The sequence below is a fragment of the Spiroplasma endosymbiont of Lasioglossum malachurum genome, from assembly GCF_964020065.1.
Taxonomy (GTDB): Bacteria; Bacillota_I; Bacilli_A; order Mycoplasmatales; family VBWQ01; genus Spiroplasma_E.
Genome location: NZ_OZ026534.1, coordinates 922745 through 980415 on the forward strand (window position 1 = coordinate 922745; position 57671 = coordinate 980415).

Annotated in this window: 53 protein-coding genes and 2 pseudogenes (2 of these 55 running past the window's edge); 16 read left to right on the forward strand and 39 right to left on the reverse strand. The window is 23.8% G+C overall.

All coding sequences use genetic code 4. The features are described from left to right. On the reverse strand, positions 1-1140 hold the 5' portion of the coding sequence (locus tag AACK95_RS05130; RefSeq protein WP_338979736.1) for a YfcC family protein. 354 nt of this gene lie to the left of the window's left edge; only the first 1140 of its 1494 coding nucleotides appear in the window; its start codon is at positions 1138-1140; the stop codon falls past the left edge of the window. Positions 1141-1482: 342 nt separating this feature from the next. Here AACK95_RS05130 and AACK95_RS05135 point away from each other — a divergent pair, with 342 nt between their 5' ends. The 5 genes from AACK95_RS05135 (at position 1483) to AACK95_RS05155 (ending at position 6104) form a co-directional block, all read left to right on the forward strand. After that, the gene (locus AACK95_RS05135) at positions 1483-3243 is read left to right on the forward strand and encodes an APC family permease (protein WP_338979738.1); all 1761 of its coding nucleotides are present in this window, start codon (positions 1483-1485) and stop codon (positions 3241-3243) included. Positions 3244-3484: 241 nt separating this feature from the next. After that, the gene (locus tag AACK95_RS05140; protein WP_338979740.1) at positions 3485-3745 is read left to right on the forward strand and encodes a hypothetical protein; all 261 of its coding nucleotides are present in this window, start codon (positions 3485-3487) and stop codon (positions 3743-3745) included. Next, a complete protein-coding gene (locus AACK95_RS05145; RefSeq protein WP_338979741.1) occupies positions 3697-4335 on the forward strand; it encodes a hypothetical protein in 639 nt (212 codons plus the stop codon). Before AACK95_RS05140 ends, AACK95_RS05145 begins: the two co-directional genes overlap by 49 nt. A 245-nt stretch (positions 4336-4580) precedes the next feature. After that, positions 4581-5453 carry a hypothetical protein gene (locus AACK95_RS05150; protein ID WP_338979742.1) on the forward strand — a complete coding sequence of 291 codons (873 nt, stop codon included), beginning with the start codon at positions 4581-4583 and terminating at the stop codon, positions 5451-5453. A gap of 186 nt (positions 5454-5639) precedes the next feature. Further along, the gene (locus tag AACK95_RS05155) at positions 5640-6104 is read left to right on the forward strand and encodes a hypothetical protein (protein WP_338979743.1); all 465 of its coding nucleotides are present in this window, start codon (positions 5640-5642) and stop codon (positions 6102-6104) included. Positions 6105-6418: 314 nt separating this feature from the next. On the opposite strand, the gene AACK95_RS05160 is transcribed toward AACK95_RS05155, so the two are convergent. Then, positions 6419-7369 carry an IS30 family transposase gene (locus tag AACK95_RS05160; protein ID WP_338979744.1) on the reverse strand — a complete coding sequence of 317 codons (951 nt, stop codon included), beginning with the start codon at positions 7367-7369 and terminating at the stop codon, positions 6419-6421. Positions 7370-7687: 318 nt separating this feature from the next. After that, positions 7688-8803, reverse strand: a complete 1116-nt coding sequence (gene mnmA / locus AACK95_RS05165; protein ID WP_338979745.1) for a tRNA 2-thiouridine(34) synthase MnmA — start codon at positions 8801-8803, stop codon at positions 7688-7690. A 239-nt stretch (positions 8804-9042) separates the two neighbouring features. On the opposite strand from mnmA, the gene AACK95_RS05170 reads away from it, so the two are divergent. Beyond that, positions 9043-9750, forward strand: coding sequence for a hypothetical protein (locus AACK95_RS05170; protein ID WP_338979747.1), 708 nt, complete (start codon positions 9043-9045; stop codon positions 9748-9750). Between the two features lie 12 nt (positions 9751-9762). On the opposite strand, the gene AACK95_RS05175 is transcribed toward AACK95_RS05170, so the two are convergent. Continuing rightward, positions 9763-10572 carry an IS30 family transposase gene (locus tag AACK95_RS05175; protein WP_338979749.1) on the reverse strand — a complete coding sequence of 270 codons (810 nt, stop codon included), beginning with the start codon at positions 10570-10572 and terminating at the stop codon, positions 9763-9765. Between the two features lie 40 nt (positions 10573-10612). On the opposite strand from AACK95_RS05175, the gene AACK95_RS05180 reads away from it, so the two are divergent. Then, positions 10613-11563, forward strand: a complete 951-nt coding sequence (locus tag AACK95_RS05180) for an IS30 family transposase (RefSeq protein ID WP_338979751.1) — start codon at positions 10613-10615, stop codon at positions 11561-11563. Here AACK95_RS05180 and AACK95_RS05185 read toward each other — a convergent pair. The 9 genes from AACK95_RS05185 to AACK95_RS05225 form a co-directional block, all read right to left on the reverse strand. After that, a complete protein-coding gene (locus AACK95_RS05185) occupies positions 11560-11916 on the reverse strand; it encodes a helix-turn-helix domain-containing protein (protein WP_338979753.1) in 357 nt (118 codons plus the stop codon). The two genes, AACK95_RS05180 and AACK95_RS05185, sit on opposite strands and share 4 nt — an antisense overlap. A gap of 206 nt (positions 11917-12122) precedes the next feature. Beyond that, on the reverse strand, positions 12123-13343 hold the full coding sequence (locus AACK95_RS05190; protein ID WP_338979755.1) for a hypothetical protein: 1221 nt from the start codon (positions 13341-13343) through the stop codon (positions 12123-12125). Between the two features lie 17 nt (positions 13344-13360). Continuing rightward, the gene (locus AACK95_RS05195) at positions 13361-15349 is read right to left on the reverse strand and encodes a hypothetical protein (protein WP_338979757.1); all 1989 of its coding nucleotides are present in this window, start codon (positions 15347-15349) and stop codon (positions 13361-13363) included. 450 nt (positions 15350-15799) lie between these two features. Beyond that, complete coding sequence (locus AACK95_RS05200; protein WP_338979759.1) at positions 15800-15946, reverse strand: HNH endonuclease signature motif containing protein; 147 nt, start codon at positions 15944-15946, stop codon at positions 15800-15802. Positions 15947-16171: 225 nt separating this feature from the next. Beyond that, positions 16172-18574 carry an extracellular solute-binding protein gene (locus AACK95_RS05205; RefSeq protein WP_338979760.1) on the reverse strand — a complete coding sequence of 801 codons (2403 nt, stop codon included), beginning with the start codon at positions 18572-18574 and terminating at the stop codon, positions 16172-16174. Further along, the gene (gene potB, locus AACK95_RS05210) at positions 18574-19677 is read right to left on the reverse strand and encodes a spermidine/putrescine ABC transporter permease (protein WP_338979762.1); all 1104 of its coding nucleotides are present in this window, start codon (positions 19675-19677) and stop codon (positions 18574-18576) included. Before potB ends, AACK95_RS05205 begins: the two co-directional genes overlap by 1 nt. A gap of 1 nt (position 19678) precedes the next feature. After that, on the reverse strand, positions 19679-20731 hold the full coding sequence (gene potA, locus AACK95_RS05215; RefSeq protein WP_338979764.1) for a spermidine/putrescine ABC transporter ATP-binding protein: 1053 nt from the start codon (positions 20729-20731) through the stop codon (positions 19679-19681). 20 nt (positions 20732-20751) lie between these two features. Continuing rightward, positions 20752-21285 (reverse strand): XRE family transcriptional regulator, encoded by a 534-nt coding sequence (locus AACK95_RS05220; protein ID WP_338957168.1) that lies wholly within the window; start codon positions 21283-21285, stop codon positions 20752-20754. 287 nt (positions 21286-21572) lie between these two features. Continuing rightward, complete coding sequence (locus AACK95_RS05225) at positions 21573-21710, reverse strand: hypothetical protein (protein ID WP_338979766.1); 138 nt, start codon at positions 21708-21710, stop codon at positions 21573-21575. A gap of 37 nt (positions 21711-21747) precedes the next feature. Here AACK95_RS05225 and AACK95_RS05230 point away from each other — a divergent pair, with 37 nt between their 5' ends. Then, positions 21748-22071, forward strand: coding sequence for a hypothetical protein (locus AACK95_RS05230; RefSeq protein ID WP_338979768.1), 324 nt, complete (start codon positions 21748-21750; stop codon positions 22069-22071). Between the two features lie 230 nt (positions 22072-22301). Here the strand turns inward: AACK95_RS05230 and AACK95_RS05240 are convergent. Further along, a pseudogene (locus AACK95_RS05240) lies at positions 22302-23062 on the reverse strand (NAD(P)-dependent oxidoreductase). Between the two features lie 108 nt (positions 23063-23170). On the opposite strand from AACK95_RS05240, the gene AACK95_RS05245 reads away from it, so the two are divergent. The 5 genes from AACK95_RS05245 (at position 23171) to AACK95_RS05265 (ending at position 30378) form a co-directional block, all read left to right on the forward strand. Beyond that, positions 23171-24121: an IS30 family transposase gene (locus tag AACK95_RS05245; RefSeq protein ID WP_338979395.1), complete on the forward strand. Its 951-nt coding sequence runs from the start codon at positions 23171-23173 to the stop codon at positions 24119-24121. Between the two features lie 432 nt (positions 24122-24553). Further along, on the forward strand, positions 24554-26077 hold the full coding sequence (locus AACK95_RS05250; RefSeq protein ID WP_338979773.1) for a hypothetical protein: 1524 nt from the start codon (positions 24554-24556) through the stop codon (positions 26075-26077). 359 nt (positions 26078-26436) lie between these two features. Continuing rightward, positions 26437-27675, forward strand: coding sequence for an IS256 family transposase (locus AACK95_RS05255; protein WP_338981050.1), 1239 nt, complete (start codon positions 26437-26439; stop codon positions 27673-27675). 720 nt (positions 27676-28395) lie between these two features. Further along, entirely contained in the window at positions 28396-29346 is a 951-nt protein-coding gene (locus tag AACK95_RS05260) for an IS30 family transposase (RefSeq protein ID WP_338979774.1), read from the forward strand. A gap of 81 nt (positions 29347-29427) precedes the next feature. Next, entirely contained in the window at positions 29428-30378 is a 951-nt protein-coding gene (locus AACK95_RS05265; RefSeq protein WP_338979775.1) for an IS30 family transposase, read from the forward strand. Between the two features lie 430 nt (positions 30379-30808). Here AACK95_RS05265 and AACK95_RS05270 read toward each other — a convergent pair whose 3' ends face one another. From AACK95_RS05270 to rpsB, 6 genes are all read right to left on the reverse strand, one after another. Next, positions 30809-32062, reverse strand: a complete 1254-nt coding sequence (locus AACK95_RS05270) for an acetate kinase (protein ID WP_338979777.1) — start codon at positions 32060-32062, stop codon at positions 30809-30811. An 18-nt stretch (positions 32063-32080) separates the two neighbouring features. Beyond that, entirely contained in the window at positions 32081-33073 is a 993-nt protein-coding gene (gene pta, locus AACK95_RS05275) for a phosphate acetyltransferase (RefSeq protein ID WP_338979779.1), read from the reverse strand. A 23-nt stretch (positions 33074-33096) separates the two neighbouring features. Then, entirely contained in the window at positions 33097-33825 is a 729-nt protein-coding gene (pyrH, locus tag AACK95_RS05280; protein ID WP_338957346.1) for a UMP kinase, read from the reverse strand. A gap of 63 nt (positions 33826-33888) precedes the next feature. Then, positions 33889-34470 (reverse strand): hypothetical protein, encoded by a 582-nt coding sequence (locus tag AACK95_RS05285; protein WP_338979781.1) that lies wholly within the window; start codon positions 34468-34470, stop codon positions 33889-33891. 20 nt (positions 34471-34490) lie between these two features. After that, positions 34491-35369: a translation elongation factor Ts gene (gene tsf / locus AACK95_RS05290; protein ID WP_338979783.1), complete on the reverse strand. Its 879-nt coding sequence runs from the start codon at positions 35367-35369 to the stop codon at positions 34491-34493. A gap of 15 nt (positions 35370-35384) precedes the next feature. Next, complete coding sequence (gene rpsB, locus AACK95_RS05295) at positions 35385-36161, reverse strand: 30S ribosomal protein S2 (RefSeq protein WP_338979785.1); 777 nt, start codon at positions 36159-36161, stop codon at positions 35385-35387. 404 nt (positions 36162-36565) lie between these two features. Between rpsB and AACK95_RS05300 the strand changes: the two genes are divergently transcribed. After that, a complete protein-coding gene (locus AACK95_RS05300) occupies positions 36566-37054 on the forward strand; it encodes a hypothetical protein (protein ID WP_338979786.1) in 489 nt (162 codons plus the stop codon). On the opposite strand, the gene AACK95_RS05305 is transcribed toward AACK95_RS05300, so the two are convergent. From AACK95_RS05305 to AACK95_RS05360, 13 genes and pseudogenes are all read right to left on the reverse strand, one after another. Continuing rightward, positions 37041-38279 (reverse strand): IS256 family transposase, encoded by a 1239-nt coding sequence (locus AACK95_RS05305; protein ID WP_338980946.1) that lies wholly within the window; start codon positions 38277-38279, stop codon positions 37041-37043. The genes AACK95_RS05300 and AACK95_RS05305 overlap by 14 nt on opposite strands. Before the next feature lie 228 nt (positions 38280-38507). After that, on the reverse strand, positions 38508-39188 hold the full coding sequence (locus AACK95_RS05310) for a hypothetical protein (RefSeq protein WP_338979787.1): 681 nt from the start codon (positions 39186-39188) through the stop codon (positions 38508-38510). Positions 39189-39448: 260 nt separating this feature from the next. Beyond that, positions 39449-40048, reverse strand: a complete 600-nt coding sequence (locus AACK95_RS05315; protein ID WP_338979789.1) for a LemA family protein — start codon at positions 40046-40048, stop codon at positions 39449-39451. 143 nt (positions 40049-40191) lie between these two features. Beyond that, positions 40192-40629 (reverse strand): JAB domain-containing protein, encoded by a 438-nt coding sequence (locus AACK95_RS05320; RefSeq protein ID WP_338979790.1) that lies wholly within the window; start codon positions 40627-40629, stop codon positions 40192-40194. Continuing rightward, positions 40542-40787 (reverse strand): UPF0758 domain-containing protein, encoded by a 246-nt coding sequence (locus AACK95_RS07150; RefSeq protein ID WP_422397168.1) that lies wholly within the window; start codon positions 40785-40787, stop codon positions 40542-40544. The genes AACK95_RS05320 and AACK95_RS07150 overlap by 88 nt, the downstream gene beginning before the upstream one ends. Further along, the gene (locus AACK95_RS05325; RefSeq protein ID WP_338979792.1) at positions 40723-40881 is read right to left on the reverse strand and encodes a UPF0758 domain-containing protein; all 159 of its coding nucleotides are present in this window, start codon (positions 40879-40881) and stop codon (positions 40723-40725) included. The genes AACK95_RS07150 and AACK95_RS05325 overlap by 65 nt, the downstream gene beginning before the upstream one ends. Further along, on the reverse strand, positions 40871-41152 hold the full coding sequence (locus AACK95_RS05330) for a hypothetical protein (RefSeq protein WP_338979794.1): 282 nt from the start codon (positions 41150-41152) through the stop codon (positions 40871-40873). Before AACK95_RS05330 ends, AACK95_RS05325 begins: the two co-directional genes overlap by 11 nt. Before the next feature lie 30 nt (positions 41153-41182). Continuing rightward, positions 41183-41374, reverse strand: a complete 192-nt coding sequence (locus AACK95_RS05335; protein ID WP_338979796.1) for a hypothetical protein — start codon at positions 41372-41374, stop codon at positions 41183-41185. After that, positions 41364-41990: pseudogene (locus tag AACK95_RS05340) on the reverse strand (Nif3-like dinuclear metal center hexameric protein). The gene AACK95_RS05335 and the pseudogene AACK95_RS05340 overlap by 11 nt, the downstream one beginning before the upstream one ends. A gap of 8 nt (positions 41991-41998) precedes the next feature. Beyond that, positions 41999-43351 carry a sigma-70 family RNA polymerase sigma factor gene (locus AACK95_RS05345; RefSeq protein ID WP_338957374.1) on the reverse strand — a complete coding sequence of 451 codons (1353 nt, stop codon included), beginning with the start codon at positions 43349-43351 and terminating at the stop codon, positions 41999-42001. A 32-nt stretch (positions 43352-43383) separates the two neighbouring features. After that, complete coding sequence (dnaG, locus tag AACK95_RS05350; protein ID WP_338979798.1) at positions 43384-45159, reverse strand: DNA primase; 1776 nt, start codon at positions 45157-45159, stop codon at positions 43384-43386. Between the two features lie 16 nt (positions 45160-45175). Next, on the reverse strand, positions 45176-46579 hold the full coding sequence (locus AACK95_RS05355; RefSeq protein ID WP_422397169.1) for a glycine--tRNA ligase: 1404 nt from the start codon (positions 46577-46579) through the stop codon (positions 45176-45178). Between the two features lie 176 nt (positions 46580-46755). Beyond that, the gene (locus tag AACK95_RS05360) at positions 46756-47025 is read right to left on the reverse strand and encodes a hypothetical protein (protein ID WP_338979802.1); all 270 of its coding nucleotides are present in this window, start codon (positions 47023-47025) and stop codon (positions 46756-46758) included. A 331-nt stretch (positions 47026-47356) separates the two neighbouring features. Between AACK95_RS05360 and AACK95_RS05365 the strand changes: the two genes are divergently transcribed. Next, positions 47357-48307, forward strand: coding sequence for an IS30 family transposase (locus tag AACK95_RS05365; RefSeq protein ID WP_338979804.1), 951 nt, complete (start codon positions 47357-47359; stop codon positions 48305-48307). Between the two features lie 41 nt (positions 48308-48348). Here AACK95_RS05365 and AACK95_RS05370 read toward each other — a convergent pair whose 3' ends face one another. Further along, positions 48349-49470 carry an Mbov_0401 family ICE element transposase-like protein gene (locus tag AACK95_RS05370; RefSeq protein ID WP_338979806.1) on the reverse strand — a complete coding sequence of 374 codons (1122 nt, stop codon included), beginning with the start codon at positions 49468-49470 and terminating at the stop codon, positions 48349-48351. A 298-nt stretch (positions 49471-49768) separates the two neighbouring features. On the opposite strand from AACK95_RS05370, the gene AACK95_RS05375 reads away from it, so the two are divergent. Continuing rightward, complete coding sequence (locus tag AACK95_RS05375) at positions 49769-50155, forward strand: hypothetical protein (protein ID WP_338979808.1); 387 nt, start codon at positions 49769-49771, stop codon at positions 50153-50155. On the opposite strand, the gene AACK95_RS05380 is transcribed toward AACK95_RS05375, so the two are convergent. The 5 genes from AACK95_RS05380 to AACK95_RS05400 all read right to left on the reverse strand — a co-directional run. Further along, positions 50152-51390, reverse strand: a complete 1239-nt coding sequence (locus tag AACK95_RS05380; protein WP_338981052.1) for an IS256 family transposase — start codon at positions 51388-51390, stop codon at positions 50152-50154. The two genes, AACK95_RS05375 and AACK95_RS05380, sit on opposite strands and share 4 nt — an antisense overlap. A gap of 105 nt (positions 51391-51495) precedes the next feature. Continuing rightward, positions 51496-53532, reverse strand: coding sequence for a hypothetical protein (locus tag AACK95_RS05385; RefSeq protein WP_338979810.1), 2037 nt, complete (start codon positions 53530-53532; stop codon positions 51496-51498). Then, a complete protein-coding gene (locus tag AACK95_RS05390) occupies positions 53477-54724 on the reverse strand; it encodes a hypothetical protein (RefSeq protein ID WP_338979812.1) in 1248 nt (415 codons plus the stop codon). The genes AACK95_RS05385 and AACK95_RS05390 overlap by 56 nt, the downstream gene beginning before the upstream one ends. Before the next feature lie 144 nt (positions 54725-54868). Beyond that, a complete protein-coding gene (locus AACK95_RS05395; protein ID WP_338979813.1) occupies positions 54869-56566 on the reverse strand; it encodes a hypothetical protein in 1698 nt (565 codons plus the stop codon). Positions 56567-56569: 3 nt separating this feature from the next. Next, positions 56570-57671, reverse strand: partial view of a hypothetical protein gene (locus AACK95_RS05400; RefSeq protein ID WP_338979815.1) — the 3' portion only. The gene runs 617 nt beyond the window's last position; only the last 1102 of its 1719 coding nucleotides appear in the window; its start codon lies off the right edge, out of view — the gene reads right to left on this strand; its stop codon occupies positions 56570-56572.

Here is a 57671-nt window from a genome sequence, read left to right on the forward strand (position 1 = left end):
TTGCAATTGACCAACAACAACATGTTGCATTCCTGAATGTTGTAATGATCAGCCAATTCCACCAGCAACAGCAATTATTAAAGCAACACCTAATAATTCTGAAGAACCACTAATAAAATTACGAACATATTGTTCTTCGCCTTTTCAATCAATTGCTGCAATGATAATTGAAACAAAGAAAAATAAGAAAGCTAACATTTCAATATTTCAGTCACCAAATGCATTAATTTGACTTGTGAAATATGGAAAATATTTAATTAATGTATTGTGAAAATCATCAAAAATAGTTGTTCCTGTAATTTTACCTCATGGAATAATACAAAGCACCATAATTAAAAATGTTAATCCAAATAGTGCTAAAATAATTTTACGACGTTTAGTAAATTCAGGTATTTCTTCTTTATTAATAAATTCTTCATGATGCTCACTATGTAAGTGAAAAACAACTGATTTTTCGGGATTACGTTTAACACGGATTGCATATCACATAACAAAAGCAATAGTACCGATAGTTGCTAAAAATCAACAAATTAAACGTCAGATGATTCCATCACCCGGATTTAAACCACTAGCTTGTGAAGCTGTGGCAATAGCAAAGGGATTAAGTGTTGAAAACATAACACCAACACCAGCACCCAATAAAATTATTAATACAGCTGTAACAACATCAAAACCAGCAGATAACATTGCTGGAATAATAATTAAATAGTAAGGAATAGTTTCTTCACACATTCCTTCAACTGTTCCACCAATCGATAGGATAGTCATAATTGAAGGAATAATTCAAATTTCTTTTCCGTTTAGACGTTTAACTAAATGACCAATTCCTGCATCTAGTGCACCTGATTTCATAACTATGCCAATATATCCACCAATTACTAAAACAAAAACAATAATATCACTGCTACCAATGAAACCTTTAATTGGAGCCAAAAATAAGTCCATGATACCTAATGGCCCACCTTCTTGTCAGGGGTTATCAGTGCTTACAGGTTTTGATTCATCTTCTAATCATTTACCTGTTGTTCCTGGAATCAAAGAAATAATAATAATTAGAGCAATAATAAAGAATAAGACTGTAATTGCTGTTGGCATTTTAAATGGAAATAAATGAAATTTTTTCTTTTTGGTAATTCCCATATATGATTAATACCTCCTTCTTTATTTTTTTAAAAGTATTATTATATAATACACTATTTATCATGTAGAATAAAAGATGTTTAAGCTTATTTTTTAAAATAACTTATTAAAAAAGTAGTATTTTTATTTAAGTAACATTATTATAATAATAGTTTTTAAAAAAATGTTATTTTTTTATTAGTATTATTTGAAAATTTAATTAAATATTAGTAGTATTTTAAAATAAAATTAGTTATTATAAATTACATATATTTTTTTATTTTTTTGATTTTATTGACTATTTCATTAATTAATGAAATCACTTTAAAGGTATATAATTATTATAATTGAAAGGAGAATATTATGTTAAAACTTTTTAAGAAAAAAGAAAGGACAAATCATAAATTAACTTTATCAGAATTAGTCTGGTTTGGTTTTAATTATACTGTTGGAATTACTTTTACTGCTAACTTTGCAATTTTAATTAATAAAGATAGTTTAAATTTAGGTTCTCATATGATTTGAATTTTTTTAGTAGAAGGATTAATTGCAGGAACTTGTTCTTGAGCTTTCTCAAGACTTTCAAGAGTACATCCGGGTAATAATGGTGCTGCTTATATTTATGTTAGAAGTAGTTATGGTCGCTTCTGAGGTTGATTAATTTCTTTTTTACAGTATGCTACTTTACCTGTTATAGTTAGTTCACAAATTGTATCAATGATTAGAATTAACTTTACTGATCCATCTTCTTTTTTATATGCTAATTGAGGAGTATGACAACATTTAGGATTAGATTTGATTGGAATTCTAATTTATGGTTTAGCTTCTTGTGTATTATTTTTAGGAATGGCTGCATTTAAAAAATTTGTGAATATTTCTAGTTATTTAAAATGAGGAACAACTTTTTTATTAATCATAGCAACTATTATATTATTTGTGATGGCAGGAACTTCAAATTGAGATATGACTACTTCTCATCAACAATTAACTGCCAATAACTTTTCACAAGCTTTTGCCATGTGTTTCTTTTTCTTTTTAGGATTTGAAACCTATTCAACAATTGGTAAAAATGTTAGAAATCCTGAAAAAAATATTAGTCGTTCATTAGTTATTGTTATGATTTTATCTACTATTTTTTATATGGCAGTAACAATCCTTATGATTGGTGCTGTTGCTGGTAATTTTTCAGATAATCCCAACTTAAGTATTTTTAAAATTTTAGGTGATAAAGCTCATGCACAATGATTAGGAATAATTGGTATCCTTGTAATGTTAATTTGTACTATTTCATTAAAGTCTAATGCTGGAATGCAAAATGCTTTATATAGTGGTGCTATTTTAGAACCATTATCTGTTGAGGGATATATTTCACCTAAATATAAAGAATTATCAAAAGATAACATTCCATTTAAAGCTTCTAGATTAAATTTAATTATTACTTTTTCTTCAGCTTTTGTATGATTAATTTTACCTGATATTATTGGAGTAATAGTTGATACGTTACATCCTGTTTATAAGGATGGACAATTAGTTTTAAGTTCGATTGTTAATTATGGAACATTAACTGCTGAAGCCGGTATTATTATGGTTATTATTTATGTTTTTGTACTTTCCATTGCAATTAAACTATCTATAGAAAAGAAATTGAAAAAAAATATTTTTGAAATTATTATTTGACTTGCAGCAACACTTTTCTTAGTTTGACAATTTGAAGAATGTTTAAGATCTTTAATCAATGGTTTAATTTCGGGTGCAAGTCTTATTGGTAAAGGTGGAACTGATACTACAAAAGGAATATCTGATATAACTTCTAATGTTTTACAATTAGTTTATTTAATTGCTAGCATTGCGTTTGCTCTAATTTGATACTTTGCTTATTATAAACCAATGCAAAGAAAAAGAATGCTTACAAATCCTAAATTACAAGAAGAATTGGATAGCGAATTTAGAGTGAAAGATGATTGACCTTTTGTTGCAAAAAATCTACAAAATGAAATTGAAAATTATTTAGTACGTAATGTTTTAATTAATGGTGATGATAAAAACCCTAATTATACGATTGCTAAAAATGTACGTAAAGAATTATTGATGTCAGAAGGCGAATGGCGTGAAGACGAAGAATAAAAAAAGTTTAAAAATGTATTGGTTGTTATAACTAATACATTTTTAGTATTTATTATTTTTGACAAATTTTTATAGTAATATTAAAGGTGTTAATAATGAATATTTTTTTATATTATTATAAAGTATATTGATGGTAGAAAGTAAAATATGATGTATAATGTTAATTAGATTCATTTCAATATTATGTTTAGAAGTAATTCTAAATTGTGGTTATTGTATTTGTAGTTTAAAAGTCATATTATTGGAGGTACTATATATGAATATGAAAAATATATTAAGATTAATGGGTGCATTAACATTAACAACAGCAGCTACTACTTCGGTTGTTGCTTGTGGTGATAAAGCTGGTGTAGCCATGAACGTAGAAGTATCAAAACAATTAGGGTTAACAGATGAAAAAGGAGAAGGTGTACAAACAGCTTCACTTGATTCAACTGTCAAGGATAATGTTAGTTGAGCTGTTGCTCTGAAGCATCAGCAATTAAAGCTGGTAAATTATTAGGAGAAGGAGATAAAGCGGCAAATCAAGCATGTTTTGATTTTATTACTAATGTATTAAAAGTTAAACCAAAAGAGGGAACTACTTTTGCTGATGGAGTTTTTGAAAAAGCTGTATTAGACGCAATAACTGCTGAAGTTACTAATATTAAACCAGAATTAGCTAAAATGGATGATAGTAAAGATTATGCAATTACTGGTGGTACTTTTAACTTCCAATTTAAAAAAGGTGAAGAGGCACTTGGTGATGTTTATGGCATTAAGTTAAAAGCTGATAAAACAAAAGGTGTTATTGCTGCTGGTCTTGCTGCAATAGCTAGTAAAATTACAATAGCAGATACTGATGTTGTTACAAATTCAAATATTTTATTTGTAAAAGATGGAACTATTCCCGAAGGTGCTAAACAAGGAGCAGCAATAAGTATTGTTGATAAAACAGATAATGGAAAACAATTTATGGCTTTAAATACGTTAACTGGCTTAAAAATTTCTGCGCAAATGGAATCGACTGATGCTGAAGGAACATGAGCAGAAGGTAAAAAATTAGAAATAAGTTATAAAACAGGTGATGTTAATTTTGATCTACTACTGTAAAAACTACATTAACGATTGCATAATTTTATAAAATAAAAATAATATTATTACTCCTTTTAATTTAAAAGGAGTATTTTATTTTTAAAAAATATTTATTTTTCATATTTTTAAACATTATAAACAAATAGTATATAATAAATATTGGAGAACTTATTATACGATGTTATATTAAAAAAAGTAACTAAGTTATTGATTTATAGTTATTATAATAAGTTTAAAGAATATTATTGGAGGTATATGTGAATATGAAAAATATGTTAAGATTAATGAGTGCCCTTGCATTAACAGTAGGAGCAACTCCTTCAGTTGTTGCGTGCGGTAATAATGGTTCAAATATTCCTAATAATCCGCAATTAAATGGGAAATATGCAGAATTATTAGGATGATATAGTGATGAAAATACAAGTATAATTGATGAAGTAATAAATTTTGATAATCTTGGAACTTGTATTATCACTGCTGACTCTACTAATCTTATTAAAGATAATTTGTTTAAAGAAAAGTTATTAGTTGAAGGTTCTGCTGCTGGTAAATGGAAAGCAAAAGATGTTAATGCTGCAACCTTTTTAAGGGAATTGGGATTTACATCTGGTAATCAAGATAATGATTATTCAGAATCCGATGTTGATGCTATTACCAATTTAATTGTAACAATTAAAACTGCTGCTCCAGGTGAAATATCAGTTGCTGACACAACTGACTTTAAAGTAGCGGATGGTATTTGTCAAATTGATATTATGAGTAGCAAAACTGCTGCTAAGCTTGTTAAATCTTATAATATTAATATAAAGGCAGCAAATTTAAATGTTTCAAAGGTAATAACAAGTAATATTATAAAAGAACCTTTAACTGATTTAAAACTAACTGCTGATCAAGGATTCAAGGCCGATCAGCCAACTTCTGGTTTTAAATTAGAGTTTACTGATGAATTAAACAAAACAAAGTTTGAGTCTTTACTTAAAGTATTAAATACATCTTTTACAACTCATTTTTTTAGTTCACCTACCGGCACAGAAGAAATAAAAACTTTTAATGATGGTGAACCCACATTTTTACAGTTACATTTTGATAGTGTTATTCTTGCACAAAAAATGGCTGTTGGAACTCCAGGTAAATAATAAATTTTCTAATTAATATAAATTAAATTTAAATTTATAATAAAATATATTATTTTATTATAGATTTACTTTATTTCTAAATAATTTAGTTGTAAAATTAAATAAGAACTAATACTTGATTTTTTAAATCTCTTTTCATTTATTTAAATTGAAAAAGGATTTATTTTATTTAAAGGTGGTAATCAAATGGCAAACAAATCATATTATGTTAATGATAACAATCAATTAAAAAATTATAAATTAGAAAAATATAAAATTGATAATGATTTAAAAATTTTATATAAAGTAACAACAACTTATAATGATACTGAACCTAAAATTTTAAAAGCATTACCAATTGAAGAGTTGGATAATAATACTATTAATTCTTTTTTTATGTTGATCAAACAAAATCAATGTGATAATTTTGCTGTGTATTATGAAAATAATTATGATATTAAAAAAATTAATGATTTGATTACTAATCAAGAACTAAATTTTACATTTGAACAATTAGATTTTTTAAAGCAATTTTTTATTAGTATTAAAAATGTTGCTATTACTATATTTGATATGCGTATTAAGCCAATTATAAATAATACTGTTGATAGTAATAGTAGTAATAATGGTATTAGTAATACTTTTCAATCTAAACCACGAATTTTAAATTAATATTTTTTTAAAATTTAATTTTAGAAAAAAATATCAAAATAAAAACTAAATATTGCTTAATTATAATTAGGTTTTACTGATTAAATATTCCCATATTATCATTTTTATTGACTAGACATTTATAAATGTCATTAGTTTTTAAAGCATTAATCTTATCTTTTGCATCAAATTTTAAACTTATTATTAATCCATTTATGCCTTTCATTTTTATGAATGTATTTTTATCATTAGTATATTTATAAATACTATCATTAGTTATTACATATATTTTGCCTTTATTATTTTTATATGCTAAATTGTAAAGGTAAGTGCAACTAAATTATTTTTCTATCCAAATATTCGATTGGTGAAAGATAATTTAATATTTTTCTCGGTCTTTGATTTAAAGACAATATAAATTTATGAACTTCATTTTTATTAGTTTTTGAAAAAATAAATTTTTTAGGAAATTTTTCTCTAATTAAACCATTAGTATTTTCATTAGTACCTCTTTGTCAAGGTGAATATGGATTGGCAAAATAAATTTTTACATCTAAATTTTTTTCAAATTGTTGTCAATTTGAAAATTCTTTGCCACGATCAAAAGTAATAGTTTTAACAATGTTTTTAGGAAGAATTGATAAATAATAACTGACATTTTTATTAATAACTTTAGTAGTTCTGTTTTTAACTAATATTGCTAAAGTAAATCGTGATACTCTTTCAACTAAAGTTATTAAACATGATTTGCTTTTGCCTCTTGATGATACTATAGTATCTCCTTCTCAATGACCAAGTGTTATACAATCATTAACATTTATATCTCGTTCTTTAATTGATTTACCATTAAACTTGCCACGATTTTCTTTAGATTTTCGTTTTTTACCTTTTCTTCTTAAATTTTTACTAGTAACTTTATCAAGCATTCCAAAATAAATTCAAGTATAAATTGTTTTAAAACTAATAACTCACTCTTTATGAAAATTTTTAATTCTGCCATAAATTTGTTCAGGTGATCAACCTAATAGTAATTTTTGTTGTACATATTTTACTAAATTCTTATTTTTAAACTTATGAAAACTAATATGTGATTGTTTTCGATTTTCAGCTTTATTTTGTGCAATTAATGAAAAATAATGATTATTATCTTTATTTCTATTAATTTCTCGAATAATAGTACTAATACTTCGATTAAGATTTTTAGCTATTTTACTAATTTTAAATTTAAATTTCAATTGATTCTCAATATAAATCCTTTCATCTATGCCAAGATGTTTATAACTCATATAAAAACTCCTTACTTTTTTCTAAACTAAATTTAGCATTATGAAATTTTTATATGAGAATTTTTTGCAATTTTATTTACTTGCACTTACAAGTATAATTCAGCGTTAATATTTTTTTTCATTAAAATCTCTTTTTATTTTTTTCTATAACTTTTATAATAATAGGTTATTTTATATTTTAAAAACGTAAAAAAGAAAATGCAATAAAAGTATCTAAAAACTAAAAAAATAGTTTAATAGTAATTTTTGAATCTTGAAAATTATAAAAAAATATGCAATTAAAAATTTTATCATTTATATTAGTTTTTTAATAATTGATTAGCGAAATATTTGATCAATAACTCCACCACCAAGACAAATATCACCATCATAAAAAACAGCGGTTTGACCGGGCGTAATAGCGCGTATCTTTTCTGAAAATTCAACCTTAATTTCATCGTTATTAATAAAATTAATAATAACAGCAATATCAGATTGACGATAGCGAAATTTTGCATTACATTTTAAAGAGTTTTTTAATGTACTATTATTAATTCAATTCAATGATTTAACAGTACAACCGCTATTCATTAGTCATTTATTTTCATTATCATTAGCAACATAAAGGATATTATTAGTAACATCTTTTTCAACAACAAAATACGGAACTTTCATTCCTGAAAGATTAATACCTTTTCTTTGACCAAGTGTATAGTAGTAAACACCATTGTGATTACCAATAGTAGTTTTGGTATTAATATCAACAATTTTGCCAGGATTAGCTGGTAAATAATTTTTTAAAAATGTCTGAAAATTACGATTACCAATAAAACATATGCCAGTAGAATCTTTTTTTGTTGCTGTTGGTAAATTATATTTTTTTGCTAATTCCCTAACTTCAGTTTTAGTTTTATTACCTAAAGGAAATAAACTATATTTTAATTGTTTTTGTGTTAATTGACATAAAAAATAACTTTGATCTTTATTATCATCAATTCCTTTTAATAACTGATATTGTTTAGTAATTGGATTGTAGTTAATTCGTGCATAGTGCCCCATTGCAATATAATCTGCTTGTAAATTTTTTTGTGCATATTTTAAAAAAGTATCAAATTTAATATATTTGTTACATAGAATATCGGGATTAGGAGTACGACTTTTTTTAAATTCTTCAAGAAAATAAGTAAAAACATTATCTCAATATTCCTTAACAAAATCAATTCTTTCTAATTTAATATTTAATTTTTGGCAAACAGCTAAAGCATCAAGATAATCTTGTTCTTGTGGACAAATATCTTGATTATTGTTACCTTGTAAATCATTATTTAAAAGTGAATCTCAATTACGCATAAAAAGACCAATAACTTCATGGCCTTCTGCTTGTAAAAGTGCTGCTGTTACTGATGAATCAACACCACCACTCATACCAACAACAATGCGTTTTTTTTCTGTCATTTTTTACTCCTTAATACTTTTCATAAATGTTTAATAATTGTAACAAATATATAATAAATACCCAAATAAATATTTTTAAATTATTGAATTTATATATTGATTATTAAGTGATAATCCTTTATACTAATGTTAAAATACATAAAAGCAATTTAACAAAATATGGTTTATAACCACTTTTGTAAAGTTTGTTACTAATGTGTTTTTTATGTTTTAATAAAAAAATAGAGAGAAGAGAAAAAATGCCACAAGAAGAAGAGTTATTAATAAATAATGATATAGATAGCAATATAGAAGCAAATACTATTAATAATAGTTGAAGTAGTTTAATATGATCAGATACTAAAAAAATAATTGGAACAGCTAGTTTATTAACAGCAGCAGTTGGTTTGAAAACTGTACAACGAGTATTTCAGGTAGCAGTTACTAGTATTGGATCATTTGATTGAAATAAAGTAAATCCTTTAAATAATTTAGTTGATTTTGGAGTAACTCCAGTACAATTGGTAATTAGTACACAAGCAATGAATTTATGAAAATTGGGCGCAGAAAAAATTTGACAAGAGGGAAGAACAATATTTAATAGAACTGCTGATCAAGAAATGAGTCCGCTTTTATCTTTATATCCCGAAATTGGTGTTGAAGAAGGTTATTCATGTCTTTCAAAAACAGCTATCTTTGGAAAAATGCTAATAGCAAAAGCTGGATATTGAATTTCGAATCATTTTATGATTACAGCTTCTAGTATGTATTCAGTTGGTTCTTTAACTAGTTTAGCTGAATATTGAAGTAAAATTATTTATGGCCCAAATATTTTATCAACAATTATACGAGCAGAAGTTTTATGTTATACTTCTATCTTAATAGATAAGGGTATAGAATATTTAACAAAAACACATATGTGGTTTGCTTTCAAAAGATATTTTAATTGTTTAAATGCTAAATTGTAAAGATAAGTGCAACTAAATTATTTTTCTATCCAAATATTCGATTGGTGAAAGATAATTTAATATTTTTCTCGGTCTTTGATTTAAAGACAATATAAATTTATGAACTTCATTTTTATTAGTTTTTGAAAAAATAAATTTTTTAGGAAATTTTTCTCTAATTAAACCATTAGTATTTTCATTAGTACCTCTTTGTCAAGGTGAATATGGATTGGCAAAATAAATTTTTACATCTAAATTTTTTTCAAGTTGTTGTCAATTTGAAAATTCTTTGCCACGATCAAAAGTAATAGTTTTAACAATGTTTTTAAGAAGAATTGATAAATAATAACTGACATTTTTATTAATAACTTTAGTAGTTCTGCTTTTAACTAATATTGCTAAAGTAAATCGTGATACTCTTTCAACTAAAGTTATTAAACATGATTTGCTTTTGCCTCTTGATGATACTATAGTATCTCCTTCTCAATGACCAAGTGTTATACGATCATTAACATTTATATCTCATTCTTTAATTGATTTACCATTAAACTTGCCACGATTTTCTTTAGATTTTCGTTTTTTACCTTTTCTTCTTAAATTTTTACTAGTAACTTTATCAAGCATTCCAAAATAAATTCAAGTATAAATTGTTTTAAAACTAATAACTCACTCTTTATGAAAATTTTTAATTCTGCCATAAATTTGTTCAGGTGATCAACCTAATAGTAATTTTTGTTGTACATATTTTACTAAATTCTTATTTTTAAACTTATGAAAACGCTGAATTATACTTGTAAGTGCAAGTAAATAAAATTGCAAAAAATTCTCATATAAAAATTTCATAATGCTAAATTTAGTTTAGAAAAAAGTAAGGAGTTTTTATATGAGTTATAAACATCTTGGCATAGATGAAAGGATTTATATTGAGAATCAATTGAAATTTAAATTTAAAATTAGTGAAATAGCTAAAAATCTTAATCGAAGTATTAGTACTATTATTCGAGAAATTAATAGAAATAAAGATAATAATCATTATTTTTCATTAATTGCACAAAATAAAGCTGAAAATCGAAAACAATCACATATTAGTTTTCATAAGTTTAAAAATAAGAATTTAGTAAAATATGTACAACAAAAATTACTATTAGGTTGATCACCTGAACAAATTTATGGCAGAATTAAAAATTTTCATAAAGAGTGAGTTATTAGTTTTAAAACAATTTATACTTGAATTTATTTTGGAATGCTTGATAAAGTTACTAGTAAAAATTTAAGAAGAAAAGGTAAAAAACGAAAATCTAAAGAAAATCGTGGCAAGTTTAATGGTAAATCAATTAAAGAATGAGATATAAATGTTAATGATCGTATAACACTTGGTCATTGAGAAGGAGATACTATAGTATCATCAAGAGGCAAAAGCAAATCATGTTTAATAACTTTAGTTGAAAGAGTATCACGATTTACTTTAGCAATATTAGTTAAAAGCAGAACTACTAAAGTTATTAATAAAAATGTCAGTTATTATTTATCAATTCTTCTTAAAAACATTGTTAAAACTATTACTTTTGATCGTGGCAAAGAATTTTCAAATTGACAACAACTTGAAAAAAATTTAGATGTAAAAATTTATTTTGCCAATCCATATTCACCTTGACAAAGAGGTACTAATGAAAATACTAATGGTTTAATTAGAGAAAAATTTCCTAAAAAATTTATTTTTTCAAAAACTAATAAAAATGAAGTTCATAAATTTATATTGTCTTTAAATCAAAGACCGAGAAAAATATTAAATTATCTTTCACCAATCGAATATTTGGATAGAAAAATAATTTAGTTGCACTTACCTTTACAATTTAGCAAACTAATAACTCACTCTTTATGAAAATTTTTAATTCTGCCATAAATTTGTTCAGGTGATCAACCTAATAGTAATTTTTGTTGTACATATTTTACTAAATTCTTATTTTTAAACTTATGAAAACTAATATGTGATTGTTTTCGATTTTCAGCTTTATTTTGTGCAATTAATGAAAAATAATGATTATTATCTTTATTTCTATTAATTTCTCGAATAATAGTACTAATACTTCGATTAAAATTTTTAGCTATTTCACAAATTTTAAATTTAAATTTCAATTGATTCTCAATATAAATCCTTTCATCTATGCCAAGATGTTTATAACTCATATAAAAACTCCTTACTTTTTTCTAAACTAAATTTAGCATTATGAAATTTTTATATGAGAATTTTTTGCAATTTTATTTATTTGCACTTACAAGTATAATTCAGCAAAATATCTGACTAATCTATACTAAATATAACACTTTATTAATTTTATTTAAGAAGATTAATAAAATGCTTATTTTAAAAACTAAATTTAGTATGTAAGTACTTAATTTCATTGAAAAATACTTTTAATATAAAATGTATTAATTAAAGAAGGATGTCATATATCTGTACCATAACAGTCAATATGAATTATTATTCCATTAACACCCACATTATTTAAAAATTTTGTTAAATTATCTTTAAATATAGAATTTCAAAAATTTTTAAAAGTTCAATTATCACCAATTTCATGCTCCATATTACTATAATCAAATAAGTTTCCATTAATAAAGTACTTATAAATTACATCTCAATTATTTTGATTATTAATTAAATAATATAAATCCTGATAATTAATATAAATATCACCTGTATAATCAACTGAAGCAAAAGGACCAGGACTAACATGAGTTTCAAAATTACTTGTATTACTTTTTTCGTAACTATAATGATTATAATTTAACTCAATAATATTATTATTATGATCAAAAATATAACTAATGACATAACTTGTATCATCATTTGAAAATGGCATATTTAACATAAAATTATAAACGTATTTATTATTAATAATTAAATCAATAATTTTAGTAATTAATTCATTATTAATTTTTCCTCTTAAACTACTTTGTGCTATAAAATATATTCCCAAATTAATAGCAACTGACTGACTAATCTTATTTTCAATTACTGCTTTAGCAATATAATATAAACCTGATGTTTCGCTTAAACTATTGCTATATTCAACTTTATCAGCACCTACTTGTTGTGAAATATCAATATGTTTTTCAACTCCACCAAATTGCAAATATTGTCAATCAGTATTATCACCACTAAAATCAGTAGATGAATACTGACTATTACTATAAGAATTGTAATTTGCTTTAACTGTAGTTATTTTTTTATGACTAATCATTTCTTGCATCGTATTTTCAATATTTAATTTTTGATCAGCAGGAATAATAACATCAGGATTATAAATTAAAGTTCCTTCATTATTTACTAAAAAAACATTTCTTGCATTAGCAAAAGTATAACTTTTTAAAGCTGATGTGTCATAACTATAAAACTTATGATCAGTTATTGATTGATTAGTTATTATATCACTATCATTTAAATAGCCATATTGATTATTAAATAATGAAGTTACAGAATCACTTATTGATGATTTATTTGCTAATAATTTATTAATGGTAGTATTAGTATCATCAATAGTATTAATAATACTATTACTTGCCAAAGTTAATGTTGTTAATGTACTTAAAATGATTAATAATTGTTTCATATTACTTTTTCCTTTTTTTAACTTACTAACTGGTAATTAAAATTAAAATTAAAATCAGGGAATGTTAAAGTAGCACGATCACTAATAGTTTTGCCAGCAAACCTTTCTGATAAATCAAGAGTATAAAGTGTATTATCTTTAGTTGGTTGTGTTTCGCTGTCAGTAAATACTAGTTTTACATTATTTAACTCTCAACCCGATTTTGTTGTTACTGTAACATCGGTTTCTAGAAAAATACTTTTTGTTTGAGTAATTAAATCTCAGAAATTATTTACCTTACCACCTTTAATATCTTTACTAATATCAACTGACATACCACTTGGTTTTGTGTCACCATCTAATAAATAATTCATAGTGAACTGTCCAGTAAATGCATTCTCAACTGGACGATAAGAATTGTTATTAATTGTATTTAATAAACTATCTTTATTAGTAATTCAATTACCTAATAAATTATCTTGTTCATAAAAATGTTGACCTTCTTGTAAAATATTTGCATCTTGACCATCTTTTAATCAAATACCTTTTAATGCAAAATCTTTTGGCGAAGGATAATTACCAGTAATATTATTTTTATTATGACCATGAACAATAGCTTTAGCACTTAAAGAACCATCTAATTTATAACTATTATCAGCAGCTTTTATTGTTATTTCAATATTTTTACCTAATTTATTATTAAAAATATTATTACCAACATTTAAATTTGTTGATATTGTATAATCACTATCTTTAATATTAAGATCTGAATAATTTTTTTGGAAATAAGATTGACAAATCTTCTTTACACTCTCAATAATTTGACTATTAACAAATTTAACATCTTCTTCTGATAATTTACTATCGGCATTAATAAAATTACCATTTTTATCTTTTTGATTATCTAAAGTAATTTGAAAGTTTTTATTATCTTTATCATTATTATATTGTGTTTCAATTTCATTAGTTAATTCTTTCATGCTACTTAAATCAGCAATATCATTTTTAATATTTATAGTGCAATTATCTTTTTTTCCTGTAAAGTTTCAAGGATTATTATCTAAAGATGTAATTGAAAATTGAACAGGAACAGATGTAGTAAAATTTTTTGGTTCTGAACTATTTTGAAATTCAATTTCGTAATAATTATGTTTAATTTCTTTTTTGGGTACATTTAATGCTTTACTTAAAGTTGTTTCAAATTGATCTTGAATTGTTGGAATTAATCATTTATCTTTTATTGAATCAATAGTAGCATTTTCAGGATTAGTAATATTAATAATTTTATCAGGAAAGTTAACTGGTAAACTAGCAATATTAATTGCAACTTGATTTATAATATTAATATTAATTTCGATATTAACGTTAGTATTTTCAATACCAAAAATTGATGCTTGATCATTAGTTGTTAAATTTAAAACATAACTTTTAGACTCATTAAAGTTCTTTGGCAAAATAAAAGAAGTATTAGTTATCGGCTTTTTATCCTTACCAACAGTAAACTTAACTGCTGGATTATAATTAGCATTTAAGAAAAAATTAATTGGTAATAAAGTTAAATTATCATTATCAATATCACTTTCAATTTTAGGATCAGTTTTTTGTAAATTATTATCAATACTACTTAAAACATTTGTAAAATCAATATTACCATTATCAGCAGCATTTTCAATAACATTAAAATTAACAATATTTGTTGATTTACTAAAATAAGCAATAGTAGAATTTAAACTAATAGGTTTAGAGTTACGATGATGCTTTTGATAATAATCATCTCATAATTTATTATTAGAATTCGGATTAAATTCAGAATTATTGAAAGCAGCAGTAGTATGTAAGAGTAATATCGTAGTAACTGTTGTAGAACCAAATGCTAATAAATACAACGAAAATAATAAGATTCTTTTCTTCTTATTTTTTTTAACATTAATTGTATATATTGAATTAGATCCTGTTTTTATTTTTTTATGTTTATCCTGATTAACCATATCTTTACTCGGGCTATTACTATTTATTTTATATTTCATTTTAACAATCCTTTCCTAGTATTATTTTTAAAATAATCTAAAGTGAAAAATATAGCTTAACGCTTTAACTTGCTATTTTTAACTAAAATATTAAAATAGGAAAAAATATTAAAATAGTTTAAACCTTAGTTTTAATAAAATAAAACTAAGGTTTAAAGTAAACCAATTAAATTTAGTTTTTATATTTTAATATTAATAATTTTAATAATCATATAAACTTTGCTATACACCTATTAAAATTATAAGGAAAGAAATACTCTGTCCTTAAAAATAATATTACACTTATTATAAAAAAAGACAATATTTTTTTTAAAAAAAGATTGAATATTTTTAATTAAAAAGAACACTAATAGTAAAATAATTTTCAAAATAATTTTTCTTAATTAAGATAAAAATTAAATTAAAAATTCAATGACTATTTAATTTAATCATTGAATTTTTAAATTATGATTAATTTTTTTTAATATTACATTCAACATGCATTGGTTGTAAATTTTCTAAACTATTATTATTTGGATCACCATCAATGTGATCAATATTTCAAGCAAATGATGAAGTTGGTTGTTCACCTTGATAAGCACCTTTTATCATTGGCAAACAACACCACAGACAAGGAGCTTGCACATTCAATGTTCAAAATTCAGATAATCCTTTAAAATATTTCTCCATTTTTTGAATAGAATAGTTTCATATTTTTTCTTTGTCTTCTTTTTCTCACTTTTTACGACGTGCCACAATGAATTAACCCCTTTCGTATTAAATTATACTATAAGTTACAATTTTTTTTATATTTTTTTAAACTTAATATTACAATTTATTTTATTAACGTGCTAATAATCTATTATAAGCAGTTTGCATTTGTGGATCAAAACTACGAGTATATAAACCGTTAAAATATCCTTCATGATGCTTACTTGGATCTAATGGATCGGGTAATTGGCCATTTTTTGGAATATATACATGCTTTCAAATTTCTGCTGAAAAATTAGTACTAACTTCATCCATGGCTACTTGTAAAGGTGAGGTATAACCAAATTCACTACTTAAATCAACTTGTGTTTGTTTTTGCATTATATAATTAATAAATTTAAAAGCTAAATCTTTATGAGGAGAATCTTTACTAATTACCATATCATCATTTCAAACATTAGTCCCCATATATGGTCTAACAACAAGGTACTTACCATTATAAGAATCAGGATCATCAGCAATTGCAGATAATAAATCACCGTTATACATCATTGCTACATCCCACTTATTTTCATTACTAATTTCATCAACAATATCATCATTTAATAATTTTGTATTTTTATTTTTGATAACTGGTTCTAACCAGTCACTTGCATCTTTAATTTCAATTGGACTATGAGCATTAATATTATCACTAAATTCATTTCCTACTTGATTATATTGACCTGAACCGTTATTTTCTCCTCATTTATTTTTATAGTGTAAATCAGTAAGCGCAGTCATAAATAAGTTATGCATATCATCATTTAAAACGATACGTTTACCTAATTTTGCAGCATCTGTTAAAACACTTCATTGAACATTTGAACCATCAGCTTTAATACCAAGATCACTAAGATTATTTGTATTAGTAGTATTAATTACTAATACAACATCACCTCAAAAATAAGGAATACTATAACTATTTAAACCAAATTCATTTAAAATTCCATCACTATTTTCAACTCGATAATTATTCATTAATTCATATAAATCATGATTAATATCTTCTTTGGGATTAAAATCAATTCTACTATCATACTCAATATCACCTACAGAATTTTTTGATGCAATTGGAAAAAGTCTATCTTCACTTGCTAATTTAGCCACCATATAATCACTAGGAACCATTACATCATAACTAGTAGTATACAATTTAGCATACAATGATTCATTATCATCAAAAGTTGAATATTTTATTTTAACTTGATATTTATTTTCAAATTTTTTTAAAATATTGGGATTCATATATTCGCCTCAATTAGCAATTGATAAATCATAAACATTAGTATAAATGTAGAAAGCACCCAAACTAATAAAACTTGATAATAAGATGATACTAATCATAATTAATTTTCACGGTCATAGTAAAAAACGATATTTCTCTCTTCTTGATTTTGAGCGTTCTTCTTTTAACTCTTTCTTTTTTTTAATCTTATTCTTTATATGTTCAATTCAAATTGATTCCATCTCAAGTTTTGCTTCAAGTTTAGAAATTTGATTAATAAGTTTCGGGTGATTTTTAATATAATCCTGAATTTTAATAATATCTTGCTCAGTTACAATTTCAAAATTACCATCACTATATAATGATTTACGTTTTCTATCTTTACTCTTAACCTTTTTATAGTTAAAACCATTTAATTGTAAATAATATTTAGTTAACAACTTCTCAGTTTTAATAATTTTTTTATCATGATAAATACCTTTATCAATTTTTTCATTACGTTGTTTAATTTGTTTTTTGCAAAGAACATAAGTATTTCAAGAAATAATAAGTACTGCAATTAATAAAATAATTATTGTTGAAAAAGCATTAATATAAGGCTTAATTCGTTTTAAAGAATAAATAAAAGTTGAAACATTAGAAGTATTACCGCCAGTAAAATAAGAAATTAAAAAATCATCAAAACTCATAGCAAACGCAATAGCTGCTCCAGCAATAATTGCTGGTTTAATTGTTGGTAATACAATTTTGCGTAACGTATATCAAGGTGTTGCACCTAAATCTTGACTTGCTTCTAATTGTGACATATTTATTGATCTAATTTTTGGTAAAATAGTAATAATAACATAAGGAATATTAAAAGAAATATGAGCGAAAATTAATGTTCCAAGACCAAAACTAAAACCAAATGCCATAAATAATAACATTAAAGAAACAGCAGTAACAATATCAGCATTAACTAAAGGAATATTAGTAATCCCTAAAGTAATATTACGTATTATTTTTTTTGTTTTACTTAAACCCAAAGCAGCAAACGTACCAATAATAACAGCAACAAAAGTAGAAATAAAAGCAACAATTAATGTTACACTAACCGATTCTCAAAGTTCACTTTGTTGAAATAAATCGTAATAAGGTTGCAATGATCAAGAATTTCAACTACGAACTGAATCGCCACCATTAAAAGAGAATATCATTAAAACTAAAATTGGAGTATAAAATAATAAAAAGATAATAGCTAAATAACTATTTTTAAAAAAAGATCTCATTAATTAATACCTCCTATTTTTTTACCAGTAGCTCAACTACCAATCGCTTTTAAAGTAAAAATAATAATTAAAACAATAATACCTAAAATAACAGAAATAGCAGCACCATAAGCAAAATTAGCACCACGATAAAAATATGATTCAATAATATTTGCAATTAAAATAGTTTTTCCTTCACCAATATATTTAACTACTACTAGTGAAGTCATAGTACTTAACATCATTAAAGTAAAACCAGAAACAATACCAGGCACTGAAAAACGAAAGGTAACTTTTCAAAATGTTTTCATCTTAGAAGCTCCTAAATCTTGACTTGCTTCTAATAAATTGCGATCTGTTTTTTCTAAAGAATTATAAATTGGTAAAATAACGAAAGGCATAAACATATAAAGCATTGCTAAAATAATACCAATTGGAGTTCCTAATAAAACATTAGGACCTAAAATACTAAAAATAATTTGTAATCCAATTGTACGTAATAAAATGTTAATTCAAATTGGTAAAGTAACTAAAACTCAAATATTTTTTGAAGAAATTTTTGTTGACATAAAAGCCATAATATAAGCAATGGGATAACCAAAAATAACAGCAATTAAAGTGGCAACAAATGAATAACCAATTGAACGTAATAAAACCATAACATAACTATTTTCTTTAAAAAAAACATTAAAATTACTAAATGTAAAACGAAATATTCAAGCATTATTAGTTGCTTTAATAATTGAATATAAAATTACAATTAATAATGGCAATACAATTAAAATTACCATCACCAATAAATATGGATAAGCAAGCGTAACTCATGATTTAAAACCAAAATTTACTGATTTATCTTTGATTTTATTTTTAATAAAACTTATTTTTTGGTTTGTTTTTTTTCAACATAACAATGCTTTTTTCTTTTTTACTCGTTTCATTTTCGATTTATTTTTTGCTACTTCTTGTAAAGAAACATTATTTTTTTTAAGCTTAAACCATTTTTTAAATCTATACTTTTTTTTATTTTGATTATCAATAATTTTTTCTGGATTTGAATTATTAACTAACATATCTTGTGATTTTAAAATTTGTGTTTTAATATTACGTTTAAACAAATTTTTCATTTTACTCTTCAATTTCCTTTCACATAACATGAATATCTTCAACATTTCATTTTAAACCAACACGGTTACCTACTTCAAAATTATCAGTAGTATGAACTATCCATTTGCGTTTATTAGCAATAATTTCAATTTCTCATAATAATCCTTTAAAAGCAATAGTTTTAATAGTTCCATCAAAAAAACCACTACCTGCATTAACTAAATCAATATCTTCTGGTCGAATAACAATATCAATATTACATTCTTGTTCACCAAAACCAGTATCAGAGCATGCAAATTTTTTACCGTCAAAACGAACACAATAATCATTAACAAATACACCATTTTCAATAACATTCGAGCTACCAACAAACTGTGATGTTCATTTATTTTCAGGCTCATTGTAAATATCTTGTGGTGTCCCAATTTGTTGAATTTGACCTTGATTTAAAACAACTACCCGATCTGACATAATAAATGCTTCTTCTTGATCATGAGTAATAAAGATAAAAGTAATATTAATTTCTTCTTGAATTTTTTTTAATTCTACTTGCATTTGTTGACGTAATTTCAAATCCAAAGCAGCAAAAGGTTCATCTAATAATAAAATTTTAGGATTAAGAACTAATGCTCTAGCTACTGCTACTCTTTGTTTTTGACCACCAGATAAATCATTAATATCTTTATCTTCCATACCATTTAATTTAACCAAATCTAAAGCTTTTTTAACTTCTTTTTTGATTTTTTCACGATCAATTTTTCTTAACTTTAAACCATAAGCAATATTATCAAAAACATTTAAATGTGGAAATAAAGCATAATTTTGAAAAATAGTATTTATTTCTCTTTTATGAATTGGAATTTTAGTTAAATCCTTACCTTTAAACAATAATTGACCATTGTTTGGTTGTTCAAAACCAGCAATAATCCTTAATAATGTTGTTTTACCACAACCACTAGGACCAAGAATGGTAAGAAATTCACCTTCATGAATATTTAAACTAATTCCTTTTAAAACAACTTTACCATCATATTCTTTGGTAATATTACGTAATTCTAAAATATTTACACTCATAATTTCCTCCTTTAAATGGTTTAAAAAATTGGTGGATTTGAAACTCATAAAATAGTTGCAATTGAATTATTGGGATTTTCTAAATAATGTTTTTCATTACCTTTAATATAAAATGCTTCATTAGCTACTGCTTTTACTCTAGTTGCACCATAATGAACAAATACTGTTCCACTTAATACATATCCAAAGATCTGACCTTGAAATGGCGGAATTTTATTTGAATTACCAAATGGTTTTAAACTTAAAATTACTGGTTCTAATGTTAATTTTTGAGCATTAGGAATAATTCATTTTATTTGATAATCTTCTTCGTCACTAACAGTAACATCTTGTGATTTAAAAACTATTTTTTCTTTTACTTCACCAGCAAAAAAGGTTGATAATGGACAATCAAAAATGTCTAAAATACTTTTTAGTGTTTCAATACTAGGTGAAGAAACATCATGCTCTAACTGACTAATAAATCCCTTTGATAAATCACAACGTTTCCCTAACTCTTCCATAGTTAAATTGTGTTTCAATCTTAAGGTTTTTAACTTTCTTCCAATTTTCATATTGATTATTTTCTCCTTTTGTTTATTTATACTAAACTTTAAGTTAAATAATACAAATAAAATTATATAATATTTTTTTAAAAAAACAATTATTTATTTTATTTTTAATAAATAAAATAAATATAAAATTATTAGTGTAAAAATGTGTAATAAAAAGAATATTTTTTTCATTTTTCTACTATAAAATTAAAATAAAATTTATTACTTTAAAATAAAGTAATAAATTTAAAAAATATATTTTATTTTTTTAGTAAAGAAGAAATTGATGTGTTTTAATAAATTACCTTTTACATTGTTAATGTATTAGAATTGTATACACTTGTTGAAGAATATAAATTTTCTAAATTTGAATTTATAATTTTTTTTGAACCTTCAAAATCTAATTTTTGCTCTTCTTGTTTTTCATCATCTTTTTTTGCTAACATTTGAGTTATTTCAAAACCACCATCGATAGCACCACTAATGGCACCAACAGCAGCTCCACCAGCAACTAAACCAATAATAGTAGGAGTACCAAGAATAGCAACCTCTCCGGCTGCACAAGTAATAGAGGCTACATTAGTAACAATATTAGCAACATCACCCCCATCATCACCAGTAACAATAGTAGCAGCATTAGCAACCGTAGAGGCAACTAAATTAACAGCCGCAACACCAATACCAACAACTTTTGCAGCGCCAGTAACAACTCCAATAGTACTACCCGCTGCAACACCCGCTGCAATAAGTTCAATGGGAGTAACATTATTTTTTACTTTATTATTTAATTTTCTCTTTTTTCCATAATGGGCATATCTTTTAATCTTCCTTATTTGAAATTTAGAATAAAAAACCTATTTACTTTAAAATAAAGTAAATAGGTAAAAAACTTATATTAAGTTTGATGTTATTATAACATAATACATTAGTATATATTAATATTCATATTATTTTTTTCATATACAATATGTAAAATAACTATAATCAATTATTAAATTAAATTTTATTTTTACATTCTTGACCAGATAAAATTACTTTTAAATTTTCATAAGTAATTTCAATCATATTTTTAACAGCTTCATCAGTATACGATCCAATATGTGGTGTCACAATAACACGTGGATATAATGATAATAATTTATTTGTAATATTATCGGGAGTTGGTTTTCCAGCAAAATCTTTAAAAAAACTTTGCTTTCATTTTCTAAAACATCCAAACCAACACCTTTTAAATGACCACTTTTAACTGCATCATAAACTGCTTGTAAATCCATTAATTCACCACGAGCTACATTAATTAAAACTGATCCAGGTTTCATTTTGCTAAAAAATTCTTGTCAACTAAATGGTAATTTTCTTCTTTAATATATGGACAATGTAATGAAATTAAATCCGATTCTTTAAGTAAAGTTTTTAAATCACAATAAGTTAGAATACTTTTTGCTTGATCACTTTCATAAATATCATATCCTAATACCTTTGCTCCCATTCCATGTCATGCCTTAGCTGCTTGATAACCAATGCGGCCAGTTCCAATAATTCCTATTGTTGAATTACGAATTTCTTTGGCAAACATAAAATCATCAATTTTAAAATTATGATTTTGTTGATGATTAGCACTATAAAATAAATTTCGAAGTAAGCCGTTTCCCATACTTACTGCTAATTCACTAACAGCATTGGGCGAATAACCAGGTACATATGCCATTTTAAAACCTAATTCATGAGCTTTTTTTAAATCAATATGATTATAACCAACAGTTCTAGTTAATAAATATTTAACGCCATATTCTTTCATTTTTGCTGAATTATACTTGTAAGTGCAAGTAAATAAAATTGCAAAAAATTCTCATATAAAAATTTCATAATGCTAAATTTAGTTTAGAAAAAAGTAAGGAGTTTTTATATGAGTTATAAACATCTTGGCATAGATGAAAGGATTTATATTGAGAATCAATTGAAATTTAAATTTAAAATTAGTGAAATAGCTAAAAATCTTAATCGAAGTATTAGTACTATTATTCGAGAAATTAATAGAAATAAAGATAATAATCATTATTTTTCATTAATTGCACAAAATAAAGCTGAAAATCGAAAACAATCACATATTAGTTTTCATAAGTTTAAAAATAAGAATTTAGTAAAATATGTACAACAAAAATTACTATTAGGTTGATCACCTGAACAAATTTATGGCAGAATTAAAAATTTTCATAAAGAGTGAGTTATTAGTTTTAAAACAATTTATACTTGAATTTATTTTGGAATGCTTGATAAAGTTACTAGTAAAAATTTAAGAAGAAAAGGTAAAAAACGAAAATCTAAAGAAAATCGTGGCAAGTTTAATGGTAAATCAATTAAAGAACGAGATATAAATGTTAATGATCGTATAACACTTGGTCATTGAGAAGGAGATACTATAGTATCATCACGAGGTAAAAGCAAATCATGTTTAATAACTTTAGTTGAAAGAGTATCACGATTTACTTTAGCAATATTAGTTAAAAACAGAACTACTAAAGTTATTAATAAAAATGTCAGTTATTATTTATCAATTCTTCCTAAAAACATTGTTAAAACTATTACTTTTGATCGTGGCAAAGAATTTTCAAATTGACAACAACTTGAAAAAAATTTAGATGTAAAAATTTATTTTGCCAATCCATATTCACCTTGACAAAGAGGTACTAATGAAAATACTAATGGTTTAATTAGAGAAAAATTTCCTAAAAAATTTATTTTTTCAAAAACTAATAAAAATGAAGTTCATAAATTTATATTGTCTTTAAATCAAAGACCGAGAAAAATATTAAATTATCTTTCACCAATCGAATATTTGGATAGAAAAATAATTTAGTTGCACTTACCTTTACAATTTAGCATTTATTTTACTGTTTTATTTAACATATCTTTTTATCTTCCTTTTCTCTAAAACTTTAATTTAATAAAAATTCCTAATATAGATAAATTTCTATATTAGGAATTAACTTTATTAAATTAGTAATTAAAATTATAGTTTATTTTTTTTAGTCTATCAATAAATATGCTTATTACTAATTTTATTAACACTATAAAATGTAAGTAAATATTATCATCTTAATAAAAAGACTTTCATTTTATTTAAAAACTAATATTAATAGTCAATAATATATTAATATTATTCATTTTTCCAGTCCAATTAATTACACGACACTATCTTAATTTTTAATTTGATATAATTATAAAAAGAGTAAGTATATTAAAAATAGATTGGGGTATTTTTATGATAGAGGAAATAAATTCTAGTTCAATGAAAGAACCAAAAATTTATCGTATTGGTCTATATAGCAAATTAACAATTCTTATTAATGGCCTTCTAATTACTACGAGTTTAATGATAGGTTGGGCTTTATGAGCAACTATTGGTCGAGATGCAATTGATAACTATATTAAATGATTCAATAATCCACAACAACCTAATTCTAATTTACAAATTAGTTTCAATATAATAAGTATTATTGTTTTCATAGTCTCTGGTTTATCTTTAGCATTAGTAGTCGTACCTTTTATTTTTTTAAAAACTAAAAATAGTGTATCAGCACTTTTTTGTTTAATAAGTTTTATTTTTTCAGCAATATTTGTTATCTTTCTTATTGTATTTTTTATTTTTAGATTTAAAACTTTTACTTTCTTAGCTAATAAAAAAGACGGCGAAATAATAAATACAACTGGTAACTTTCTAATAGCTTTTTTACCATGAATGTTGGCTGAACTATTTGCAATACTTTTATTAATCCACAGTCTCTGATTAATTATTAATATTACCTCTAAATACAAATCAAATACACTATTAATGCCTATTGCTAAACCAAAAGCAAAACAAGAAACAGTAATAGCAAAACAAGAAGTTGATGATACGATAACGCTTCCTAACGTCATACCAATACCAGTACCTCAAAATAATGAAGAACAACAAGTAGCAAACCAAGAAACTAACAATACTGTTCTTAAGCAAGATCTAACACAAGAAAAAATAATCACTAACCCTTCAACAGCAACTGTCCATTATACTAATCATGAACTATCACAAATACCAACGCAAGGTGCTTATCATGCCGAAACTGTTTCACCAACACCAGGTACTCTTACTAATCTTAAATCCGAATCTATTACAAATGAAGAAGAAATTAAAGATAATATCGAAAATGAAACAATATATTCAGAACCAACAGTTGAAAAAACAAGTGTAGAAGATACAACAATATATTCAAAATCACCAACAACAGAAAGTAATATTAATAGCGAAACTAATTACCAACCAAAAAATCAAGGTGGTTTTGATGTTAAAGACAGTAGTTATTCTGAATCTGAAACATCTAATTTTAATGAACAAGCAACAACAATAACTGTTGAAGAAACACAACCAATAATAGATAAAACAAATACAAATACAAAAAAAGAAACAATCGAAGTGCAAAAAGTTACTACTCACCATTGAACATTAGAACAAATTGAAGCTGTTTGAGAAAAAGCGGAAATAATTGATGGTGTTAGTGATAAATTATATCGTAAAGATTATGGTGGTGCTTGAATGTTTCGTGATTCATTTACCACTGATTATAGCGCAGCAGATAACTTAGAAACTTACTCTTGAACTATTGTTCTACATCGTCCTACTAGTCAACAAGGAACAACTGAATTATATAATCTAGATCCAATGAATATTGTTAATGCAAAAAGTAAAGGTGAAAATTACCCTTCTTGAAAAACTAAAATTTCTTCAAAAGGAAATAAAAATATTGCAAAAGAACAACATTGAAAAGCACGAACATAAATATAATAAAAAAGATTTATTTTAAAATAAATCTTTTTTATTATATTTAATATTTAATAGTAATTTAAAATAAATATAGTATCATTTATTTATGAATACACAAACTATCATTGAACATTTATATATAGAAATACCTAATTTTAAACATGAAGTAAATACTAACTATTCTTATTTTATAGAAAGTATTAAAAAAGAATTAACAAAAATAATAAATAAATACCAATTAAACTTAAAAACAATTTATCTTGCTAACAAAAATAAGTCAGGTAATGTTTAGTAATCTGTGTAACTTACAAAAATAACTATGTTTAATTAATTCTAGTAAATATAATTAAATGATTAGAAAGAGTGAGTTACAGATGGCTAAAAAAGATAACTTTAATAATAATGATCCAATATCAAAAGCAGTAGATTTATTATTAGAAAATACTGAAGATTTAACAACAGTTTTTAAAGAAGGGGGTTTATATAAAGAATTAACAAAACGTTTAGTTGAAAAAATGTTGAATTCTGAGATGCAAAATTATTTAGGATATGAAAAAAATCAACATAGTAATAGTGACAATGCTCGTAATGGTATAAGTTCAAAAAAATTAATAACTCAACAAGGTAAAATTGAGATTGATGTACCACGAGATCGTAATAGTAATTTTACTCCTGTAATAGTGCCAAAAAGACAGAGAAGATTTGATGGTTTTGATCAACAAGTTCTTTCCTTATATGCAAAAGGTATGACATTATCAGATATTAGAATGCAGTTACAAGAGTTATATCATGGTGCTGATATTAGTGAAAGTGTTATTAGTCAAATTACTGATGATGTGATTGATGATGTCAAAGCATGACAAAATAGACCATTAGAAGGCATTTATCCCATTGTTTATTTTGATTGTATAGTAGTTAAAGTACGACAAGATAAACGCATTATTAACAAATCAGTTTATATAGCTTTAGGTGTTGATTTAGAAGGTAAAAAAGATGTTTTAGGTTTATGAATTAGTGAAAATGAAGGCGCTAAATTTTGATTAGTAAATTTCACAGAAATGAAAAATCGTGGCTTAAATGATATTCTTATTGCTTGTAGTGACAACTTAACAGGCATGTCAGAAGCAATACAATCAGTTTATCCTAAAACTGAACATCAATTATGTATAGTTCATCAAATCAGAAATAGTTTAAAATATGTTTCATACAAACATCGAAAATCACTAGTTACAGATTTAAAGCCAATTTATAATGCATGTAGTGAAGAACAAGCAATGCAAGCTTTAGAATCATTTGAAAGTAAATGAAATAAACACTATCCTCAAATTGCTAAATCTTGATATAAAAATTGAGATAATTTAATGATTTTTATTAGTTATCCTCCAGAAATCAAAAGAGTGATTTATACTACAAATTCTATTGAATCTGTTAATAGTCAACTACGAAAAGTCATCAGAAATAAAAAAGTTTTTCCAAATGATATGGCAGTTTTCAAAATATTTTACTTAGCAATTGAAAATATAACAAAAAAATGAACAATACCCATTCAAAATTGAAATACAGCAATTGCTCATTTTATGATAAAATTTGAAGATAGAATTAATCTGAACTAGTACTTTGCAAAACAAAGAAACACAGATTACTAAAAAGCCTCATAAGTCAGTTTTACCAATTAATTTTTTAGAGCAATTATTAATAATACTTAAACCATTGACAACCACTATCAAAGAATACAACTTTGAATGTACTATTAATAATACCAATTTCACAATTCTACAATTATTTTTCAAATTTTAAATTAATCGTTTAATTTGAAAAATAATTAGTTTTCAAAATCAATTAAATAACAAATTTAATTATCAACAAAGTATAAAAATTATTAATGATGCTATTAACTTAAAAATTAATAATTTCTCAATTGATTTAAAATATAATCTTCCTCATCAAACAGTAATTGATGTTAATAATGATTTACAAATATGTATGCAATTAAAAACACCTCACATTAGCTATGATAGTTATAATCACAAACAAAATCTTACTATTAAAAGATATATTAATAATTTCTTAAAAAAGCACAAATATGATAACTATGAATACTATAGTTATAGTAAAAATACTAATAATGCTGAATTATACTTGTAAGTGCAAGTAAATAAAATTGTAAAAAATTCTCATGCTGAATTATACTTGTAAGTGCAAGTAAATAAAATTGCAAAAAATTCTCATGCTGAATTATACTTGTAAGTGCAAGTAAATAAAATTGCAAAAAATTCTCATATAAAAATTTCATAATGCTAAATTTAGTTTAGAAAAAAGTAAGGAGTTTTTATATGAGTTATAAACATCTTGGCATAGATGAAAGGATTTATATTGAGAATCAATTGAAATTTAAATTTAAAATTTGTGAAATAGCTAAAAATCTTAATCGAAGTATTAGTACTATTATTCAAGAAATTAATAGAAATAAAGATAATAATCATTATTTTTCATTAATTGCACAAAATAAAGCTGAAAATCGAAAACAATCACATATTAGTTTTCATAAGTTTAAAAATAAGAATTTAGTAAAATATGTACAACAAAAATTACTATTAGGTTGATCACCTGAACAAATTTATGGCAGAATTAAAAATTTTCATAAAGAGTGAGTTATTAGTTTTAAAACAATTTATACTTGAATTTATTTTGGAATGCTTGATAAAGTTACTAGTAAAAATTTAAGAAGAAAAGGTAAAAAACGAAAATCTAAAGAAAATCGTGGCAAGTTTAATGGTAAATCAATTAAAGAACGAGATATAAATGTTAATGATCCTATAACACTTGGTCATTGAGAAGGAGATACTATAGTATCATCAAGAGGCAAAAGCAAATCATGTTTAATAACTTTAGTTGAAAGAGTATCACGATTTACTTTAGCAATATTAGTTAAAAACAGAACTACTAAAGTTATTAATAAAAATGTCAGTTATTATTTATCAATTCTTCCTAAAAACATTGTTAAAACTATTACTTTTGATCGTGGCAAAGAATTTTCAAATTGACAACAACTTGAAAAAAATTTAGATGTAAAAATTTATTTTGCCAATCCATATTCACCTTGACAAAGAGGTACTAATGAAAATACTAATGGTTTAATTAGAGAAAAATTTCCTAAAAAATTTATTTTTTCAAAAACTAATAAAAATGAAGTTCATAAATTTATATTGTCTTTAAATCAAAGACCGAGAAAAATATTAAATTATCTTTCACCAATCGAATATTTGGATAGAAAAATAATTTAGTTGCACTTACCTTTACAATTTAGCTCATATAAAAATTTCATAATGCTAAATTTAGTTTAGAAAAAAGTAAGGAGTTTTTATATGAGTTATAAACATCTTGGCATAGATGAAAGGATTTATATTGAGAATCAATTGAAATTTAAATTTAAAATTAGTGAAATAGCTAAAAATCTTAATCGAAGTATTAGTACTATTATTCGAGAAATTAATAGAAATAAAGATAATAATCATTATTTTTCATTAATTGTACAAAATAAAGCTGAAAATCGAAAACAATCACATATTAGTTTTCATAAGTTTAAAAATAAGAATTTAGTAAAATATGTACAACAAAAATTACTATTAGGTTGATCACCTGAACAAATTTATGGCAGAATTAAAAATTTTCATAAAGAGTGAGTTATTAGTTTTAAAACAATTTATACTTGAATTTATTTTAGAATGCTTGATAAAGTTACTAGTAAAAATTTAAGAAGAAAAGGTAAAAAACGAAAATCTAAAGAAAATCGTGGCAAGTTTAATGGTAAATCAATTAAAGAACGAGATATAAATGTTAATGATCGTATAACACTTGGTCATTGAGAAGGAGATACTATAGTATCATCAAGAGGCAAAAGCAAATCATGTTTAATAACTTTAGTTGAAAGAGTATCACGATTTACTTTAGCAATATTAGTTAAAAACAGAACTACTAAAGTTATTAATAAAAATGTCAGTTATTATTTATCAATTCTTCCTAAAAACATTGTTAAAACTATTACTTTTGATCGTGGCAAAGAATTTTCAAATTGACAACAACTTGAAAAAAATTTAGATGTAAAAATTTATTTTGCCAATCCATATTCACCTTGACAAAGAGGTACTAATGAAAATACTAATGGTTTAATTAGAGAAAAATTTCCTAAAAAATTTATTTTTTCAAAAACTAATAAAAATGAAGTTCATAAATTTATATTGTCTTTAAATCAAAGACCGAGAAAAATATTAAATTATCTTTCACCAATCGAATATTTGGATAGAAAAATAATTTAGTTGCACTTACCTTTACAATTTAGCAATTAAAAGTTAATAAGAATTTTTGTTATATATTTATGTTAATTAAATTATTAAAATGTTTTTATAATTTATAAAATTGAGTATTTTAATTGTAATATTTTTAAATTAGTAGTAAGATAAATTTACAATTTCATAAAAATCCAAATTATTTCTTGTCTAAATTTATAATAAAACTACAACGATTTAATTTATTCCGGATTTTTGACAGCCGCCAAAATTTTTATATTGATTTTCCTCACTAATTTTATGATTATTTTTTTCTTTAATGTATTTAAATTCCATACTTTTTTCTCCTTGAATCTTTAAAGTATTTATTTTTAATTAAAATTTGATAATTATTAAGTATTTTCACTTAATTTAAACATTATATATCAAAATAAAAAACCTTAATATATTTTTTTATTTTTTAAATATTTTTTAATAAATTATATGTATCTTGACAAATCATTAATTCTTCATTTGTTCTAATTTTAAAAATAGGAACTTCTGATTGTTTATCACTAATTTCTAAGTAATCATTATACTTATCATTATTTTTATTAGTTACTAATTTTAAAGTAAACACTTTAATTTCCTCAATAACTAATTGACGAATAATTGCAGAATTTTCACCAATACCTGCAGTAAATACTAATGCATCAATATTACTATCTAAATCATTACCATATTGAACAATATAATTAGCAATTCTTTGCACAAACATTTTTATTGCTAATTGTGATTGTAAATGATACTTATGGTTTTTATCATTACTACTTGCAAGAACATCACGTAAATCAGAAGAATGTCCACTAATTCCTAATAAACCCGAACTTTTATTTAAATCATTAGTAACAGTTTCAATAGTTGCTTCTGCTTTAACATTACACATATAACCATGAATAGAAGGGTCAATGATACCACTTCTAGAACCCATAATTAAACCATCTAACGGTGTTAATCCCATGCTAGTATTAAAACTTTTACCATTTTTAATAGCACAAATACTAGCACCATTACCTAAATGACAAATAATAGCATTAATCTTATCTTTTGGTTTATTTAAAATATTAGTTAATTTATCTAAAATATAATGATAACTAGTACCATGAAATCCATATCTTCTTACCTCATATGTTTTATATCAATCATATGGAACTGAGTAAAGATATTTTTCTTCAGGAATAGTACTATGAAATGAAGTATCAAATACTGCCACATGTTTAGCATGTGGAACTAATTTTTGGAAAGATGATAATCCTTTTAAAGCTGGTGGATTATGTAATGGTGCTAAAGGAATACATGCTTTGATACCAGCAATGACTTTCTTATCAATAACAATTGAGTTATTAAATTTTTGACCACCGTGAACCATACGATGACCAATTCGTTTAATATCATCAAAATTATTAATGACCTTATACTCAATTAATGCATCAATTACTGTTTGCGCTCCTATAACATGATCAGCAATATCTTTTGTTACTTCATGTTTAATAAAGTTATCACCATTAGCAATTTCAATAATAAAATTACTATTTTTAATAGCTATCCTTTCAACTAAACCTTTACAAAGAATAGTAAAATGAGGTTGTTTATCATTATTAATAGCATTAAAAAGTTGAAATTTAATAGAACTACTTCCGGCATTAATAACTAAAATTTTATTTTGTTCTGACATATTTGTTTTATCTCCTTATTAATTCTTAATTAATGTTTGAATAGCAGTGATCAATGCTGTGTAATAAATGTCATCAATAGTAGCACCACGAGAAAGATCATTAACTGGCTGATTTAAACCCAAAACAATAGGACCAATAGCTTTATAATCACCTAATCTTTGGGCAATTTTATAACCAATATTAGCAGCATCTAAAGTTGGGAAAATAAATGCATTACAATGATTTTTAATTGTTAATTCTGGGAATTTTTTATTTCGCACTTCTTGATCTCAAGCAGCATCAAATTGAATTGGTCCTACTACTTGCACGTTTTTTAATTTTAATTGTTGAACAAAGTTAGTAGCATTACGTACTTTATCAACACTTTCACCACTACCACTAGTATTAGTAGAATAAGATAACATTGCTAATTTAATTGGATTAAATTCTAAAAGTTCACCAAAGTGAATTGTAGATTTTGCAATATCTGCTAATTGTTCAGCTGTTGGATTTAAATTAATTGAACCATCACTAAATAAAAATATTTCTTCATTTTTATTCATAATAAATGTACTTGAAACAGTTTTAGTACCTGCTTTTGGTCCAATAATTTGCAAAGCTGGACGTAAAATATCAGCAGTAGTAAAAGTAATACCACCAACAAAACCATTAACCTCTTTATTATTTAATAACATCATTCCATAGTAATTACGACTTAATACCAATTTATTAGCTGCTTCTAAAGTTAAACCCTTTGCTTTTCTTAATTCATATAATTGATTAGTAAAATTTGTTACTTGATTTTCTTCAATAGATAATGTTTTAATATTAGAATTTTTAATATTACTAGGAATTTCTTTATCATTATTAAATAATAAAACCGGTGTAATAAAATTTTTAACAGGTGAATTATCATTAATAATTTTTAAAGCTACTGCCTGTACTTTTTCATTATCTCCTTCTGGAAATAAAATTCTGATTGGTGTTTTGCTTTTTTGTAAAATAGATAAAATAAAATCTAATAGTTTCATATTATTTTCTCTCCTTTAATTTGTTAATTTTGATTGCTAATAATAGTTGCAATTGCTTTATTTTGTACTGCTTTAATGATATTGTTTTCAACCTTAATATCAAATACCATAATTTTCAAGTTAGCTTCCATGCACATTGTTGAAGCAGTTAAATCCATTACTTTTAATTGTTTATTAGTAATATCTTGATATGATAAATGTGAATAACGAATAGCATTTTTGTTAATGTTTGGATCTTTATCATAAACACCATCAACGCCATTTTTTGCCATTAATAATATATCCGCATTAATTTCAGTAGCACGAAGTGCTGCTGCAGTATCCGTTGTAAAGTATGGTGAACCAGTACCACCAGCAAAAATACAAACATAGCCTTTTTCAAAACTACTAATAGCTTTTTTGTAATAAAAAGGTTCAGCAACTTGATTAATCTCTAATGATGTTTGCACAATAACTTTTACGTTAAGCGCTTTTAACTTTGATTCAATTACCAAAGCATTCATAATAGTCGCTAACATTCCCATATAATCAGCATTAATTCTTTTTAAACCAATCTTTTCTCCTTGTTTAGCACCACGTCAAATATTACCACCGCCAACTACTAAACCAACTTCTACTTTTGCCTTAACTAGGGTTTGAATTTGTTGACAAACATTATCAATACTTTCATTATTATATAATTCATTACTACCATCACCTAAAGCTTCACCACTAATTTTTAATAATATTCGTTTATATTTAAATTGTTCCATTTTTGATCATCCTCCTTAAATTTAATATTATAAAAAGCCACAGATTGCTTTGTGGCTTCTTATTTATTTACTGTTATCACTAGATAATGAATCATTATTTGCGCTTTCAGCGACAGTTTCTAATTCAACGTTAGCAATAACTTTTTGTGCTAAATGATCTTTAACAAAAAGTTGTGCTTGTGGAGTAATAATTGTTAAACGTTTTTTAATTTTTTTAATACCCTGTTCATAAACAATTTTTAAAACATTTTTCTTTTGTTCCAATGCAACAATTTTACTAGTATTAACGCTTTGTCCAAAGAAATAAATATTATGTTCATCAACTGCGATACCAAAATCAAAACTAAAAATATATGCTAATCCTAACATGATAACTAAAAATATATACTCTACTATTAATAAAGTTAAAAAAGCAGGATCAGATTTAATATATTCTGGTTCAAATATTCAAACTTGCATTCCAATTGGAACAATCGAGATAACTAAACCAATTACACCAACTATTAATGTTGCTACTAATAATTTTAAATTCAAAAATTTAATAGTTGTTTTTGGTTTATTAAAACTATATCATCCTCAACTAAGAATAACTAATAATAATATAAACATTACTAATGCAATATAATATATAATTTGAAAATTCACTTTATTTACCTCCTAAATGTTTATTTGGCAGAACTATCAATTTTTTCACCTAATTGATAACGTATCATAGCTATAATTGTAGCATGATTTTTAGTTAAATACTCTTTAACCTTAATTGTATTATCTTTAATATAAAGTTGATCAACAATAGTTAATTCAGATAATACTTTTTCAAAACGACCTCTTATAATATTTTCAAGAATATTATCACAACGTTTTTTTGCTTTCAATTTTTCTTCTTCTTTTGTTTTTTCACTAATAATTGATAATTCTTTATCACGAACTGTTGCAGGTATGTGATCAATATCAATGTATTTAGCATCTGCTGATACTAATTGCATAGCAACATTATTTGGAATATCACTTTCCTTATCAACACCTTTGATAATAACTAAACCACTATATTTACCACCACCATGGACATATGAACCAAAAACTTCATCACTATTTTTACTTAAATATTGAAAACGATTTAAAACAATATTTTCACCTAATTTAGCGATAGCAAATCTTATCTCATCATTTAAACTTTCACTACTTCCATCAGCTTTTAACATTAAAGCTTCTTCAATAGTTTTAGGTTGATGTTTTAAAATTGTTTCTAAAATCTTAGTAAATAAATCATTAAAATCTTCTAAATCAGCAACTTGTTCAGTTTGACAATTTAATTCACCAATAATTGCATTATTACCACTAATAACAACTTTAGTAACCCCTTCAGTAGCTTTATTAATGCTTTTTTTCTCTGCTTTTGCTAAACCTTTAATTTTTAATAGGGAAAGTGCTGCTTCAAAAATATTATTTTTTTCCATCAAAGCTTCTTTACAATCAGTAATTGGTAAATCGGTTGTATCTCTTAATCTTTTCAATAATTTAACATCTACTTTAACTTCTGACATATAAACTATTCTCCTTTATTCTTTATTTTTTTCAATTACATTTTCAGTTTTATTTTCATTAAGACTAATAGTTTCTTCTACTACTATTTCTTTTTTATCAATAACTGGTTTTACACTTTGTCCTTCATTAATAGCTTCAGCAATTTTCTTTGTAATTAAAGTAATTGATTTTGTAGCATCATCATTACCAGGAATAATATAATCAATATTATCTGGATTTGAATTACTATCACAAATCGCAATAATTTTGATACCAAGTTTAACTGCTTCTTCGACAGCAATTTTATTAGTAATAGTATCAGTAACAAAAATAGCTTCTGGTAATTTATACATATTTCTAATACCACCAAGATTACGTTCTAAACGTGCTTTTTCTTTAATTACTAGCATTTGCTCTTTTTTTGTTAAAAGTTTAATTTCTCCACTTTTTTCTTTATTTTCAATATCAATTAACTTTTTAATACTTGATTTAATAGTTTTAAAATTAGTTAAATTACCACCTAATCAACGTTCTGTTACATAAGGTGAATTACAACTAATTGCAAGTTCTTGCACAGCTTCTTTGGCTTGTTTTTTTGTACCTACAAATAAAACTTTTCCACCATTTTCACTAGTTTCTTTAACAAAGTGACAAGCTTCATCTAATTTACACATTGATTTTTGTAAATCAATAATATGAATACCATTTCTTTGACCAAAAATATATTTACGCATCTTTGGATCTCATCTTTTAGTTTGGTGACCAAACTGAACTCCCGCTTCAAGGAGTTGTTCACGTGTTACAACTAACATATTGTCTCCTTCTAATTTGTTTTTCTTCCATTTATTTCTAACATTGGCCACTTTTTAATTAAAAAGCACTAGGCAATGAATTCACAAATGTGTTGCTTATTTTCATTAAATTAAGCCTGTATATTGTAGCATATTTTTTATATTTTAAACAAATTATTTTTAAATATAAAAATAGAATTGTATTTTAATAAACTATATTATAAAAATATTTTTTAGTTTTCTTAAAAAAATAATACCAATAAAAACACACAATATATTATAAAAATAAAAAGTAAATTACACATATAAAATATTCATTTATGATATAAAATACTAAAAATTTAATATTAAGTTTTTTTAAACTAATTACTTTAATTTTAAAAGTAAATAGTTTTTTTATATTTAAAAGGGAAGATGAAAGAAAAATGTTTAAATCTAAAACTCAAGAAAGACAACAACTTAAATATCATTTGCAAAATCAACAAAATAGATTAAAAGAAACTGTACTAGAAGAACAAACAATATGTGGAGTTACAGAATCATTTGTGAAACTTACTGAACAACAATTAAAAAAGCACAACTATGCTAATAGAAATGAGATAACTAATTTAGAAATAGATCAAAGATTAAGAAATAGATTTGCCATAGAAACAAAGACTAAAGGAACAACAAATGCTGGCATTTGTTCTAGTGATGTTTTATATGATAAAGAAATAAAAGCAAGTAAAAGTAAAATAGCACAAAACATAAGAACTGTTTATTATGCTCCACCTTCTACATATTCAATGTGAAGCCCTAAAAAACAAGTTAGACAATGAAATGAAGAAATGAAAAATAAAAGTAATCAAGATGCTGGAAGGAGGCTTTTTAGTAATCTGTGTTTCTTTGTTTTGCAAAGTACTAGTTCAGATTAATTCTATCTTTAAATTTTATCATAAAATGAGCAATTGCTGTATTTCAATTTTGAATGGGCATTGTTCATTTTTTTGTTATATTTTCAATTGCTAAATAAAATATTTTAAAAACTGCCATATCATTTGGAAAAACTTTTTTATTTCTGATGACTTTTCGTAATTGACTATTAACAGATTCAATAGAATTTGTAGTATAAATCACTCTTTTGATTTCTGGAGGATAACTAATAAAAATCATTAAATTATCTCAATTTTTATATCAAGATTTAACAATTTGAGGATAGTGTTTATTTCATTTACTTTCAAATAATTCTAAAGCTTGCATTGCTTGTTCTTCACTACATGCATTATAAATTGGCTTTAAATCTGTAACTAGTGATTTTCGATGTTTGTATGAAACATATTTTAAACTATTTCTGATTTGATGAACTATACATAATTGATGTTCAGTTTTAGGATAAACTGATTGTATTGCTTCTGACATGCCTGTTAAGTTGTCACTACAAGCAATAAGAATATCATTTAAGCCACGATTTTTCATTTCTGTGAAATTTGCTAATCAAAATTTAGCGCCTTCATTTTCACTAATTCATAAACCTAAAACATCTTTTTTACCTTCTAAATCAACACCTAAAGCTATATAAACTGATTTGTTAATAATGCGTTTATCTTGTCGTACTTTAACTACTATACAATCAAAATAAACAATGGGATAAATGCCTTCTAATGGTCTATTTTGTCATGCTTTGACATCATCAATCACATCATCAGTAATTTGACTAATAACACTTTCACTAATATCAGCACCATGATATAACTCTTGTAACTGCATTCTAATATCTGATAATGTCATACCTTTTGCATATAAGGAAAGAACTTGTTGATCAAAACCATCAAATCTTCTCTGTCTTTTTGGCACTATTACAGGAGTAAAATTACTATTACGATCTCGTGGTACATCAATCTCAATTTTACCTTGTTGAGTTATTAATTTTTTTGAACTTATACCATTACGAGCATTGTCACTATTACTATGTTGATTTTTTTCATATCCTAAATAATTTTGCATCTCAGAATTCAACATTTTTTCAACTAAACGTTTTGTTAATTCTTTATATAAACCCCCTTCTTTAAAAACTGTTGTTAAATCTTCAGTATTTTCTAATAATAAATCTACTGCTTTTGATATTGGATCATTATTATTAAAGTTATCTTTTTTAGCCATCTGTAACTCACTCTTTCTAATCATTTAATTATATTTACTAGAATTAATTAAACATAGTTATTTTTGTAAGTTACACAGATTACTAAACATTACCGCTGGAAGTTCTCATTGAGATAGAAAACAAAATAGTAATCCTTTTAGTTCTCCATTTAAATAAAATTAAATATAACTATATAAAAAGAAGAGTGAAATTTCACTCTTCTTTGTTATATTTATTAATTTTAATAATTAAGATATAAATAAAGTCTCTTCAGTAGCAAATTGAATATCACCAATTGATATTTTTACTTTTATGGTATTTCCTTTAACAAAATTTCCTGTACCTTCTGCAGCTTCACTAACTTTAATTTTTAAAGCACCTTGTTTAATAAGGTCAGCAATACTTTTTACTGTTTTACCTTCAAGTTCAGTAGTTTTAAAATATTGTGTTAAATCTGTACCAACTGGAAATTTTGATTTTGGTTCCCCAGCTACAAATCTAGGAATAGATTCAAAATTAGCATTTGATATTGTAGTTGGTAAAATTGATGTAACTAATCCTTGATCTGATTGACCCAAAATATCTAATGAGAAATTATCACCTAATGATTTATCATTTTTTTGAAAATTAAAAATTAGTGTTCCACCAGTAACTACATAATCAGCATTACCTGCCTTCTTAGAAATTGCAGGTGAATATGATTGAACATTGATACTAATTTCATTTGTTTTTTTAACCTCAAATATTCTGTTTTCACCTTCACCGGTTTTTGCTTCAATTTTTAAAACATTAACTAAAAAATTCGCAGCATCATTTGACTTAGCTTTTTGCTCACCAGTATTACCTTTTAATAAAGCTGTCGCAGTAATTGCTAATTGTTCAGATTTTCATGATGCTAATTTACTAGTTGCATTAATATCAATACTCAATTTAACTAGTGAATTAGCATTTGTATTTATTAAGAACTTACTTAATGAGTTAGATTATACCAAAATATAATTTTTCTTAAATAAAAAATGAAATAAATAATAAAAGAATAAAAGAATTAAATCTAATTAATATAAATTTTAATTTTAAATAAAATACCCTTTCTTTAAACAAATCATAAATGTTTATTCAAAACAATTTATTTGTCTAAAGAAAGGGGTAAATAACTAATTTAAATATATTTTCAAAAATAAATTTAATTTTATAAATCAATTTTAATATCTTGACGATCGCTATCTGATGCAAGAAAGTAATCTTTTGAAACTAAATTTAATGTTGATGCTACAACATTACTTGGAAAGGTTTTAATTTTACTATTGAACACCTTAACATTAGCATTATAAAATCTTCTAGCAGCAGCAATATTATCTTCACAATCTTTGGCACCTGATTGTAATTTTAAAACAGTAGTATTTGCTTTTAAATTAGGATAATTTTCTAATAAAGCATTAAATTTTCCAAAAGCTGCATTAAGTCCACTATCTGCTTTTGAAAGATCACTCATTGTTTCCATTTTTCCACTTCGTAAAGATACAACATCTGTTAATGTACTTTTTTCAAATTTCATATAACCTTTAGTAGCATCTACTAATTTTGTTAATAAATCAAAACGACGCTTTAATTGCACATCAATATCAGAAGCAGTTTCTTCAATTGATTGTTGTAATCTTAGAAAATTATTACGAGAAACAATAAATAAAATTATTGGAAATATTAAAACAAAAGATAAATAAACCATAATTTTTCCAAATAGTGACGGTTGGGCAGTAAATGATTCATTGCTTGGTTTAATTGTTGACATAATTTTCTCCTTTCTTATCAATATCTAATAACAAACTATGTTTAATAACTAGTCCATTCTTGGTAAGTTAAATATTATTTACACACTAAACCATAATAATTTTACTATATTTTTAAATTTAAGTAATGTATTTTTTTAAGTTTTTATTTAAACTTATAATATTTTTTATTTAAATTTATACTAAAATAATTACCTTTGCCAATAATAATATGATCAACTAAGGTAATATTAAAAACCTGAAAATTTTTTTTAATTTCTTCGGTGATATATAAATCAGATAGTGAGGGTTCACTATTACCACTAGGATGATTATGAATACAAATTACTTTACTTGATTTATGAATAAGTGCCAGATGCAACATATCTTTAACATCAATTTTCATAGTATCATTAGTACCCTTATATAATAAATTTTGATGAATTAATTTATTTTGATTATTTAATAATAATAAATAAAAATGTTCTTGCGTTAAATTTTGATAATATGCATTAACTAAATTAAAAACATCTTCAGGAATAATAATTTTAAAATATTTTTTTGACTTTCAATAGTTCTTATTCTTTTTACTATTTCTAAACAACTTAAAATTTCTAAAGCCTTACTAACACCAATACCTTTAATACTCATCAAAGATTTAATAGTTACTTTATTTAAATTTTCAAGACCATTAAAATTAGTAATTATTTCTTGCGCTAAAAATAATACATTTTTTTTCTTTAGTTCCTGTTCGCAAAATAATTGCTAATAATTCATTATCACTAAGAGCGTCAAAGCCATATTTAATGGCTTTTTCTCTTGGTTTTTTTGTATTATTAAGTTCTTTAAAATTCATAAAAAGGCGGTATTAAATGTGTTAATTTTTCTTGAAATTTATTAAATTCATCTTTAATTTTTGTTAAATCTTTACTTTCATCTTTAGAACTATCTCATTTACTTTCAATACCACCTGGTAACTTAATACTTCCTGAAACACTATTTCATAAATTTTTAATAACAGGAATTGCTATCCCTGCTAACATGGCACCCATTAAAAATTGAGCAAAACCACCACTAACTGCCTGACACTCTTGATCAGTCATTGGTTCTAAATCTTCTAAAATCATATTTATCAACCCCCTAAAACTTATTTTTATTTAAAAAATAGTTTTTTCCTTTTTAAATTTTATAAGTTTAAAAAAAGTAATAGGATTTTCTAGATTATATTTAAAAACTTTAACTTTTGTTGATAATTTTTCAATAAGTAATTGAAAAAGAAAATCAACAAATTTTTGCTCCATATAATGACCAACCAAAATAACATTAATTTTTCTATCTTTAGCTTCCATAATATAGTTTCATTTCTCCAGTAATTAATAAATCAATATTGTTAGATAAATTACTAATAATATCAGCACCAGCAACAGCAGATAAAGCAACAGTCACTATATTGTTATCACTCAATTTATTATTAACCAATTGTATATTTGCAACATTAAAATATTTTTTTAAGTTATTAATCAATTATTTTAATGGCATTTGTCTATCAAATTTACCAACTATTGCCAACTTTTCTTCATTAATAAAATGAATATTTTTAATTTTTAATTTTTTAGCCATCAACATATTCATACCTACTAATGATATATCAAAATTAGTATGTAATGAATATACATTAATATCTGCTATTAGTATTTTACTATATAATTCTTTTTTTCAATTTGAAATATTAGATTGATTAATATCTTTGGCAAAAACTAATGGATGATGAGAAATTATTAAATCAATATTATTATTAATGGCCTCAGTTAAAACTTCATTAGTAACATCCAAACAAACTAAAATTTTATTAATATTGGTCTTTGTTTTTGATTTAATTTGTATTCCTGAAAAATCTCATTCACAAACATCTTTTAAAGGAAAATATGTTTCTAAAACATTAATTATATTATTGATAGTTAACATTTTAACTATTATCCTTTATAAAATTCTTTAATATGTTTAGATTTAGACGGATGTTTTAATTTTCTAATTGCCTTTGCTTCTATTTGTCTAATTCTTTCTCTTGTAACAATAAATTCTTTACCAACTTCTTCTAGAGTTTTTGGAGAATCGTACTTAGTAATATGACGATGAACAACCTTATCACTTAACAATTCTGTTTTATCTAAACTAGTATCATAGTGTAACTGTAAATTATTAACTACTGTTTTTAATTCAGTAATTTCTTTTTCATCTTCACAAAGTTCTAATAATCTTCTTAATTTTGTTGGTAAAATTCCAAAACGCATTCTAATAACTTTTTCTTCTCGTTTTGTTAATACTTCAGCAAAAACACGATCCAATTGTTCTCTTAATCAATGTCTTTCAGCATATTCATCGGGAGATAGCATATTTTTATCTTTAATAAAATCACCAAAATGTGTATCATCTTCTTCACCAATTGGTTTTTCTAAAGATACTGGTTCAATAGCAAGTTTTTTAATTTCACGAACACGATCGGCTGTCATGTTTTGTCCCATTTTATTGGCAATTTCCTCATGAGTAGGATCACGACCTAATTCTTGTGTTAAGTTTCTTTCAATTCTTGTTAACTTATTAATTCTTTCAACCATATGAACAGGTACACGAACCATTTTACCTTGATCAGCTAAACTTCGTGTAATTGATTGTCTAATTCATCAAGTAGCATAAGTTGAAAATTTAAAACCACGGCGATAATCAAATTTATCAACTGCTTTAATAAGACCAATATTACCTTCTTCAATTAAATCAGCAAAATCTAAACCACGATTTAAATGTTTTCTAGCAACAGAAACTACTAATTTTAAATTTGATTTAATTAATTGCTCACGACCATATGTTCTTTCCTCAACATCTTTTGATTCTAACATTTTAGCATATTTAATTTCCTCACCTTGACTCAATATTTGACTCGTTCCTAAAATATTAAAATAAGACTTAATTCCATCTTTTCTTCTTGTATCATTAGAAATCCCCATTGTATTTTTAAAACTCAAATCACTAACTAAAATATCAATATCTAAATCATCAGGTAATTGTTCATCATCAATATCGGTAAAATTAGCATCATCTTCAACTTCATCCATCAAAATATCAGTAAAGACTACTCCTTCTTTTTCTAACCGATCAAAAATTTCCTCAATCGTATCATCATCTAATTTTAAATGTGCAAACTCTTTAATGACATCTTCTTGTTTTAATTCTTTTGTTTGACTCTTTTCTAATTTTTTAATTAAATTACTTTCTACTTCCTCTAAAGTTAAAAGTTTTTTCAATTTCGTTTTTTGTTGTATAACAGCCATATTTTCACCTTATCCTTAATTTATCATCATACTTATTTTTTCTTTATTTTATTTTTTAATACTGATATTTCTTTTAATAACAATATTTGTTTTTCAATATTTTTTTCAGATTTCAATTTATCATTGATCATTTTTATTTCATAATCAATTAGTTGATTATTAATAATTTTTAAGTAATCATTAATAATTTGAGGTTTTAAATCAAACTTTTTATTTTTATACTTATCAAGAAGTTTTTCTAAAATATTTAAAAGTGAATTACCTTTAAGTTCTTCTAAAATTAAATCAAAATTAATTGCTTCTATTTGATTATTTTGATATTTTTGACTAATTAAAAAGTATAAATTCATAAAATCTTGATTTGGAAAAATAAATTTTTCTTTTTCTAAAATTAAATAAACATTTTTTGATAACATTACTAAAAAAATAAGTTGTTCTTGTGCTTCAAAAAAAATATTTTTTACTTCTATTTTAGATTTATTTTTGATACTAAAAGTTGTAGTTACTAAATTATTATCAATATTTAAAATTTGTATTAAGTCTTCAGTGGATAAATTAGTTATTTTTGCTAACATATTTAAGTAAAACTTTTTAGTAATAACATCATTGATTTTTGTTCAAATTGGAACTAATGATTTTAAAAATTCATTAAGTTCATAACTATCTTTTTTAATGTTATATTTAGTTAATGATAAATTAATTGCAAATTCAAAAGGATGAATGGTTTTTTTTATTATTTCATAAAATTTTTGAGGAAATTTATTTATTAATTCATCAGGATCAAATTTAGTATCATTATTGATAATTTGTACTTTAAAATTATTTGATAATAAAACACTAGCTATTTTTAAAGATGCTATTTTTCCTGGTAAATCACCATCTAAAAAAATAATAATATTAATAGTAATTTTTTTTAAAAGTAAAATATGTTCTTTTGTTAAATTTGTTCCCATTAAAGCAACAACATTTTTAATATTTTGATTATTTAGAGCAATAACATCCATAAAACCTTCAGTCAAATAAATAACTTCATTTTTTTTAATATAATTTTTAACATTATTAAAGTTATATAAAATTTTACTTTTCTTAAAAAAATCTGTTTCTGGACTATTAATATATTTATAACTTTTATCTTCTCTATTATAATTTCTTGCAGAAAAACCAACACAATCTCCATCTTCATCTTTAATAGCAAACATAATTCGATTTGAAAAGGTAGGAAGAAGTTGATCCTTATTATTAATTTTCATAAGTCCTAATTTTACAAATTCAATATTATCTTTATAACCTTGTGCATTAAGATAATCTATTAATTCATTATTAATAGGTGCATAACCAATATTAAAATATTTAATATTTTCAGTAGTAATATTACGATTTTGTAAATATTTCATTGCTTCTTGACCAATATCAGTTAGTAACTGATAACTAAAAAAATTCATTGTAATATTATTTAAAATTTTTAGTGGATTTTTTTTAGTTTCAACATTAAATTCAGATAAATTAATATCAAACTCTTTTAAATTTAAATTAACATTATCTGCTGCTTCTTTAAGAGCATTAATAAAATTAATATTTTTATATTTTTGTAAAAAAATAAAAACGTTTCCTTGTTCACCACAAGAAAAACATTTATAAATTTGTTTTTCTTGTGAAATTGATAATGAAGGAGTAGAGTCTTCGTGAAAAGGACAGATAGCTCAAAAATTATTGCCTTTACGGATCAAATTTAAATATTTACCCATAACTTCAACAATATTAATTTTTGCTTTAACTTCATTAATTTTTTTATTAAACTCGATATCCATATTTTTTCACACAATTCTAACAAATAATGTCTAATTTGTCATATAAATATTCTTTAAGTTGATCAACTTTAACTATAACTTGATTTGTAGTATCACGATCTCTAATTGTAACAGTACCTTTAGTTTTTGTGTCATAATCAATTGTTACACAATACATAGTACCAATACCATCTTGATAACGATAAGATTTACCAACACTTGATGATGCTTCATAAATTACTCTTAATTGTGTTTTATTTAACATTTCAAAAATTTCATATGCCTCTTTACCCAATTTTGTTTTATTTAAAGACATAACAGCTACTTGATAAGGGCAAATACTCTTATTTAATTTTAACACTAACCGTTCTTTATCGTCTTTTAAAACTTCTTTTGTAAATGCTTCACAAACTAAAGCTAATAAAAGCCTTTCAACACCAATTGAAGGTTCAATAACTGAAGGAATAACCATTCTTTTTACTGTAACATTAGGATCTTGAATTTCAAAATTTACACCAGAATTCTCACTATGTTTTGTTAAATCATAATTCCCACGATTAGCTATACCACATAATTCACTCATACCAAAAGGAAAATTATATTCAATATCAGTAGTTGCTAATGCATAATGTGCTAGTTGATTTTGTTCATGATTTTTAAATTTTATATTTTTTGAATTCAATAAACCTACTAGAGAGAGAAATTCTTTACATTGATCAACTCAATAATTAAATCAAGTGTTATCATTTTTATCCTTTGGAATAAAGAAAAATTCTAATTCCATTTGTTCAAATTCTCTAGTACGAAAAATAAAATTACCAGGAGTTATCTCATTTCTAAAACTTTTACCAATTTGACCAATACCAAATGGTACTTTTTTATTACAACTATTTCTTACATTATTAAAATTTATAAATATTCCTTGTGCAGTTTCAGGTCTTAAATAAATTTTATTTTTATCTTCTTTTAAAACACCTTGATATGTTTCAAACATTAATTGAAATTGTCTAACTTTAGTTCAATCTTCATTATTGCATTTAATACATTTAATATGATTTTGATTAATATATGTTTCTAATTTTTCATTACTTCAATTATCACAATTAATACTAGGAAAATAATGATTAATTAAATTATCAACTCGAAATCGAGACTTACATTTTTTACAATCAATTAATGGATCACTAAAATTACTCAAATGCCCTGAAGCTTCTCAAACTTTAGATTTCATAATAATTGAACTATCTAACCCAACATTGTATAGATTTTTTTCGACAAAAAAAACTCATCAACTTTTCTTAATATTATTTTTAAGTGCTACACCAAGCGGACCATAATCTCAACTATTAGCAAGACCTGAATAAATTTCTGATCCTTGAAAAATAAAACCATTTTCTTTTAAATGAGTAATTATTTCCTTCATTGACTTATCATTGATAATTTTATTAATCATTGCCCCTCCATTAATCATAAAAATTTTCTTAAATATCTTAAATAATACATAAAATCTCTAAAAAGAATAATCTTGTTAATAATATGTTCATAGATAGGTTTTGTCAACCTATTATAAGTGTTATATATTATTAAAAACAATATAACAACTAATTATTAAAATATTTATGTAATTATTAATTTATTATTATATTTTTGAAAGTGGTTTTCTAAAATATTAAGAATTTTATTAAGTTCTTCTTTTTCAACTTTTCATTTATTAATATCTTGATAATTTAATAAATAAAGTTGATATATTTTTTTAAACAAAACAATGTGAAAATTAATTATAGCTAATTCTAAAGAACAATTTTTACAAAAAATACCACCCAAATCATAATTAATTAAATACAAATTAGTTATTTGATTACAATTAATACAATTGGCAGTTGTCAAAAATCCGGAATAAATTAAATCGTTGTAATCTTATTATAAATTTAGACAAGAAATAATTTGGATTTTTATGAAATTGTAAATTTATCTTACTACAAATTTAAAAATATTACAATTAAAATACTCAATTTTATAAATTATAAAAACATTTTAATAATTTAATTAACATAAATATATAACAAAAATTCTTATTAACTTTTAATTTAATAAGTTTTTTTAATTTTTTATTTTGCTGAATTATACTTGTAAGTGCAAGTAAATAAAATTGCAAAAAATTCTCATATAAAAATTTCATAATGCTAAATTTAGTTTAGAAAAAGTAAGGAGTTTTTATATGAGTTATAAACATCTTGGCATAGATGAAAGGATTTATATTGAGAATCAATTGAAATTTAAATTTAAAATTAGTGAAATAGCTAAAAATCTTAATCGAAGTATTAGTACTATTATTCGAGAAATTAATAGAAATAAAGATAATAATCATTATTTTTCATTAATTGCACAAAATAAAGCTGAAAATCGAAAACAATCACATATTAATTTTCATAAGTTTAAAAATAAGAATTTAGTAAAATATGTACAACAAAAATTACTATTAGGTTGATCACCTGAACAAATTTATGGCAGAATTAAAAATTTTCATAAAGAGTGAGTTATTAGTTTTAAAACAATTTATACTTGAATTTATTTTGGAATGCTTGATAAAGTTACTAGTAAAAATTTAAGAAGAAAAGGTAAAAAACGAAAATCTAAAGAAAATCATGGCAAGTTTAATGGTAAATCAATTAAAGAACGAGATATAAATGTTAATGATTGTATAACACTTGGTCATTGAGAAGGAGATACTATAGTATCATCAAGAGGCAAAAGCAAATCATGTTTAATAACTTTAGTTGAAAGAGTATCACGATTTACTTTAGCAATATTAGTTAAAAACAGAACTACTAAAGTTATTAATAAAAATGTCAGTTATTATTTATCAATTCTTCCTAAAAACATTGTTAAAACTATTACTTTTGATCGTGGCAAAGAATTTTCAAATTGACAACAACTTGAAAAAAATTTAGATGTAAAAATTTATTTTGCCAATCCATATTCACCTTGACAAAGAGGTACTAATGAAAATACTAATGGTTTAATTAGAGAAAAATTTCCTAAAAAATTTATTTTTTCAAAAACTAATAAAAATGAAGTTCATAAATTTATATTGTCTTTAAATCAAAGACCGAGAAAAATACTAAATTATCTTTCACCAATCGAATATTTGGATAGAAAAATAATTTAGTTGCACTTACCTTTACAATTTAGCTTTTAAAATAAGTAAAATTATGTTTTTAAATTTATTTGATTACATTTAAAAATAACCATTTTTATATAAATAAAAATACTATATGTTCTATTAACAATCATTTTTTTTAAAACATGTCAAATATTTGTTTCAGTAAAACAACCAATATTTCATTTTGCACCTTGATTAAAAATACCTTTTTTATTATTTTTAAAATATTGTTTTTTTAACTTTTTATGATTATCTAATTCTTTATATAAATAATCAATTAATTGTTCATATTGACCATTATTAATGAAATCTTTACAATTATTATATTCACTTCAATATTTTCCTTTATTTCCCGCCATTATACCAAGATATAATGTTCTAATTAAATGGAATTTATCTAAAACAAACTCAGCACCAAGATAATCTGCTACATCTTTAATTCATCCAGCACTATCTCCACAAATAATTATTTTTGCTTGTTCAACATTTTCATAAAATTTTTGACAATGTTCTTTAACAAATTCAGCAGTTTTTTTAACTCCAATTGTTGTTCTTGTTGGTCTAATAATTGCTTTTACTCTTTTATTTTGTACTTTATGATTAATATTATCTGTATATGTTGTTATTAATCTCATAGAGTGTTTTATACCTTTACGTTTAAAATCTCAAAACTTTCGATGTCCATCATCAATTGCTACAAAAATAGGTTGATTTTTTTCTAATTTTACTTTTACTGGATTTGCTTCAATTACTTCTAAATTTTTAAAAACTCTATGAACAGTACTAACACTAATACCTGCTTTTTTACAAATAGCACAAATATCATGATATCTTTTTCCATCAGCAAAATATTCAATAATAGTTTGTTCAACATCTTCACCAATTCTTTTATATTTAGGTAATTCTAGTCATTCATCAACTAAACAAACACGAACTCATTTTTGTAATTTTTCATCAAAATATTCATAAATTCTTCTTTTATAAGTTACTAATCCATACATTATTTTTCTTGTTCGATATTGATAATCAACAATTTTATATTTCTTTTTATCTCTTGTATTTTTTATTCTTCAATCTCATTTTTCTCATTTTTTTGTTATATGTTCTAAAACTAATTTATCAATTTTTGCACTTTGTTCTCTAAAATTTCATTTATAATTAAAATTCACATTTACTTCTCCTAACTATTTTAAAAAAATCTAAATTTATTGTAAATATATTTAAAAAATTAATTTACTTAATTATTATATAAATATATAAGTGTAATTTTAAATAAAATAAAAATTATTTAAAAAACCACTTTCATATTTAAAATATAACAAACAATTTCAATATAATTAATAGTATAGGTATCATAAAATAAACGCCTTTAATTTAAGCGTTATTTTGCGTTTAAAAGCATACTTGTAAAAATAATCAAAAATAGTACAATTTAAAAGTAAAATCAAGGAAAAAAGGAGAATTAAAATGCAAGATAGCAAAGAAATAATAAAAAACGTAGAAAATAAAAAAGAAGAAAAAAGAAAAGAAATAAATAATTTAAAAAAATGAATTAAAACAAATTATAAAAAAATAATATTATGAACTGCAGTTATAACAGCATTATTATTAAGTATAATGTCATACTATAAAACTTATAATTATAAATCATATTTAGGACATGACTATACAGTCTACTGGGGGGGTGGAACAACAATATGGTCAGAAAAAATAAATGATCAACATAAAATAAATTTATATTTTGGAATTAAGCCAATAGATAGTACTGATATAAAATGGGACGGTATTTATCCTAATGGATATTTTGAGAGGCTTTTTAGTAATCTGTGTATCTTTGTTTTGCAAAAGTACTAGTTCAGATTAATTCTGTCTTCAAATTTTATCATAAAATGAGCAATTGCTGTATTTCAATTTTGAATGGGCATTGTTCATTTTTTTGTTATATTTTCAATTGCTAAATAAAATATTTTAAAAACTGCCATATCATTTGGAAAAACTTTTTTATTTCTGATGACTTTTCGTAATTGACTATTAACAGATTCAATAGAATTTGTAGTATAAATCACTCTTTTGATTTCTGGAGGATAACTAATAAAAATCATTAAATTATCTCAATTTTTATATCAAGATTTAGCAATTTGAGGATAGTGTTTATTTCATTTACTTTCAAATGATTCTAAAGCTTGCATTGCTTGTTCTTCACTACATGCATTATAAATTGGCTTTAAATCTGTAACTAGTGATTTTCGATGTTTGTATGAAACATATTTTAAACTATTTCTGATTTGATGAACTATACATAATTGATGTTCAGTTTTAGGATAAACTGATTGTATTGCTTCTGACATGCCTGTTAAGTTGTCACTACAAGCAATAAGAATATCATTTAAGCCACGATTTTTCATTTCTGTGAAATTTGCTAATCAAAATTTAGTGCCTTCATTTTCACTAATTCATAAAACTAAAACATCTTTTTTACCTTCTAAATCAACACCTAAAGCTATATAAACTGATTTGTTAATAATGCGTTTATCTTGTCGTACTTTAACTACTATACAATCAAAATAAACAATGGGATAAATGCCTTCTAATGGTCTATTTTGTCATGCTTTGACATCATCAATCACATCATCAGTAATTTGACTAATAACACTTTCACTAATATCAGCACCATGATATAACTCTTGTAACTGCATTCTAATATCTGATAATGTCATACCTTTTGCATATAAGGAAAGAACTTGTTGATCAAAACCATCAAATCTTCTCTGTCTTTTTGGCACTATTACAGGAGTAAAATTACTATTACGATCTCGTGGTACATCAATCTCAATTTTACCTTGTTGAGTTATTAATTTTTTTGAACTTATACCATTACGAGCATTGTCACTATTACTATGTTGATTTTTTTCATATCCTAAATAATTTTGCATCTCAGAATTCAACATTTTTTCAACTAAACGTTTTGTTAATTCTTTATATAAACCCCCTTCTTTAAAAACTGTTGTTAAATCTTCAGTATTTTCTAATAATAAATCTACTGCTTTTGATATTGGATCATTATTATTAAAGTTATCTTTTTTAGCCATCTGTAACTCACTCTTTCTAATCATTTAATTATATTTACTAGAATTAATTAAACATAGTTATTTTTGTAAGTTACACAGATTACTAAACATTACCTATTTTGATAATTAAATTTCTAGATTTATATAAGAAATATTTTCATTATATTTATCAAATAAATTAATATTATTTAATTCTATTTCTTGTTTATTAGTAATTAAAATTAAATCATAATTACCAGCACCAAATATTCCACTGATTTCAATCCGATTTAAATTATTAATCGGATTTTCAGTCTGTAATTCAAATTCATTAATATTATCAATTTGCGAAATTTCTTTATAAAATTCAAATTTAGAAAATAATTGTGATTTATTAGAACCATATAAATTTAAAGCATTTTCAATTTTACTTTTATCCATAATTGTTCTTGTAAAATACTTACCATATTCACCATTACCTAATGTTCAATCTGCTGGAATTAATGAAGGAATATTATTACTTTCTAATTCATTAGTTATAGATAATCAATTAAATTGATTATCATCTAATTTAAATAATTCATTTTGACTAATATCATTATTTTTTAACTTAATGTTATTAATATCAGTAAAATCAAAATATTCAGATTTTAATATAACTTTTGCATCTTTATATTCCCAAATTTTATTTTCATTAGGATGTATTGGACTTGATTTTAGTTCGAAATAATAAGGTAACAATATTTTATTATCATCATTTAAACCTTTATTAATTGATAACATTGAATAAATATATTCTGATAACATGATAAATATTTGTTTGAAAATTTTTACTTGTTTTAAATTAATATAGTTTGGGTAATCTAATTTTCATTGTTTAAATAAATTAGTAATAACATCTTCGGGCTTTTGTCCCTCAAATTTTACACGTAATTTTGCAATATCATTTTTTGGTTTACCATTTTTATCTTCATATGTAGCACCTTCAAAATTTATATTGTAGTTATATGTATAACTTAACATATCTAATAATAGTTTCTGTAAACTATCATTAGTTGGTGCATCTTTTATTTCAATTTCAATATCATCAAATCTATTATTAGTTGCAACATATTGATAAAATTGACTTTCACCTACAAAATCTCAAACTTCTTTATCTTTTAATTCTTTTTGACTTTTTAGTGGTCATTTACCACCTAAAACATTACTAAATTCATATCCTAATCAAGCGTGTGTAACTCTTGCATTTTTAATTATTTCTTTTCTTGTTTCTTTACCACCACCAATAGCAATTAAATCTAAAACCGATTTTTCTTCTCCTATAAATTGTTTTGCTAAGTTTCAAGGTAATATTTGTTCACTAAATCATTGTTGTAATATTCTAACTTTTGGTTGAGTTTCAATAGGCATTGATAACAGCGGAAATGCTATCTTATCCTTGATAAATAACTTTGGGTATACTTCCATATTGTCAACTTCACCAAGTACCTTTATATTGCCGAAAATCATGCTTCTAGGTGCTTTAATTTTTAAACCAATAACTTTTGTATCTTTATCTAATGGTTTTTGTAATTTAATAATAATTGGATAACCATCTCTTGTTTTAAAATCTTTAATTTTAATAATAGTAATACTTTTAGTACTTCTTGTTTTTGGATTTTGATAAGGTTGTGAATAATTATTAATGATATATAAATTATCAATATTATTTTCAATTAATGGTTCATTTATACTAACTGCATATAATTTAAATTGATTTAATAAATTTATTTCTTGAAAAATTAAATTTTTAATATCAGTCATACTATATTCAATTGTATTATCATTAATATTTGTGCTAGCTCTTTGATTTAATTGCATAGTAAAGTCTGATGTTTCAACAGCAATAGTTTTTAATACTTTATCAATATCAATAAAACCAATTTTAATAGTATTTGCTGAAAATCTTAAACTATTATTTTCATTATTTTTAAATAAACGTTCAATTTCATAAATATAAATTGTTCTTTTTTTAAATTCATCGTATGCTCTATTAATATCTGGGTCACTAGTAGCACCCATCATATTAGTAAAATCATAAGGAATATTATCAATTAAATAATCATTTTCTACTTCTGCTTGATTAAGTTTAGTTTGCTTCTGTTTCTGTGGAAACTTTGTTTGTGGTTTGTTGTTGTCTTCCATTGTTATCTCCTATTAATTGGTTATTTTCTGGATTAAATAATTTTAATTTAACTGTTAAATTATTAATTTCTTGTTCATCATTAATATTAAATGTTTTACTATTTAATAAATCTTTATCTATACTTACTAATATTTGAATAAATTTAAGAATATCAATATTAAATTGTCATAATTTTTGTTCAATATAATTAATAGTTGAAATATTTACTGCTGTACTTTCAGGTACTGATTGTTGTGCAGATTTCTTTTGACTTGGTATATGAATACCACAACGTTTAAATATTTCATTAACATTTCAATCATATATATCAGTTAAATTTTTACCTTTAAAATTACTATTTGTCATATTGATATTTTCGTTTTGTTCATTATTATCTCCACCACTTTTAAATATGTAGTTTTTAGTAACTAATGTTCTTACTGCATCTTCAATTAAAGATTGAACATTACCATAAGTTTGACTAAATATAAATTTAGGTGAATTTAAAATGGTATCTAAAACAATTTGTTCATAAATAACATCTAATGCTTTAATCTTATCCATTACTTTATTACAATCTGCTAACTCATTTGCTTTATTTCGCATAATTGATATTGGTATATAATTAATATTTAATGTTTGTTCTTGTTCTAAATTAGGGTTATTAATATATGATTTAAAATCTAATGGAAATTGTTTTTTATTATCACTAATACTATAAATTGCACGATTAATAGTTACTTGTTCATTATTTAATGTATAAATTTCAAATAATCTTACAGTTTGTACATTTTGTTGATAACTATCATAAAAAATAGTACATTGAATTAATTTGCCAGTAATATCATAAACTCTTTGTTGTATATCTACTACTTGAAAATATAAATCATCATTAGCAATATAAATTAAATAACCACTAATTCCTAATTTGCTTAATTTAAAAATAGAATTTCAATTTTTTCTATAAAACTCTTGTTTAATTAAATATTGTTTAATAGTTTCATTATTAATATCTAATGGAGCATTATATAAATTAGCATTATTTTCAGCTATAAAATCAGTGAAATAAGTTTCATGATTAAAATCATTAAAACCAAAATAATTTAAAATTGAAGCATGAGTACTTTTATTTTTATTATTTAAAAATTTTACTTTTTCATTTTGATTATCACTAATATTACTTTTATCTTTTCTAAAAAATTTACCTAACATAATATTCACCACCTTTCTTAAAATATTTGATTAATTTTTAATATGATTTTTACAATGATAAATATAATTAAACCTGCTGTTGCAGATGATAAAATTACTCCTATTAAACCTAAAATAATTTTTATAATTTTAAAAAACATAATATTATTCCTGTAATTCTTCTAATTTTCATACATTACCTTTTAAATTACCTTTTCCAGTATAAATAGTAATCCATTTTGCATGTTGAACTGATAAAATTACTATATTAGTACTATCATTAAAGGTTTGTATTTGTACACCAGCAATTTTTTTATCAGTTATAATAAATTCTTGAATAGTATAAACTGGATTATATATACTTCAAGAATAATAAACTCTATAATGTTTATTTTCTTGAAAATCATAAGTAATTTGTCAATTATCTCATTTATTTTTCTCTCTTGTTCCTACATCTTTTCAATTTGAACTACTTGGACTTGGTGTTGGAGGAATATCTTTTAATTCAATATCTCAATTATTTTCTTCTATTTCATTAGTTTCTAAACTTTTTGAATTAATTTTTATAGGTTTATTTATATTAATTACACTTGGTGAAGTAATATCTAATGTATTACTTTTAATTCTATAAATTTTATTATTTGTCTTAGGCTTATATATTTTAGTTCCTAGTTTATTTCCATCTAGATTAGTTACTATTCAAGAATTACCATCAAAATATGATAGTATTAATTCATCATTTTCGGGTTGGACACTTAAATGAGCTTTAATTTCATTAGTAGAATTTGAATAATAACCTGCTGAATCAATAGCTACATTATGGGCTGTTGGTACTGCACCATAAAAGAAAAATACTCCTTTATGTCCTTGACTGTTTGACATATTAGGTGACCAAAAAATTTGATAATATGTATTTCTTGTTAAAATCATTGATTTTTGTTCTTCTCATTGTGGATTATTTAAAAAATCTTGTGGTGTTACTAAATAAGAACTTACAGATATTACATTATCTTCTGTAATATTAATGCCATGACCAGTACTTAATTTATTTTGTTTAGTATTAGTTAAAGCTGTAATATTTTTTTGTTGTTTAGCAGAAAAATCACAAGTTGGAGCATGTGTATAATCACCAATTTGTGGATTATTTTGTAATGCTTCTGGTGGTAATGTTCCAATTTCATCAGGTCAATCTAAAATCATTGTTTCAGTTTCTTTATCGTAATCTGTTGCAACATAACCTTTATTAATAAATTTACTAACAGGACCTCTATATATTTCATTTTCATTATCATCAACTAAATCATCATATAATTTAATTTGTTTTAATAATGTAAATTCTTTTTGTTGTTCAATTAATTGATCAACTTGATTTCTAGTATAAAATGCTTTTAAGTCAATTTTTTCAACATCTATTTCATCATCATTATAACTTGAAAATATTTGTTTTAATTCAGTTAATCTTGCTCATATTTTCATTCTACTAGGTGCTAAATCTCAAACATTAATCGTAGGAGTACTATTTGCACTAAATTGACTACCATTATTAAATTGAATAGTAGCATCAACATTAAATTCAATTGGTGTACGATTAAATACTCAATGTTCAACCATAACATAAACCATATCTCTTAATGTTTCTTTAATTAATTCATCTTTAAAACTATCAAAGGGAAATTTAGATAAAATAAAATCAAGATAAGCATTAATATCATTTTGAGCACGAATAGCAAAAGTTTTAAATCAATCATTAACATTAGGTCATGTTTGTATGTATTGCTGTGGAGTTTCTGTAATTTTTCCAGTTAATGGATATCAGTTATTATAATTTTCAAGACTGACACCAGTTCAAAGTTTATTAATCATAATTTATCATTCCTTAAAAAATGCTTGTTTATAATGATGAGTATGTTTTTTTGTTTTTCTATGTGTTATATGTTCAATTTCTTTTTGTATTTTATTTTTGTTTTTTCTTATTTTTTTCTTACTTTTTGCTATAACTTGACTATATGCAAATTTTTCTAAATGATGTAATAATCCTGTACCAAATAAAGTATTAACTGAAAATTTTAAACCAACACTTTTAAATGATTTATTTACATTTTCAATAGGATTATTAATAACATTTACTACTTTATGATAAGTTCTTACTATTCTAAATATTTCTCTATATACTTTAAAACTATCTCTAATTACTTGTTGAACCACTGGTGGAGCAAATGCTATTGCTTTTAATCATTTATTATGATTAACACCATAACCAATGTATCAACCACTATATCAACGATATCAATGGAATGGATGTATTTGAGTAACAAAAGTTTCTGCTTTAAGAATACTATCAACAACTGTAATTGGTTTATATTTAGTATTGCGATGATAAATAGTAATTGCACATTTATCTAATGACAAAGGTTGAATTTTACAACCCATAAATACTGGTGAATTTAATGGAATTAATTGTGCATGTTTAATTGCTCTTTTTTCTGCACTAGTAAATAAATCAGTTGCTTTTTCTTTTAATTTATTAATTTTTTCAAATGCTTGTTTTTCTAACTTTTCAAATTTTTCTTGTAATTTATATATACTTTCTCTTATTTTTTCAAAATATGGTGTATCTTTTCAAAATTTATTTAAACCTTTTTTTAAATAAAATCTAATATCAAAATATTTAAAACTTTGATTTGCTTTTAAAACAAGTTGATGAATAACATTATTTTTAAAATTAAATTTAATAGAATTAGCACGAATTTTTTGTAAATCTAAAATTAAAGTTTTTCCATATCTATTTTCTGAATGTATTGTATGAACTAAATTTAATCAATCATGTTGGTTCATAGATAGTACTTTTTTTAAATCAGTATTATATTTTTTTAAAAAGTTATTTGTTTTTTCAATATCTTTGATTTTAAATTTTGGAGTTAATTGTGGACTTAATTTTATTAATGTATTTTGTAATAATAAATAATCT